We start from the raw sequence: 57,047 nt of genomic DNA on the forward strand, positions 1-57,047 counted from the left end.
CCCCCGGACCGGTCGGTCCGGGGGCGCCCCCGTGTCGTATACGAAAAGCGGGTGAGCGGCTGATCCGCTCAGCGCATCTTTCCGCCGCGCGGCATCTTCATGCCCTTGGGCATCGGGCCCTTCGGCAGCGGCATGTTGCTCATGAGGTCGCCCATGGCCCGCAGCTTGTCGTTGACCTGGGTGATCTGGGGGCCGGCCAGCACGCGCGGCAGCTTGAGCAGCGTGGTGCGCACCTTCTTGAGCGGCACCTCGTTCTCGCCCGTGCCCACGATGAAGTCGTGCACCGGCACGTCCGGCATGATCCGGGCCATCTTCTTCTTCTCGTTCGCGAGCAGAAGCTTGACCCGGTTGGGGTTGCCCTCGCCGATCAGCACCACACCGGCCTTGCCGACGGCCCGGTGGACGATGTCCTGGCTCTTGTTCATCGCGATGGCCGGGGTGGTCGTCCAGCCCCGTCCCACGTTGTCCAGTACGGCCGCGGCCGCGCCCGGCTGTCCTTCCATCTGCCCGAAGGCAGCGCGCTCGGCCCGTCGCCCGAAGATGATCGCCATTCCGAGGAACGCCACCAGGAAGCCCAGGATGCCCAGGTAGACCGGGTGGCCGATCAGGAAGCCGATCGCAAGAAAGACACCGAAGGTGACGATTCCCACGCCCGCGACGATCAGACCGACCTTCGGGTCGGCCTTGCGCGTCATCTTGTACGTCAGGGCGATCTGCTTCAGTCGCCCGGGGTTCGCAGCAGTCTCTGCGTTTGACTTCCTCGCCATAGGGCGAGTTTACGTGGCCTGAGGGGTACGGGTAGCCGCGGCCTCAAGTACGTGTTCGGTTTCGACCCGGTCCTTGGCCCTGCGGCGGTCCTCCAGGACCGCCGTCCAGGCGTTGCGGCGGGCACCGCTCATGAGCAGGGACTCGACGCCCCGGAAGGCGTCGGTGAAGGAGGGAATGGCGATGGCGCGTACGGGCGCGGCCTGCATGATGTCGATCCCTTTCACGGAAACACGTCGGCAGAGCGGTTGCGGTGCGTGGGTCCAGCGTCACTGAACGGTGTTACCAGGGCATGACCGGCCCGTCAAATGTGATGGACACGTTGCAAACACGCGGACGCGGCCCGCCGGGCACTCTTCCCTGAAAAGAGCCTAGGGGCCGCGTCGACACGGTGTTACTGATTGGTAAGACTTTGTGCGCGAATTCACACAGTCCGTGGGGTAGCGCGCGTCACACCCGCGCCGCGCTCCCGCCGCACCTACACCTCGGCGTGGCTGCGCTTCTCCATCGCCTGCTGGTACAGGCGGCCGGCCCGGTACGAGGACCGGACCAGCGGGCCGGACATGACACCGGAGAAACCGATCTCCTCGGCCTCCTTGGCCAGCTCCACGAACTCGGCGGGCTTCACCCACCGCTCGACGGGGTGGTGCCGCGGCGAGGGCCGCAGGTACTGGGTGATGGTGATGAGCTCGCAGCCCGCCTCGTGCAGGTCCTTCAGGGCCTGCGAGACCTCTTCGCGCTCCTCGCCCATGCCGAGGATCAGGTTCGACTTGGTGACCAGGCCGTAGGCGCGGGCCCGGGTGATCACGTCGAGCGAGCGCTCGTAGCGGAAGCCGGGGCGGATCCGCTTGAAGATGCGCGGCACGGTCTCGACGTTGTGCGCGAAGACCTCGGGGCGGGAGGCGAAGACCTCCTCCAGCAGCTCCGGGACCGCGTTGAAGTCGGGGGCCAGCAGCTCGACCTTGGTGTGGCCGCTCTCGCGGCCCGCCGTCTGCTCGTGGATCTGGCGCACGGTCTCGGCGTACAGCCAGGCACCGCCGTCGGCCAGGTCGTCGCGGGCGACGCCGGTGATGGTGGCGTAGTTCAGGTCCATCGTGACCACGGACTCGCCGACACGGCGCGGCTCGTCCCGGTCCAGGGCCTCGGGCTTGCCCGTGTCGATCTGGCAGAAGTCGCAGCGCCGGGTGCACTGGTCGCCACCGATGAGGAAGGTGGCCTCGCGGTCCTCCCAGCATTCGTAGATGTTCGGACAGCCCGCCTCCTGGCACACCGTGTGCAGTCCTTCGCCCTTCACCAGGGCCTGCATCTTGGTGTACTCGGGGCCCATCTTCGCCCGGGTCTTGATCCACTCGGGCTTGCGCTCGATGGGCGTCTGGGCGTTACGGACTTCCAGGCGCAGCATCTTGCGTCCGTCGGGTGCGACTGCGGACACGACCGGCTCCCTGTGACTTCGATTCTTCGGCGCCCACCAGGGTACGCCCGTAATTTCGTACGCTCTTCACTCCGCCAACCTGGAGGCTGGCGGACGCATTCCCGCAGGCGGTCAGCCGGCGGCGGGCTCGGTCTCGCGGGGGCGCAGCTCGGCGTGCTCCAGGACGTCCTTCAGGTGCCGCTCGATCACCGGCAGCACCTCCGCGATGGTGATCTCGCGGCCCAGTTCGTACGAGAGCGAGGTCACACCGGCGTCCCGGATGCCGCAGGGCACGATCCGGTCGAACCAGGTGTTGTCGGGGTTCACGTTGATCGCGAACCCGTGCATCGTGACGCCCTTGGCGACCCGGATGCCGATGGCGGCGAGCTTGCGGTCCTCGCGGCGCTGGCCGGCGTTGGACGGGGCGTACTCGGGGCCGTTCAGCCGGGCGTCGAACTCGTCGTCGTGCAGGCGCGGGTCGAAGTCGAGGGAGAGCCCGCCGACCAGCGGGCGGTCCTCCACCGGGTCGCCCAGCACCCACACGCCGGAGCGGCCCTCGATACGGGTGGTCCGAAGCCCGAAATCGGCGGCGGTGCGGATCAGCGCGTCCTCCAGGCGGCGCACGTGGGCGACCACGTCCACCGGGCGGGGCAGCTTCATGATCGGGTAGCCGACCAGCTGGCCGGGACCGTGCCAGGTGATCTTGCCGCCGCGGTCCACGTCGACGACGGGGGTGCCGTCGAGCGGGCGCTCGCTGGGGTCGGTGCGCCGGCCGGCGGTGTAGACCGGCAGGTGCTCCAGCAGCAGGCAGGTGTCGTCGACCTCGTCCGCGAAGCGGGCGGCGTGCACCCGGCGCTGTTCCTCCCAGGCCGCCGTGTACTCGACGGCTTCCGGCCCGAAGCCCAGATGGACAAACTCAAGCTCAGCCACCGCGGCGCCTCCTCGTTGAACCTGCTGTGTGCACGTATCGCACCAGCCAAGGGTACGGCGGTCCACGCGGGCCCCTTCAGGGCCCCGGACCCGGACCCGCGCGCACCGGTGCGGCGGCCGGTACGGGTGCCTGCGGCGGGGGTCCCGGGAGCTGCCGGGACCGGAGACGGCCCTTCGGCGGGCGGTCCGGGTCCTCGTCGGCGCGCGGCAGCCGGCGGTGTCCCTCGGCGTGGTCGTTCACCCAGCCGCACACCCCGCACGCGTACCGCCCGTCGAGCCCGGCGATGTGAGTGCCGCAGCGGCGGCACTCCGCCTCGGTCAGCTCGGACGGCGGCAGCGGAGCGGCGGACTCGGGGCGCTCCGCCGCGGGGTGGGCCCCGAGGGGCCGACGGGTCATGCGCGCAGCGTACGCGGACGAAGGGCCCGAGTCCGTAAAGGGACCCACCGATTCTGCACACGATCGGATGAATGTGGGGCAGACAGGGCGGTCTGAGGGGAGTTCGCCGCTACATTCACGCCGTTCACAGGGCCGGGACCCCGGTCCGTCACGTCAGGAGACCGTGGAGCCGATGACGGAACGACCTGCCCAGCGCGTCCCCAACCGGCAGCTCGCGGCGCTGATCGAGGAGGCCGGGTTCTCCAACGCCGGGCTCGCCCGCCGCGTCGACCAGCTCGGTCTGGAGCACGGTCTCGATCTGCGGTACGACAAGACCTCCGTGACGCGGTGGCTGCGCGGGCAGCAGCCCCGCGGCACCACCCCCGCGCTCATCGCGGAGGTCTTCACCCGGCGGCTCGGCCGGCGGCTGTCCGCCCAGGACCTGGGGCTGGACGCCTGCGCGCCCGTGTACGCGGGGCTGGAGTTCGCGGCCACGCCCGAGGAGGCCGTGGACATCGCCGCCGGCCTGTGGCGCAAGGACTCCGGCTCGCACGCCGAGCTCCGGAAGATCGCCTTCACCCCGGCCGGGCTGGTGGTGCCCAGTCGGGACTGGCTCATCGGGAGGGCGGACGAGCGGGTGGGCCGCGGCGCGGACCAGGCGGCGGCCCGCGTCCCGGTCCAGGGGCGGGCCTCGGTGCCCCGGCAGCGGCAGATCGACCGCGGGCCCGGGCAGCGGGTGACCGGCGGCGACATCGCGGCCCTGAGATCGGTGAGCGAGCTGTTCCGCAGCCTGGACCACGCGTACGGCGGCGGCCACGCCCGCCAGGCGCTCGTGCGCTACCTGGAGCACGAGGCGGAGCCGATGCTCCGCGGGACCTACGGGGAGACGACCGGGCGGCGGCTGTTCTCCGCCGCCGCCGACCTGACCCGGCTCGCGGGCTGGACCTCGTACGACATCGCCGCGCACGGGCTGGCCCAGCGGTACTTCGTGCAGGCGCTGCGGCTGGCCCAGGCCGCCGCGGACCGCCCGTACGGGGCGTACGTGCTGGTCACGATGAGCCGCCAGGCGGTCTACCTCGGCCACGGCCGCGAGGCGGTGCAGCTGGCGCGGGTGGCCCAGCAGGGCGTCGGCTCGGGGCCGCCGCCGGTGGTGCAGGCGCTGCTGCACTCGGCGGAGGCGCGCGGGCACGCCGTTCTCGGCGAGGTCCGGGCGGCGACGGCGTCGCTGGTGCGGGCCGAGCGGGCGCTGGGCGCGGCGCGGCCGGGGGACGACGTGCCGCACTGGGCGCGGTTCTACGACGAGGCGCAGCTCGCGGACGAGTTCGGGCACTGCCACCGTGACCTCCAGCAGTACCGGGCCTCGGCCCAGCACGCGGAGCGGTCGCTGCAGCTGCGGGCGCCGGGGTACGCGCGGTCGCGGCTGTTCTGCCGGGTGGTGCTGGCCACGGCCCGGCTGGGCCTGGGCGAGCTGGACCAGGCGTGCGCGCTGGGGGCGGAGGCGGCGCAGCAGGCGAGCGAGATGCGGTCGGTGCGCGCGGTGGAGTACGTACGGGACTTCGAGCGGCGCCTGGAGCCGTTCCGGGACGCCTCGGCGGTGCGGACGTACCGGGACCGGGTGGCGGCGCTGTCCTGATCCGGCGGCGCCCCCGCGGGGTCCGGGCCCGGTCGGGCCGGACCCCGCGGGGGCGGTGGCTCAGGCCGCCACCGGGAGCGTGTGCGCCGGGGCGGCCGGGACCGGGATGCCGAAGTCCCGCAGGACGGCGGTGGCGGCGCGGCGGGCCGAGTGCAGGGCGCCCTGGACGGTGTTGGTGTCGCGGTGGTCCCCGCACACGTACAGCCCGGCGAGCACCCGGACCGGGCGGCGCACGTCGTACGGCGGGGGCATGGCGGGCACTGCCTCCGGGGTGTGGTGGACGGCGAGCAGCTCCCATGCGCGGGTCGGGGTCTCGTAGAGCCGGGCCAGGCGCGAGGCGACGGTGCGCGGGGGCGGCGGCGGGCCGAGCACGGTGGTGGTGACCAGGCTCCGGCCGGCGGGGGCCCGGGTCGGGTCGACGGCGCTCATCACGGCGGTGTGGGAGACGGGCCACTCGGGGGCGGCGTCGAGGAGCAGCGAGGCGTCCCGGGGCAGCGGTTCGGCGGTGGCGTGGTGCAGGACGGTGACCTCGTGGAAGGCGGGCACGCGCAGGCCGGGCAGGAGCCCGGCGGCGGCGCGGGCCCCGGTGGCCAGGACGACGGAGCGGCAGCCGAACTCGCCGTGCTCCTCGGTGGTGACCAGGTTCGTCGCCACCGACCGGACCCGGACCCCGGTGTGCACGGTGCCGGGTGGCAGGGCGGCGGCGAGCAGGCCGGGCAGGGCCGCGGCGCCGCCCTCGGGCACGGCGAGCCGGCCGCGGGCGAAGGTGCGCAGGGCCAGGTCGGCGACGCGGCTGGACGTGGTGAGCTCCGGATCGCGGAGCAGGGCGGCGAGCAGCGGCCGCAGGACGCCGTGGACCGTGCGGGGCGGCAGGCCGCGGGAGCGCAGGGCGGCGTGCGCGGTGCGTTCGGGCCGGGCGAGCAGCTTCTCCTCGGGCAGGGCGGCGAGCCGGCCGAGGGCGGCGCTGAGCCGGGCCTGGTCGAGGGAGCCGCTGGCCAGGGCGCGGGCCGGGGTGAGGGCTCCGGCCCGCAGCTGTTTGCCGTCGGTGTGGACCAGGACGCCGGGCGCGAACGGGCGCAGGGTCAGGGTCTCCAGGCCCGGGGTGCGGGCCAGTTCGGTGTACGAGGTGTTGAGCAGCTGGCCGATCCGGTCCAGCCGGAACCCGTCGGCCGACGTGGTGGCCATCCGCCCGCCGGGGTCGCCCGCGGCCTCCAGGACGGTGACCGTGACCCCCGCTGCGATCAGGTGCTGCGCGGCCGCGAGTCCTGAGACTCCGGCTCCTACGATGACGACGTCCGCATGGTGTGCGGAATGGTGTGAGCTGCTGAGCACGTGCCCCTCCCCGAGGTCGGCGCGGCTGTGTCTCCCCGTCCTTCCCCCAACCGGCTCCAGCGGAACCCAGGTTGGTTGGAGTATTACGGTCAACTCCGGTCGCACGGCGGTCGCATACGGGTCACGAACGGTCGCACGGCGGTCGTACGCCAGCCGTTAGAGGGCGGCGCGGATCGCCTGCTCGATGCCGGGGTCGCGGAAGACGAAGCCGGACTCCAGCAGCCGGGCGGGCCGCACCCGCTGGCTGCCGAGCACGTCCTCGGCGAACTCCCCGAGCACGGCGCGCAGGGCCACGGCCGGCACGGGCAGTACCGCGGGCCGGCGCAGCACCCGGCCCATGGCCTCGGTCACCTGACGGTTGGTCACCGGGTCGGGGGCGGTGAGGTTGACCGGGCCGGAGAGGGCCGGGGTGTCGATGATGTGGCGCAGGGCCGCGACCTCGTCGCGGAGGGAGAGGTACGACCAGTACTGCCGGCCGTCGCCCAGCCGGCCGCCGACGCCGGCCCGGAAGATCGGGAACAGCCGCGCCCACGCCCCGCCGTCGCGGGCGACGACCAGGCCGGTACGGGCGTACGCGGTACGGATGCCCGCCGCGGCGGCGGGTTCGGCGGCCGCCTCCCACTCCACGCACACGGAGGGCAGGAACCCCTGCCCCGCGGGGGCGTCCTCGTCGACCGCGCGCCGGCCGGTGTCCCCGTAGTAGCCGATGGCGGAGCCGCTGACCAGCACGGCGGGCGGCTCGTCGAGAGCGGCCGCGGCCCGGGCGATGGCGGCGGTGCCGAGGACCCGGCTGTCGCGGATCTCCCGCTTGTAGGCGTCGGTCCAGCGGTGCTCGCCGACCCCGGCCCCGGCCAGGTGGACCACGGCGGAGCACCCGGCCAGCCCGGCGGGGTCCACCTCGCCCCGGGCCGGGTCCCAGCGCGCCTCGTCGGCGGCGGCTGGCGCCCGCCGTACGAAGCGGACCACCTCGTGGCCGTCCGCCCGGAGTGACTGTACGAGGGCCTTGCCGATGAGGCCGGTGGAACCGGTGACCGCGATGCGCATGCCCCCATCCTGCCGGGTCGCCCCGCCGGCTCGGCCGAACCGGGCCGGGCCGCTCCCCCACCACCGGGCCGGATCCGGCCCCGCGCGGGCGAGGCCACACGGCGCCCCGGCCGACTCGCCCCGGCGGGCCGTGGCCAGCGCCGCGACTCGCCTCGGCGGGCCGCGGCCAGCGCCGCCGGATCGTGGCCGGGGGCCCGGGGGCGGAGTCCCGCAGGCCGGGCCGGAGGAGCGGCCGGGCCGGGTGGCGAAGGCCGCGTTCCCGGGGGCCGCCGCATTGCCTGGGCCGCATGGCCCGGACCGCCGCAGTACCCGGGGCCGCCGCATTACCCGAGGCCGCCGCAGCGCCCGGGCCGACGGGTTGCCGGGGCCCGGGGCGCCCGCGGTGGTCAGCCGGAGGTGCCGAGCCAGGTGCCCACCGCGTACGTGACCGCCATGGCCAGCGCCCCGCCCCCCACGTTCCGCAGGACCGCCCGCCCCGCCGGCGCTCCGCCGAGCCGGGCACTGACCACCCCGCACAGCGTGAGCGCGGCCAGCACCGCCGCCGCCGTGACCGGCACCCTCGCGGACGGCCCCGGCAGGATGATCGCCAGCAGCGGCAGCAGCGCGCCGACCGTGAAGGCGACGAGACTGGCGAGGGCCGCGTGCCAGGGGTTGGCGAGCTCGTCGGGGTTGATGCCCAGCTCCACCCGGGCATGGGCCCGCAGCGCGTCGCGTTCCGTCAGCTGTTCGGCGGCCTCCCGCGCCAGGTCGCGGCTCAGCCCGCGGGCCGCGAGCAGGTCCGTGAGCTCGTCGAGTTCCGCCTCCGGCTCCTCGGCCAGCTCGCGGCGCTCCAGGTCGAGCGCGGCCCGCTCGGAGTCCCGCTGGGAGCTGACGGACACGTACTCCCCCGCGGCCATCGACAGCGCGCCCGCCAGCAGCCCGGCGATGCCCGCCGCGAAGATCGCGGGGCGGGAGGTGGTCGCTCCGGCGACGCCGACGACCAGACCCGCGGTGGAGATGATCCCGTCGTTGGCGCCGAGCACCCCCGCGCGCAGCCAGTTCAGGCGCGTACTGATCGCCGCGCTCTGGGAGCCGCCCCCGCCCCCGTCTCCGTGTGCTTCGATGTGCGCCCGCGTCGGCGGCCTGCCCGGGGCTTCGTCTTCCGTCACGCCCCCACTGTCCCCGCTCCGGACCGTACCCGGCCACCGCACCGCCGGTCCCGGGCCCGCCGGCGGCAACCGGTCGGCGCGTGCTCCCGGGAGCCGGACGGCCCACCCGACCGCCGGTCCGGGGTGCGCGGGTCCGGTGCCGGTACCAGGGTGGAGGGGTGAGAGGCCAAAGCGAGCAGCCGGCGTGGCTGCGGGGGGAACCACCGCCGGTCTGGACCCGGATCGCCCCCGCGGCGGCCCTGGTCGTGCTCGTCCTGGCCCAGGCGCTCACCCCCGGCGACGTGGAGCTGGGGTACTTCCTGGCCGCCCTGCCCCCGGTGGCGGCCTTCGCGTACGGTCCGGCCGGAACCGCCTGCTTCGCCGCGGTGGTGCTCGTCCTGCTCGGCGCGCCGGGCCTCGGCATCGCGAACGCCCGCGGGACGGACCTGGCCACCGTGGCCGCGGTCGGGCTGCTGGGCGTCGTGATCGCCTGGGTCCGGAGGCGCCGCGACACCCAGCTGGTCACCGTGCGGACGGTGGCGGAGGCGGCGCAGCTCGCCATCCTCCCGCCGCTTCCCGAACGGGTCGGCCCGGTGCGCTGCTCCGCGCTCTACCGGGCGGCCCAGCGCGGCACCCTGGTCGGCGGCGACCTGTACGACGTACGGGCCGGGCCGTACGGGGTGCGGGCGCTGATCGCGGACGTGCAGGGCCACGGGCTGGCGGCGGTCGGCACCGTGGGGGCGCTGCTCGGCGCCTTCCGCGAGGCGGTGCTCGACGACGCGGAGCCGGTGGCGGTGGCGGCCCGGCTGGACCGGCGGCTGCTCGCGGACACCGCGCACGCGACGGACGCCTCCGCCGAGCCGCCGGAGCTGTTCGCGACGGCGGTACTGCTGGAGTTCCCGCCCGGGCAGGATCTCGTACGGATCATGTCGTGCGGGCACCCGCCGCCCCTCCTGCTGCGCGGCTCCGCGGTGGAGGAGGTGGTCGTGGAGCCGGGGCCTCCGCTGGGCCTGGGCCTGGGCGTCGCCGGGCCGGCCGAGCTGGTGACGGTCGAGCTGCGGCTGCGGGCCGGGGACCGGCTGCTGCTGTACACCGACGGCGTGACGGAGGCCCGGGACCGGGGCGGGCACTTCTACCCGCTGGCGGCGCGGGTGCCCGTGCTGGCACGGGACCCGGAGGGGCTGGTCCGGGCGGTGTGGCGGGACCTGGCGGCCTTCACGGGCGGCGGCCCGCCCGACGACGTGGCCCTGCTGCTGCTCTCCCCGGACGGGGCCGGCCCCGACTCCGGCCCGGATTCCGTCCCCGAGGCCGACGCCGACGACGGCCCCGACCCCATGTGACCGCCCCGTACTGATCATGTGACCGGACGATGACAAAGGACCCATTTGCCCGGTTTCTGTGGTGGGCTGGGCCCTGTCGTCCCCACACCCGGCGGAGAGGAACCCCCGATGCACGCACCGCACAAGCACCGCAGGCGGATAGCGGCGATCACGACGGCGGCGGCCGTGACGGCCGCCGTAGGCCTGTTCTCCGCCGCCGTCTTCGGCGCCCCGCTCGCCGGGGCCGGTTCCGGCGCCGGTACCGGCGGGCGCGTCGCGATCGAGGCACCCGCACGGCCGACGGCGGACGGCGGCGAACCGGCACCGCCCGCCGGCACCGGAACGGTCGAGGCGTTCGGGGAGCCGCTGCCGTGACCCAAGGCCCCGACGGCCCCACCCGGCACCCGGCACCGGGCCGCGCCCGGCGGGGCGAACGGCGAGGGCGGGCGCTCCCCTACGCCTCCTTGATGAAGCTGCGCACCAGTTTGCAGGTGACGTTCGAGGGGCGGTGGATGCCCGTCCGGACGGCCATCGTCCGGATCTTCCGGTTGGTGGCGCGCCGTGCGTCGTACGTACCCGAGTCGAGCAGGAATATCGCCAACCGCATCGCCTTCAGACGGCGGTTGTGGCTCTCGTACCACTCGCGGGGCAGGCCCGCCGGCAGCGGCTTCTTCTTGACGTGCTGAATGGTGGTGGCAGTGGCCATCTACAGCCTCCCAAACGGTAGTTGGCTTCCTGTCGTTCTCCTTCGATTTTACCGGGGACCACTGACAAAAGCCCCTGGCCAGACCAGTCCTGCTTAAGGTTGGCGGCATGGAGATCTGGATCAATCCCGCCTGTTCCAAGTGCCGCGCCGCGCTGACGCTGCTGGACGCGGAGGGCGCCGACTACACCGTGCGCCGCTACCTGGAGGACGTGCCCTCCGAGGACGAGATCCGCGCGGTGCTCGGCCGGCTCGGGCTGGAGCCGTGGGACATCACGCGCACCTCGGACCCGCTGGCGCGCGAGACGGGCGTACGGGACCTGCCGCGCGAGACGACCGAGGCGGCCCGGGGCCGCTGGATCGCCCACCTGGCGGCCCACCCGAAGCTGATCCAGCGCCCGATCATCACCGCCGAGGACGGCACGGCCGTGATCGCCCGCTCCGACGAGGCCGTCCGCGAGGCGCTGTCCCGCACCGCCTGAGGCCGCGCCGCTCAGAGCGGGGCCCCGCCGGTCAGCCGCCGGGCGATTTCCGCGGCGGCCGTCAGCGGCAGCCCGTGGTGGGAGACCCCCCGCAGTACGCCGACCCGCGCACCCGGCAGCGCCGCCCGTGCGGCCCGCGCCGCGCGCTCCGCGTCGTGGCAGCGCGCGGCCGCCGCGAAGAGGACGTCGACCCGGGGCCCCCGCGGCCCGCCGAGCCCGGAGAGGTCCGGGCGCGGCCCGGTGACCGGCCGGACGGTACGGAAGTCGGCGGTCCGCTCCTGGAGGCGCAGCCAGGCCGGGTCGAGGGCGGCTCCGCCGGTCTCCCAGGCGAGGAACGAGCGGATGCGCCCGGGGGTGGGCGCGGCCAGCACGGGCAGGGCGCGCAGCACGTACCCGGGGCGCAGGCCGGTGAAGATCCGGGTGGGGTCGAGCAGGACGAGCCGGCTCAGCCGGCCCGGTCGCCGGGCGGCGTGGTGGGCGGCGATCCAGGCCCCGTACGAGTGCCCGCCGAGCACCACCTGCCGGGACCGTCCGCTCCCGGCGGCCCGGCCGTCGGGCGGGGTGCCGTCCGAGGCCCCGCCGAGGATGCCGTCGAGGACCGCGTCGAGCCAGTCGACGAGGTCCCCGGCGGACCGGACCGGCCGCCCCGGCGCCGGCACGCTCAACCCGGGATCCCCCATCAGGTCCACGGCGTGCACCCGGTGGCCGAGGGCGAGCCCGGCGGCGGCGCAGGCGCCCCACACCGTGGAGGTGGCCCCGGCCCCGGGCAGCAGCACCAGCGGCGGGGCCCCGGCCGGGCCGCAGCGGTTGACGCGGGTGGGGCCGTACGGGGTGGGTACGTCGACGGCGTCCACGGGGTCGGGCCACCCGCCGAGCACCTCGTCGTAGGCGGCGCGGAAGGACGCGGCGGAGCATTCCGGGGACGACGGCTCGGGGGACGGCTTGGAGCGATCGGGAGAGCGATCGGGGGGCGGCTGCGCCGACGGATGCGGCGACGGATGAGACGACGGTTCCGGCACGACGGCCTCGCTTCATTGCCTCGGCGGGCGATAATCTCGCTGAGCGAGAGATTCTAGGCGGAGGCGACGTGGACGACAACGGGCAGGGCGAGCACGCCGGACTGATGCACCTGTTGCGGGCGGTGACCGTGGAGTTCGGGCTGCGCCAGGCGGAGTTCGCCGCCCGCAACGGCATGCACCCCACCGACGTGCGCGCCCTGATCTGCCTGCTGGACGCGGCCCGCGCGGACGAACCCGCCACGGCGGGCCTGCTGGGCGGCCGGCTGGGCCTCAACTCGGCGGGCACCACGGCTCTCATCGACCGGTTGGAGCGGCTCGGCCACGTGGCGCGCGTGCGCGACGCCCGCGACCGGCGCCGGATCCTGCTGCGCGTGGAGCCGGAGGCGGTCCGGCTGGGGCGGGAGTTCTTCGGTCCCCGGATCGACGCGGTGCTCGACGTCCTGGACGCCTTCGACCCCGCCGAACGGGACGCCGTGCGCCGCTTCCTGACGGCCGCCCTCGCCGCGTTCGCCCCGGAGCCCGGCGCATGACCGCCCCGAAGACCCCCTCCGGACCCCCGCACGCGCCCCCCGGCGCCTCCCCCGACCGCGCGGCCGCTGCCGGGGACCACCCCGCGGACCGCGCGGGCGCCGACCGCCCCGTCCCGGGTGCCGACCTGCACCTGGAGCTCCCCGCCGGGGGCGCCCGGCGGACCGCGCTCGCCCGGGCGCTGCGCGACGCCGTGCGCAGCGGACGGCTGGCCGGCGGGACCCTGCTGCCGCCCTACCGGGCGCTCGCCGCCGACCTGGGTCTCGCCCGCAACGCCGTCGCCGACGCCTACGCGGAGCTGGTCGCCGAGGGATGGTTCACCGCCCGCCAGGGCTCCGGCACGCGGGTCGCCGAGGGGGCCGCGGCGGCCGCCGCACCGGCCGGCCCGGACGGGCCGGCGCCCGAGCCGCCGCTCCACGACCTGCTGCAGGGCAAACCCGATCCCGCGTCGTTCCCCAGGGGTCCGTGGGCGGCCAGCGCCCGCCGGGCGCTGGCCGGGGCGCCGACCGAGGCCTTCGGCCCGGGCGACCCGCGGGGGCGCCCGGAACTGCGGCGCGCGCTGGCCGCGTACCTGTCCCGGGCACGGGGCGTGCGGGCCGGCCCCGAGAACGTCGTGGTCTGCTCCGGCTTCGCGAACGGGCTGCGACTGCTCGCCGCCGTACGGCCGCGGGAGTGGGCCGTGGAGGCGTACGGACTGCCCTTCCACCACGGCATCCTCGACGCGGCCGGGGTCCGCCCGTACCCCGTCCCGGTCGACGACGACGGCGTCCGGACCGGTGAGCTGCCCGGCCGGGCCCGTACGGCGCTGCTCACCCCGGCGCACCAGTTCCCGACCGGCGGCCGGCTGCTGCCCGCACGGCGCGCGGCGGCGGTGGAGTGGGCCCGGAGCACCGGCGGAGTGATCGTGGAGGACGACTACGACGGGGAGTTCCGCTACGACCGCAAGCCGGTCGGGGCCGTCCAGGGGCTGGCTCCCGGGCACGTGGTGTACGCGGGCTCGCTCAGCAAGAGCCTCTCCCCCGCGCTCCGCCTCGGCTGGCTGGTCCTGCCGGACCACCTGGTCGAGCGGGTCCTGGCGGCGAAGGGCCTGCGGGAGTCCTGGGCGAGCGCGCTGGACCAGCTGGCGCTGGCCGACTTCATCGAGTGCGGTGCGTACGACCGCCACGTCCGCCGGATGCGCGGGCGCTACCGGGACCGGCGCGACCAGCTCGTGTCCGTCCTGGCCGAACGGGTACCGCAGGCCCGGGTCACGGGCATCTCGGCGGGGCTGCACGCGGTGGTGGAGCTCCCGCCGGGCGGCGAGTCCCCGGCCCTGGCGGCGGCCCGCGCGGCGGGCCTGGCGCTGGACGGCCTCTCCTCCTACCGGCACCCGGCGGATCCGGCCCCGGCCCGCGAGGGCCTGGTCGTCGGCTACGCGGCGGCGCCGGACGCGGCGTTCGCGCGGGCGCTGACGGCGCTGGCGGACACGCTGGCCGACGTACGGGCCGGAACGCGGGGCGGCCCGCACTGACAGCGCCCTCACACGGAATCCCTCTAGGGTGATCGCATCATCAAATCCCCCCGTACCGCATCAAAGGACCCGGAGTGAACGAGCATCAGCACCCGCAGCCCCTACCCGGCGGGGCGCCGCTGCCGCCACCGCGGCGGGGCGCCGACTGGATGTTCGGCGGCGTCTACGGAACGGTCCTGGCCAGCGGTCTGCTCGCGGCTCTGGACCAGAAGGGCGGGGAGTACACGCCGTTCTACGACGCCAGCTGGGTCCTCGTGACCGCTGTCACGGCCGGCGCCGCGCACGGCTACGCGCACCACATGGCCACCCACCGGGTCGGCGGCCCCGGCCACCGGTGGCGGCTGCTCGCGGTGGCGCTGTGGAACGAGTGGCCGATGGTCGTGGCCACCCTCCCCACGGTCCTGCTGCTGGTCTGCGCGGGCCTCGCCGACTGGGAGTCGTACGGGGTGACCGCCGTCGGGCTCGGCCTGAACGCGGCGCTGCTGTTCGGCTGGGGCGCGTTCGTGGCGGTCCGGGTCGGATACCGGCTCCGCTCCGCGCTGCTCATCGGAACGGCGGACGCCACGATCGGCCTGGCGATCATCGTGGCGAACGCCCTGATCAAGTAGCCCGGGCCTCACGCGGCCCGGGCCGGGCGCCCGCGACGGGCGCCCCGCCGGGCGGCCGTCACTCCGCCGGGAGCTGCGCCTCCGCCTCGGCCAGGATCTCCGTCAGCCGGGCCCCGAACTCCGCTCCGCGCGCGTCCGGCACACCCGTGCGGGCGGCGGTGAGCAGCGCGTCGAGGGCCCGCCCGTACGCGGCCGGTACGTCGCTCCAGCCGGGCAGCTCGTACACGCCCTCGGTGCCGCGCAGTTGCAGCCCCACCCCGGCGGCGGCCTGCGGGGCCCCCAGGCAGAGCACGGCGGTGCTGGCCGCGCCGGAGTCGTGCCGCAGCGCCAGTTGGACCACGTCGGAGGGGCCGCGGGTGGCGCTGACGGCGGTGACGTCGCCCAGGATCGGGATCAGGACGGACAGGGCGTGCGGACCGACGTCCCACAGCCCGCCCTTGGACTTGCGCCAGGGCGAGTCGGCGTACGCGCTGGGCGAGCCGTCGGGCGGGAAGACGGCGCCGAGCCAGTGGGCGGCGGCGGTGAACCAGCCCGGCCGGGCCGCCTGTTCCCGCACCCAGCCGGCGGTGGGCTCGGCGAAGCGGAGGGTGAGGAAGACGACGGAGGCGACCTGGTGGAGGCGCACCGCGTCGGCGACGGCCCGGGCGTCCCCGGGAGTCGTCGCGACGGGCTTGTCGAGCAGCAGGTGGCAGCCGGCGGCTGCCGCCCGCACGGCGAGCGGGGCCTGTACGTCCGGCGGCAGGGCGAAGGCGACGACGTCACAGTCGGCGAAGAGCGCGTCGGGGTCTTCGTACACCTTCACGCCGTGCGCGTGCGCCAGCTCGGCGGCGGCGTCCGGGCGACGGCCCCACACTCCGGCGAACTCGGAGCCGGGGTGCGCGGCGAGCGCGGGGGCATGGGTGCGGTGCGCCCAGGGACCGGTGCCCAGCAGTCCGACCCGGGGCCGGCGGCCTGCGGGGGCCTGGTCGGCGGCACGTTCGGCGGGACCCTCTGCGGGGTCTCCGGCAGGGTTCACATCAGACAAAATGCTCACCCGACCAGTCTGCCCCACGCGTGCGCGCGCGCTGCCACCAACCCGCACAACCCACCCGACCTGCGGGGTAAACCTCGGTAACACGGGGTTCACACACGGGCAACGGAAGGGAAATCGCGGGCGGGCACGCTGCGGTCATCACCGCAGCGATGAAGCAGCGACCAGCAGCACCCGCAGAGTCTGAGGATGGGGCCCGTGAGCTACAAGGCTGAGTACATCTGGATCGACGGCACCGAGCCGACGGCGAAGCTTCGCTCCAAGACGAAGATCCTCGGCGACGGCGACGCGCTGCCGATCTGGGGCTTCGACGGATCGAGCACGAACCAGGCCGAGGGCCACGCCTCCGACCGCGTGCTCAACCCGGTGTTCTCCTGCCCGGACCCGATCCGCGGCGGCGACAACGTCCTCGTCCTGTGCGAGGTCCTCAACATCGACATGACCCCGCACGAGTCGAACACCCGGGCCCTGCTGCGCCCCGTCGCGGAGAGGTTCGCCGGCCAGGAGCCGATCTTCGGCATCGAGCAGGAGTACACCTTCTTCGACGGCGCCCGCCCGCTCGGCTTCCCCGTCAACGGCTTCCCGGCCGCGCAGGGCGGCTACTACTGCGGCGTCGGCTCGGACGAGATCTTCGGCCGCGACATCGTCGAGAAGCACCTCGACCACTGCCTCGCGGCGGGCCTGGCCATCTCGGGCATCAACGCCGAGGTCATGCCCGGCCAGTGGGAGTTCCAGGTCGGCCCGGTCGGCCCGCTGGAGGTCTCCGACCAGCTGTGGATCGCGCGCTGGCTGCTCTACCGCACCGCAGAGGACTTCAACGTCTCCGCGACGCTGAACCCCAAGCCGGTGAAGGGCGACTGGAACGGCGCCGGCGCGCACACCAACTTCTCCACGAAGGCGATGCGCGAGGACTACCGCGCGATCATCACCGCGTGCGAGTCGCTGGGCGAGGGCAGCAAGCCGCTGGACCACGTGAAGCACTACGGCGCGGGCATCGACGAGCGGCTGACGGGTCTGCACGAGACCGCCCCGTGGAACGAGTTCAGCTACGGCGTCTCCGACCGCGGCGCCTCGGTCCGCATCCCGTGGCAGGTCGAGAAGGACGGCAAGGGCTACATCGAGGACCGCCGCCCGAACGCGAACGTGGACCCGTACGTGGTGACCCGCCTGATCACGGACACCTGCTGCACCGGCCTGGAGAAGGACGGTCTGGTCTGATCCCGCAGGCCCGCCCGCCCACGGGTGGGGCCGGCCCGAACGCCCGCCGCGTCCGTGAGGAGCGGCGGGCGTTCGACGTTGCCCGTGAGCGCCACCACGGCCTGCCCACACAGCTGCCCACACAGCTGCCCACACAGCTGCCCACGATGCGATACGCGGGGCTGCCGCGGGCACGCGGAAGCCAGGGCGTATGTCTGGTATGTGACGGTGTGACGCCGGAATGAAGGCTGAATATGAGATTCCGCTCCACGAGGTGAGACGGGGTCTGCCCCGGCGGGCCGACATCTGCTTGAATGGCCGCATGGCCAGCCACTCGTACACCTCGTCAGGTCGCAGCGACCTCGAGCCGTTCTGGCCGTCTCGTCAGCATGACGATTTCGACCGGGTGTGTTGCCGCGCGAAGAACGCGCCGGCCCTCTAAAGCCTCCCGGATCTCCCACCAGAACTCTCCCGAGGCCTTCGGTCTGTGCGGTACCGACATCGATGACGTACGTGCGTCTCCTGCCGACTACTCCGCGTGAAAGAGCTGACCACTCATGGCGAACACCCGAACCCTCACTTCCGCCGCCCCCCTGACCTTCCCTCCCAGTCCGCGCCACCGGCTGCGCGCCGTGGACCGGGACGAGGTCGCGCGGGTCGTGGACCTGCTCCCCCCGGGCGCCACCTGGCTGCCCGCTCCCCAGCACACGCTGCCCACCCTGCCGGGGCAGCCCCCGATGGTCGGCTACCTGGTCCTCGTACCCGCCGACCAGCAGCCGCAGATCGCCTTCGCCCCGCACGCCGTCGCCGTCGCCGCCCCGCAGGCGCCCGAGGGCGCGGCCGGCACGAGCGGTGACGCGCTCGTACGGATCGACGCGGCGCAGCGCACCGCCGAGGTCGACGGCGAGGTGCTCGACCTGACGTACCTGGAGTTCGAGCTCCTGGCCCACCTGGTGAAGCACCCCCACCGGGTGCACAGCCGCGACCAGTTGGTGACCACGGTCTGGGGCTACGGCCACGTCGGCGACGGCCGGACCGTGGACGTGCACATCGCCCGGCTGCGCCGCAAGCTCGGCGCGACCCACCGCGCTGCGATCCAGACCGTGCGCCGGGTGGGCTACAAGTACGCGCCGTGACCGGCGGGTGCGCGCCCTGACCGGCCCGGCGCACGCACAGCAGGGCCCGTACCCACGAGGGGTGCGGGCCCTGCGGCCGTCCGGGGCAGAGGAGTTGCCGTAGAAGCGTCATGCCCGCATCAGGGGCGAGCGAGGGTGCCGGCCGCCCGGCAGGCCGGGCGGTCCCGTCGCACCTGGTAAGGCCGCCTCAACGGACCCGTCCGGCCGCCCGGCCGCCGCGGCCGCCCGAAAGCAGGCCGGGGCACCAGTGACTGCACACGATCCCGCTCGGCAACGGACAGTTCACGGCGACGCCTTACGGCACCGGGAGTGGTCACGCGGGTCCCGATGCCACGGGCTCGGTATCTGGTATGGACCTGACAAGTGCGGCTCGGCTACCGTAGCGCTCGACATTCTGTGAGAGCGCTCTCAAGCGTGCAACTCCCCCCACAACAGGAGGTCTTGTGAAACGCACCACCCCCCTGCGCGCCGCCGTCGCCGCCCTGCTCCTGACCATCGGCCTGGGCGCCGCCCACGCCGGCGTGGCCGGCGCCGTCCCGCTTCCGGAGCCCGCAGCGGCGCCGTCCGCCTCCGCCGGACTGCTCAACGCGATGGGCCGGGACTTCGGGCTCAGCGCCCCCCAGGCCGAGGAGCGACTGACCGCAGAAAAGGCCGCCGCGGCCGTGGAGAAGACCGCACGGCAGACCGCGGGTGCTGCGTACGGCGGCTCGTGGTTCGAGCCGTCCACCGGCCGACTCGTCGTCGCGGTGACCGGCCGTGCGGAGGAATCCGAGGTGCGGGCTCTCGGCGCCGACACCCGGCTCGTCCGCCACAGCGCCGCCGCGCTGGACCGCGCCAAAGCACGCCTGGACACGCTTCGCGCCCCCGCCGGTGTGGCCGGCTGGCACGTCGACCCGCGGACCAACAGCGTCGTCCTCACGGTCGTACGCACCGAGCGGGAAGCCCCCGCCGTACGGGCCTTCATCGACCGGGCCCGGGCCGGCGGCCCGGTCACCGTCGCCGAGACGGCGCAGGCGCCCCGCACGTACGCCGCGGGCACCGTCGGCGGCGACCCGTACTACACCGGCAACGTCCGCTGTTCGATCGGCTTCTCCGTGTACGGCGGCTTCGTGACGGCGGGGCACTGTGGGCAGGCGGGGGCCGCCGTGCGCGGCTGGGACGGGTCCGCGATGGGCACCTTCCAGGGCTCCTCGTTCCCCGGCAACGACTATGCGTACGTCGGCATCCACAGCGGCTGGTGGACCGTGCCGGTGGTGCTCGGCTGGGGCACCGTCCCGGACCAGCTGGTACGCGGCTCCGCCGAGGCACCCGTGGGCGCCTCGATCTGCCGGTCGGGGTCCACGACGCGCTGGCACTGCGGCACCGTCCTCGCCAAGAACGAGACCGTCAACTACAGCCAGGGCGCCGTCTACCAGATGACGAAGACCAGCGTCTGCGCCCAGGGCGGCGACTCCGGCGGCTCGTTCCTCAGCGGCGACCAGGCCCAGGGCGTCACCTCCGGCGGCTGGGGCAACTGCTCGTCCGGCGGCCAGACGTGGTTCCAGCCGATCAACGAGATCCTCGGCCGCTACGGCCTGACGCTGCACACCGCCTGAGGTCGGCACGGCGAACGGGTCCTTCCGGGCTTGAGCACCCGGAAGGACCCGTCGCACGGCTTCACACCCGGGCCGGAGTCGCGTTCGTCAGGACCGTCAGGGCGCCTCGACCGGCCGGCCACCGGCGGCGCCAAGCCCTGCGGCCGTAGCCGAACGGGCCGTTGCACCCGTCCTTGACGTCGGTAGTCCCGGCGCGGACGCAGCGTACGGGTCGACGGGCTGCGCGGCGCCGGACACCTGCCCATGGACGGGGAACGGCCCGGGGGAGGTGGGTTCGTGGCCGCGAGCCCACAGTCCGGACGCCCGAGCGGAGTACTCGCGGCGGCCGTCCGGCCGACCATCACGGGAGGCTCCGATCCGCCCTCTCTGCATCAAGCCAGCCTTAAGCGAGTGTTAAGCCGAAGGCCACGAGAGAAAACCGCAGCTCAGAGGCGCGCAGGTGTGATGCCTGACGTTGCCATGACAGTTGCCCCTCCGTAATACTCACTGCCGCCGGGCGACATCGCGTCACGCTTGAGAGCGCTCTCGAACTGCAGGCTTCACATCAAGTGCCCGGACGTGGCGGGCGGCTCCCCCACGGACGGCGCCGTCGTCCAGCGCTACCCGTCCCCTTCTGGTTGGCGGCACCCGCGCAACCGTCCTCGTGTCCGACCGCCCCCACCCGACCTCACGAATCGGCCGACCGGACAGGCCCGCCGCCTTCCCTCCTCCCCAGAACGGATCCCCACCGTGACCGCTCGCCACCAGCGAACGATGCCCCGCAGAAAACTCCTCGCCGCGACAGCGGGCCTGGCCCTGGCGGTACCCGCCGCGGCCGCCTGGTTCGAGGTGGGCGCCAACGCGTCCACCACCCCCACGCTCCCCCTCGACCTGGTCAACACCACCGGCAGCAGCACGGTGTACGCCTACGTGCTCGGCCGCGACCCCGCGGCCGGCGGCAACTGGACCTTCATCCAGGCCGACGGCTCCAGCCTGTACCACCCGCCGGCCCCGGCCAACGATCAGACCCCGCTCGGGGCCGACTGCGCCATACCGCTCAACGCGTCCGGCTCCGGAGCACGGAGGGTGACGCTGCCGCGCCTGGACAGCGGCCGCATCTACTTCTCCGTCGGCACGAAACTCACCTTCCTGATGAACCGCGGCGGGGGCCTGGCCCTGCCGTCGGTGAGCAACCCCGCCGACGCCAACGCGAACGTCCCGCACGACTTCTGCGAATTCACCTTCAACAACGATCAGTTGTACGCCAACATCACGTTCGTCGACATGGTCTCGCTGCCGATCGCCTTCCAGCTGGAGACCGGGCAGGGCACCCAGACGGTGCGCGGGCTGCCCGCTGACGGACTGTCCCGGGTCGCGGCCGCGCTACGGGCCCAATCCGCCGCCGACGGGAGCGACTGGAGCAGGCTGATCGTCACCGCGGGCGGCCGCGACCTGCGCGTACTGAGTCCCAACCTGGCGATCCGCGGCAACAGCGCCTTGTTCCGGGGATACTTCGACGGCTACGTCGACGAGGTGTGGAACAAGTACCGCTCCACCGACCTGCGCATCGACACCCAGTTCACCTGGGGAACCGTCACCGGCCGGGTGAACGGCGACGTCCTCACCTTCCCCGGAGTCGGCAGCTTCGCCAAGCCGTCGACCCTCTCCATCTTCTCCTGCAGCGACGCGCCCTTCACCACGGGCAACGACCTGATGGGCAATCTCAGCGCACGGCTCGCAGCCGCCTTCCACCGCACCACCCTGCTGGACAACGCCCACCAGCCGACCGCCGAGAACCCCGCCGCCTTCTACACCCGGCCGCGCACCAACCACTACGCCCGCATCCTTCACCAGACCACCCCCGACCACCTCGGGTACGCCTTCCCGTACGACGACGTGCACCCGGCCGGAGTCGACTTCGAGGGCAAGGTGCAGTCCGGCAGCCCCAACCGCTGGACCATCACGGTCGGCGGTGTGGCCGGCGGCGGTGGCACACCGACCCCGACGCCGACCGCCACCGCCCCGGGCGGCGGGGTCAGCGCCTTCACCACCATCCAGGCCGAGGCGTTCAACGCCCAGTCGGGAGCACAGGTCGAGGCCTGCTCCGACAACGGCGGCGGTTCCGATGTCGGCCGTCTGTCCAACGGCGACTGGCTCAAGTTCTCGGCCGTCGCCTTCGGCTCCACCGGCGCCACCCGCTTCAACGCCCGCGTCGCTTCCGGCGCCGCCGGCGGAGTCAGCGGCCTGGTCCAGGTCCGCCTCGACAGCCCCACGGCCACCCCGGTCGGCCGCTTCGCCATCGCCAACACCGGAGGCTGGCAGGCGTGGCGCACCGTCCCCGCCGACATCGCCCGCACCACCGGCACCCACGACGTCTACCTGACCTTCGACAGCGGCCAGCCCGCCGACTTCGTCAACGTCAACTGGTTCTCCTTCGCCTGAAGGGTGTCGTCACAGTGATCTGGACGTGTGGATCACGGTGTCGGGATGCGTCGCCGTGAACTGTCCGGTGCCGAGCGGGAACGTGTGCGGCCCCTGGTGCCGCGGCCTGCCTTCGGGCGGCCGCGGCTGGACGACCGGACGGTCCTTGACGGGATCGTGTGGTCCTGATGAGGCCGTGCCACTGTGACGACACCTTCTAGGGCGCCGAGGTCCGGCGGCCGGCCGCGAAGCCGAGGACGGCGTCGAGCACGAGGAAGGCCACCAGGCTGATCCCGAGCATCGGGACGAACCAGCCGACCACGGCGGTCACCGCGGCCAGCGGCAGCAGCACGGTCACCGGCAGCTTCCGCCAGGCTCCGCGCGGCTGGGCGTGGCCCACGGAGAGCGCCCGGTGCTTCGTCGGCCGGCGCAGCCACCACATCCGGTAGCCCCAGAAGACGAGGAACATCACCGCGACGGCGAGCGCGGCCAGGGCGAGCTGGTTGGCGAGGCCGAAGGTCATGCCCATGTGCAGGTCGATGCCGAAGCGGGTCAGCTGGGCGAGCAGGGGGTAGTCCGCGAAGCGGAGTTCGTCCATGACCCGGGCGTCGGCGGGGTCGACGGAGACGGCGTCCAAGTGCACCGGCACCAGCTTGTCCTTCTCCTTGACCACGTACCCCTTGCCCTGGGACGGGAGCGTCACCTGGAGGGACTCCGTGACCCCGGCGGCCCGGGCGGCCTCGACGGCGCGGTCGATGCCGAGGTCGGCGGTGGGAGCGGCCGGGGCCATCGGGGTGCCGTCGGGCATGACGTGGCCCGCGTGCTCGTCGGCGCCGCCGTCCGGCCCGCCGTTCACCGCGGCGGAGACGGCGGGGGTGGCGCCGCCGAGACGGTCCTGGAGCTGCCCGATGTTCTCGCCCGCGTACCGCGACCAGGTCAGACCGGTGGCGGAGAGCACCACGAGGCCCGCGACGGCCCAGAGCCCGACGGTGCCGTGCCAGGACAGGGTGCGGCGCCGGCCGGTGGCCGTGCGGTCGGGGACGACCAGTTCCGACGCCCGCTCGCGGCGGCGGCCGATCCACAGGGCGAGGCCGCCGAGGGCCACCACCCACAGCCAGCTCGCGGCGAGCTCGCTGTAGTTCCTGCCGAACTCGCCGAGGTGGAGGCTGGAGTGGAACTCGCTCAGCCAGGCCCGCAGCGGGAGTGCGTCGCCCACCGTGGCGAGCTGCCCGCGCACCTCGGCCGTGTACGGGTCGACGAAGACGGTGAGGGTCTCGCCCTCGGGGAGGCCCGGGCTCTCCATGATCACGCGGGTGGTGGCCTCGGCGTCCGGCGCGGGCCACACGGACACGATCTCGCCCCGGGGTTCGGCGCCCCGGGCCGCGGCGACCTGGGCGCTGAGGGCCAGCGGGCGGTCGCCGACGCGGTCGACGGTCAGCTCGTCGGCGTAGACGATCGCCTCGGCCTGCCAGGAGGCGGCGTAGAGCAGCCCGGTGGCGGCGGCGACGAACAGCAGTGGGGCGATGAGCAGGCCCGCGTAGAAGTGCATGCGCAGGAGCAGCGGGCGCAGGGCGGCCCAGCCGCCGGGGCTCCTGCGCGCACCACCGGCGGCGGTGCCGCCGGCCTCGGAGCCGGTGGCGGCCGTGGTGCTGCCGGCGGTGGTTCTGTCGGCGGGGGTGTCGGCGTCCGGGGTGCGGACGTCCTGAACGTCTTCAAGGGACATGGGGGTCCTCGGTGTCGGCGGAGACATGGGGAAACCGGCCCCGGGTCCCGCTCACCGCCGGCGCGGGGCCGGGAGGGCGCGCCGGTCAGGCGCGGGCGGGACGGCCGGGGGCCGTGGCGCGGAACGCTCGGCTCCCCGGCGGCCCGCGCCGGAACACGGCGTGGGCGTGCACCGCCCCGCGCAGGCGGCGCGGTCGTACGTACGCGGGGCGCCGGGCGGGCGGAGCCGGTACGGGTACCACCCGCGCCCGCACCAGGGCGACCGCGCGGGCCAGCGGGCGGGCGGTGTGCAGCGCGGCGGAGGCGAGGACCCGGGCCAGCCGGAACACGGCGGCCTCGCCCCGGGCCAGCCAGAGGGCGCAGAACAGCCCGGCGAGCACGTGCGCGGCCAGCATCCCGAACCCGCCGTGCCCGGCCGTCGTGACCATCCCGGCCATGCCGTCCACCGCGCCGGCGCCGGCCGCGGAGCCGAGGTCGGCCGCGGAGCCGAGGTCGGCCATGCCGGCGATGCCGTCCGTCCCGGCCGCGCCGTCCATCGCGCCGTCGCCGGCCGCGCGCGGCGTCCCCGGGGCTCCGGCCGCGCCCGGGTCGGCGGCCGTCGGGTCGGCGGCCGCCGCGTGGTGGTGCTGGCCGTGGCCCGGCGTGGCCGCGGGCGGCGCCTGCGCGGCCCGGCTGCCGCTGAAGACGAGGTGCAGGACCCCCTGGACGGCGAGCAGCGCGGCGGTGATCCCCACCGGGCCCCGCCGCCGCCCGGCTCCGATCCGGGCGAGTCCGGCGGTCACCCCGAAAGCCACCAGGAGCCCCGTGATCGGCACGTCCGTGCCGGACATGTGCGCGTGACCCACCGCGCCCAGCGCCACGCACACCGCCGCGAACAGCGCGGCTCGGGTGGCGCGCAGCGGCGCGGGGTTCTCTGACATGGCCGGGCCATGTTCCCACGGGGCCCGGTGATGCCCTCGCGGGGGAGGTATCCGATCATGGAAGGGTGAATCCATTGCCATGGCCCTCGCCCCTGAGCACGGTGTACGCGGCCGGGGTCCAGTTCGGGGCGTACGCCCTGGAGCGGATGGGGGCGGCCGAGCGGGAGCAGCTGCTGCGCGGCTGCTCGACGAACGTCGACAACCTTGCCGCCGGCCGCTGGGAAACGCTGCTGACCAGCGCCTTCGTGGTCGAGGAGCCGATGCCGCTGCCGTACGCGCTGCTGCTCGTCGCCGTGCTCGGGTACGCCGAGTACGCGTACGGGGCCTGGTGGACCGCCGGGGTGTTCCTGCTCGGGCACGCCTCGGCGACCCTCCTCGTGTACGGCGTGCTGCGCAGGACGGCCGGACCCCGGACCCGGCAGGCCCTGGACGTGGGGACCAGCTACGGGTTCAACGCGGTCCTCGGGGCGCTGACCTCGGCCCTGCCGCGCGGGCCGGTGCGCACGGCGGCCCGGGCCGGGCTGCTGGTGCTCGGCGCGGCCCCGGTGCTGGGGCGTCGGCGGACCTTCACCGACGCCGGGCACCTGGCGGCGCTCGGGATGGGCATCGGGATCGCCCTGGCCGTCGATTGTCTGTCCGCGCCGAGTCGTCGGAAGATGGCCCGCATCACCGTTTGACACGAGTAACCACGACCGTCCGGTCCCGTTGCCCACACCCTTCGCCGACCGCTGGAGCCGACACGATGACCGCCACCCCGTCCACCACCGTCGCCAACCTCCGCGACCTCGGCGGCACCCCGCTGTCCGGCGGCCGCACCGTCCGGCCCGGTCTGCTCCTGCGCTCGGGCCAGCTCGACCGGCTCGACGTCGCGGCCGACCCGGTGGTCGCCGCGCTGGGCCTGCGCACGGTCGTCGACCTCCGCACCGACGCCGAGCGCGCCGACCATCCCGACCGCCTCCCGGCCGGCGCCCGGCTGCTGGTCGGCGACGTGCTCGCGGACAAGGTGACCTCCGGCAGGATGCCCGCCGCCGCGCAGCTCAAGGACCTGCTGTCCGACCCGGTGGTCGCCGAGGAGCACTTGGGCGGCGGCAAGGCGCGGGTGTTGTTCGGGGACGTCTACCGGTCCTTCGTGCACTCCGGGTCCGCGCGGGCCGCGTACCGGATGCTGCTCACCGAGGCGGCCGATCCGGCGTCCGGCCCCCTCCTCTTCCACTGCACGGCCGGCAAGGACCGCACCGGCTGGGGCGCGACGGTGATCCTGTCGCTGCTCGGCGCGGACGACGACACCCTGATGGCCGAGTACCTCTCGGTGAACCCGGCGGTGAGGCGCGCCTTCGCCCCGATGATCGAGGGCTTCACTGCGGCGGGCGGCGACCCGGACATCGCGCTCGCGCTGATCGGGGTCTTCCCCTCGTACCTGGAGGCCGCGCTCGACGAGGTCGCGACGCGCTACGGCTCCGTGGAGAAGTACGTGCGCGAGGGCCTCGGCGTCCCCGACGAGACGGTCGGGGCGCTGCGCGCCCGCCTGGTGGCCTGAGGCCCGAACGGGTGCGCTGGGGACGGGTGACCATCCGACGATTCGCTCGTTCTGCTGAACGTGACTGCGCCGGATACCGCCACCCGCCCCCTGCCTCCCGACGTCGAACAGGCCGAGGCCGCCATCGTCGAGCACTACCCGCGGCTGGTGCGGCTCGCCTACCTGGTGCTGCCGCCCGCCCTGGGCCGCAACCGGCGGGTGCTCACCGCCCATGCGCTCACCCAGCGTGCGCTGCCCCGCGGGCGGCGGGAGACGACGGCCGCCGTCCGCGGCGGGGTCCCGGGCCAGCGCGGCGGGGACACGGGGGACTCCGGTTACGCCTACGTCCGGCTGCGCGTGCTGCGCGCCGCCCTGGAGGCCGGGGTCCCGCTGACGTTCCGCGCGCTGCCCCGGCGCGCGCAGCTCCCGCCGGCCCTCCCCCAGGTGTGGGGGCTGCGGCTGTTCCCCCGTTCGGGCGGGGCTGAGGAGCTCGCCCTCGACCAGTGGCTGGCCACCCTCGGCGGGCCCGGCCGGGCCGCGTGCGTGCTGCGCGCCCTGGAGCGGCTGTCGGAGCCCGAGGTGCTCCGGGTGCTGGACGACGCCGGGGTGGCCGACCCGGCCGCCGCCGTCGCGGAGTCCGGTGAACCGGCGAACGACGCGCTGTTCGCCTCCCCCGAGTTCGACCCGTGCGTCCTGCTGGCCCGGCCGACCGACCTGTTGCGCCGCCGCCGGCTCACGCGGGCCGCGCTCGCCGCCGGGGCCGCCCTCGCCGTCTGCGGGGCGCTCCTCGCACTGCCGGGCGGAGGCTGGGGGTCGGACGGGCCCGCCGCGCCGCCGTACGCGCTCAACCCGGCGGCCGAGCAGGCCCTTGACCCCGGGAAGCTGGTCCGGGCCGCCCCGACGCTGTGGCGCACGTCCTCCCGTACGGGCTTCTCCACCTGGCCCGCGCGCGGTGACCGGGCCGGCGACGCGGCGCTGCTGCGCCGTGCGCTGGCCGTGTGGGCCCGGCCCGGCTCCCCGGTGGTCGTCTCGGCCACCCCGGGCACCCCCACCGGACCGGCGATGGGACCGGCCCAGCTGCTGTACGCGGGCACCGTCGACCAGGCCGTGGTGGTCCTCCTCCACGACGGCCTGCGCGTGGTGCGGTACGCCGAACCGCGGTCCGGGAGCACCGGCGCCGCCCTCGACTTCGCCCGGACCGACGGAGCCTCGGCGGACACCGCGGCGGCTCTGGTCCTCAGCCGGGTCGACGGCAACGTGCGCTACCTCACCGCCCCCTGGGTCACCGGGGCGGCCCTGCGGGACCTGCTGAAGGCGGACGCGGCCCCGGCGCCCCTGAAACTGACCCCGGACGGGGTGACCCCGCCGGTCGCCGGCCCCGCTCCCGCGGGCAGGTGCACGAGCTGGAACGCGCTGGCGCTGACCGGGGCCGGCGCCACCCGGCTGATCACCGACCTCGGCGAACTGACCGCGGCCCGGCTGACGTCGGGCGCGCCGGGCGCCGAGCGGGACGTGACGGAGGCGGCGGAGCTCGGGGACTGGCAGCGGATCGCCTGCCTGCTGCCGTCGGTGCGCTCGCACGGCGTCCGCACGGTCAACGCCTGGACGTACGCCAAGCAGCCGCTTCCCGAGGGCGGCGGGACGGCGGCCTGGCTCTGCACCCGGGCCGAGACCTGGCAGGGCGCGGCGGACCGGGTCCAGGCGCAGTTCCTCGCCCCCGGCGCCCCGCTGGCAGCGCAGGCGGCCCGGGCGGAGGGGACCCCGGCGTGCGGACCCCGGGAGCCCCGGGTGCTGGCGGGCGTGCTGTGGCAGTCGCGGGCGGGGCAGTGGTACGTACTGGCGGCGGGCAGCGCGCAGTTCGCCTCCCTGACGGTGTCGGGCGGCGGGGTCAGCGGTTCGGCGAACGGCAGCCGGCTGGCGGTCAAGGCGCCGGCCGGGGCGCAGGTGGACCTGTCGGGCAGCCTCACGGACGGCTCGAAGGCGGGGTCGCTGCGCTGAGCCGCGGCCGGCCCGACGGCGGCCCGGGCCGGCCGGCGCCGCCGTCCTGGTGGGGCGGCGTCAGGAAGTGCGTGCAGAGGGGTTCTCCTGGCCCCTACCCATCAGTACATTGACGCCATGTCTAATACGCCGCCCGCGCCCGCTCCCGTGGCGTCGGAACACATAGACCTGAAGCCACGGAAGGTGTCCTTCGGCTGGGAGGACACCCCGCTCCACTGGCTTCCCCGGGACCCCTTCGCCGGTCACATGATCAACGTGCTGCACCTGCTACTCCCCGCGGGCGAGCGCTGGTTCGTCCACGTCTACAAGCAGGTGCTCCCGTACATCGAGGACGAGCAGCTGCGCGAGGACGTCGTCGGCTTCATCGGCCAGGAGGCCATGCACGCCGCCGCCCACGACGACGTGCTGCCCCACCTCAAGCGCCTCGGCCTGGACCCGACCCCGTACACGGCGCAGGTGGACTGGCTGTTCGAGAAGCTGCTCGGGGACCGGACCCTGCCGCCGGGCCGGGCACGGCGCTGGTGGCTGATGGAACGGGTCGCGATGATCGCGGCGATCGAGCACTACACGGCGTTCCTGGGCGACTGGGTGCTGAACGCGGACGAGCTGGACCGGCGGGGCGCCGACCCCACCATGCTGGACCTGCTGCGCTGGCACGGCGCGGAGGAGGTCGAGCACCGCTCGGTGGCCTTCGACCTGTTCATGCACGTGGACGGCACCTACCGGCGCAGGGCGCGGACCTGGGCGACGGCGTTCTCCGCGCTGGTCTTCCTCTGGCAGCGCGGGGTCCGCTTCTTCATGGAGAACGACCCCTCCCTCGTGGACGGCAGGGCGTCGCTGGGGCAGTTCTTCCGCGCCGGGCAGCAGGGCGTCCTGCCCTCCACGGGGGCGATGCTCAAGTCGATCCCCACCTACCTGTCCCGTACCTACCACCCCTCGCAGGAGGGCTCGACGGCCCAGGCGACCGCCTACCTGGCCTCCTCCCCCGGCGCGAACGGCGGTGCCGTCGCATGAGGCGCGCCGTCGTGGTGACCGTCGCGGCGGGCGCGGCCTGGGCGGCCAGGCGCGCCCTGAGCCGGCGCATCGGGAACTCGCCGCTGTGGCCCCTGCCGGCCCTGGAGACCCCGGTATCCGGCCACTCCCCGCGCCGCGCGCTGCGCGCGCTGGTCGTCTCCCGGACCGAACCGGCCGAGGGGATCCTGCACCTGGTCCTGGAATCGCCGGAGCTGCCGGCGTGGGCGCCGGGCGCGCACGTGGACGTCACGCTGCCGTCCGGACTGGTCCGCCAGTACTCCCTGTGCGGGGACCCGGCGGACAGCGGCCGGTACACGATCGCGGTCCGGCTCGTGGAGGACGGTCGTGGCGGCTCCCGGGAGGCGCACGCGCAGCTGGTCGAGGGCGCCGAGCTGGAACTGCGGCCGCCGCGCAACCGCTTCGAGCTGGTCCCGGCCCCCTCGTACGTCTTCGTCGCGGGCGGCATCGGTATCACGCCGATCCTGCCGATGCTCCGCGCGGCCACCGCGGCGGGCGCCGACTGGACCCTCCTGTACGGGGGCCGCTCGCGCGCCTCGATGCCCTTCCTGACCGACCTCGCGGCGTACGGCGACCGCGTGACCCTCTTCCCGCAGGACGAGACGGGCCTCCCGGACCTGGCCCCGCTCGCCGCGGCCGGGCCCGGCACCCTGGTCTACTGCTGCGGCCCGGAACCGCTGATGGACGCCGCCGTCGCGGTGGCCGCCGACCCGTCGGCGGTGCGCCTGGAGCGGTTCACCGCGGCGGCCGCGACGGGGCAGGCCCGGCCGTTCACCGTCGAACTGCGCCGCTCGGGGCGGACGGTCGAGGTGGCCGCGGACGAAACCGCCCTGGCCGCGGTGCGCCGGGAGCTGCCCAACACCCCCTACTCCTGCGAGCAGGGCTTCTGCGGGACCTGCCAGCACCGGGTCCTGGAGGGTCCGGTGGACCACCGCGACACCCTCCTCACCGATCAGGAGCGCGAGGACTCGATGCTGCTGTGCGTCTCGCGCGCGCAGGACGACCGCCTGGTGCTGGACCTGTAGCAGAACCGGCGCGGCCGGGGCCGCCCGCCACCGGCCGGGATCCGCGGGGGCTCCGCGCCGACCGGAGAAGTTAGGGTGTCGGCATGACAACCGGGGTGCGGCGCAGGATGGGTGTCGAGGAGCGGCGGCAGCAGCTGATCGGGGTCGCCCTGGAGCTGTTCAGCAACCGGTCGCCCGACGATGTGTCGATCGACGAGATAGCGGCGGCGGCCGGGATATCGCGGCCGCTCGTCTACCACTACTTTCCGGGCAAGTTGAGCCTGTACGAGGCCGCGCTGCGACGGGCGGCCGACGAGCTGGCGCTGCGCTTCGTGGAACCCCAGGAGGGCCCGCTCGGGGCCCGGCTGCTGCGGGTCATGGGTCGGTTCTTCGCGTTCGTCGACGAACACGGCCCCGGCTTCTCCGCGTTGATGCGGGGCGGCCCGGCCGCCGGGAGCAGCCGGGCCAACGCCATGATCGACGAGGTGCGGCAGGCCGCGTACGAGCAGATCCTCGCGCACCTGGACGTCTCCGACCCGCCGGCGCGGCTGCAGCTGGTGGTGCGCTCGTGGGTGTCGCTCGCCGAGTCCACGGCGCTGATCTGGCTGGACGGCCGGAAGATCCCGCGGGGCGAGCTGGAGTTGCAGCTGGTGCACGACTTCGCGGCGCTGGCCGCGGTGAGCGCCGCGTACGACGCGGAGATGGCGGGGATCCTCGTACGGATCCTCGCGGACGAGCCCGCCGACGGAACGTTCGGGGAACTGGTCGGGCGGCTCGGCGGCCTGATGGCGGGCCCGCCGCCCGGCGCGGCGTAGACGGCGGACCCGGGCGCGGCCCCGCACGGCGGGTCGGGCGGGGCGTCCGGCCTTCTTCCCGGGCGGACTTGGCGAGGCGGCGCGGCGGCGCGGAGGGCGGGGTGCCGGTTCCGCGATGATCACCGCAGTGGCGATAATGCCCGCGTGATCATTGACGACGGGATCTTGTTCCGCCCGGCCGCGGAGAAGGACGCCGACACCCTGGTGCAGCTGTACGACCAGGCTGCCCGGTGGATGCAGAAGAACGGGATCCAGCAGTGGAAGCCCGGTGAGAAGGACGCCGCGCACTTCCTGGCGACGATGCGCGAGGGCGAGGTGTGGCTCGCCGGCGACAGCGACGGACGGATCATCGGCGGGTACGAACTGTGGTGGTCCGACGAGGAGGCCTGGGGGGTCCAGCCGCCCGTCGCCGGCTACGTGCACCGGCTGATGGTGGAACGCCGGACGGCGCCCGCCGCAGCCGGGCGCCGCATGCTCGAACACGCCGAACGGCGGATCGCCCGGTCCGGGCTGGCCCGCGCCCGGCTGGACTGCGTCTCCACCAACCCCCGGCTGCTCGCGTACTACCGGGGCGCGGGCTACCGGGTGGTCGGTGAGTTCCCCCACAAGGAGGCGAAGGACGGCAGTGTCTACGGGGTGATCCTGCTGGAGAAGCGGCTGGACCGGCTCACCGTCGTGTGAGCCCCGGGTGCCTCCGGTCCGGGAGGCACCCGGGGTGCGTCACCGCCGCGCGGCGTCGCGGGTGAAGACGGCGACCGTGCGGGCCGGGGTGGTGAACTCCCCCGTCGCCGCGTCGTAGGCGGCCCGCCGGACGGTGGCGTCGGAGCCGGCGGCCTGGACCGGGTGCAGGGCGTACCCCTGGCCGGCGAGTTCCGGGACGCGCGGGGACTGCTCGGCCGGGGTGGCGTTGAAGACCACCACCAGATCGCCCAGGGTCATCGTGATCACGCCGGGGGTCTCGTCCTTCCCCGAGAGCGGGAAGGCCAGCTGCGCCTGGACCGCCTCCGGGGTGGTGAGGGCGAAGGCCCGTTCCGTCGTGCGGATGTGCTGGAGGTCGCGGAAGGCCGCGGCGGCTCCGGTGATGTCGGCGCAGGTCGGGGCGGGCAGGGTCAGCAGGGGCTTGGCGTAGGTCCACTTGGGGGCGTTGTCGGCCGCCGGGGGCAGGCCGCGGCCGGAGCCGTTGCCGTCGCGGCAGTCCCAGTGGACGGCGTTGAACCAGTCGCCGCTGTCGTAGGAGTTGCGGTCCAGGGACTTGGAGCGGAGCAGGTCGGAGCCCGCCTGGGAGAGGGACGGACCCTGCGAGAGGGTGGCCGTCGCCATCGCCAGGACCTGCATGCGGGCCTTGTCGGCGGGGCTGGTGGCGGGCGGGAGCTTGTACGTCAGGGCGTCCGCGAGGGTCTCGTTGTCGTGGGCGTCGGCGTAGGCGAGGGCGTCGCCGGGGGCGGCCGCGTAGCCGGCCGGGGAGCCGTTGTAGTCCACCTCGGAGCCCTTGGTGCGGCGGCCGGAGGTGTCGGTGAAGGCGTACGAGGCGAGGTTCCCGGACAGGCCGACCTTGATCAGGTCCTGGGCGTGCAGCAGCCGGGCCTTCTGCTCGGCGGGGGTGCCGTTGGCCGGGGAGCCGTTCGGCTCGGTGAACAGACCCGAGGCGAAGCCCTGCACGCGCGGGTCCTCGTCGAAGGGGCCGCCGCCGCGGACCGCGTCGCGGGCCCGGTCGGAGAAGGTGGCGATGCCGGTGCCGGCCATGTTCTTCTGGCTGGCCTGGACGAAGCGGGCGTCGTCGGCGACCTCGCCGAAGTTCCAGCCCTCCCCGTAGAGCACGATCTTCTTGCCGTCGACGCCGTCCTTGGCGGGCGTCAGGGCGTCCAGGGCGGCGCGGACGGCGAGGATGTTGGCCTTGGGGTGGTGTGCCATCAGGTCGAAGCGGAAGCCGTCGACCTTGTACTGCTTGGCCCAGGTGACGACCGAGTCGACGACCAGGCGGCCCATCATCGCGTTCTCGGGCGCCGTGTTGGAGCAGCAGGTGGAGTTGGCGACGCTGCCGTCGGGCAGCAGGCGCTGGTAGTAGCCGGGGACGACGCGGTCGAGGACCGACTTGTCGGACTGTCCGGAGGCGACGGTGTGGTTGTAGACCACGTCCATGACGGTGCGCAGTCCGGCCCCGTTCAGGGACTGGACCATCCTGCGGAACTCGGTGGTGCGGGCGGTGCCGTTGGGGTCGCTGGCGTAGCTGCCCTCGGGGACGGTGTAGTGCAGCGGGTCGTAGCCCCAGTTGTAGGCGTCCTTGGCGGCCGCGGCGGCCACGCAGGCCTGCTGCTGGTCGGAGTCGGGGGCGTAGACCTTGAGGTCGCAGGCCGGTTCGGTGCGGTCGGCCGGCTTCTCGGGGATCGTGCCGATGTCGAAGGCGGGCAGGAGGTGGACGTACGAGGTGCCGGAGGCGGCCAGGTCGCGCAGGTGGCGCATGCCTGCCGAGGCGGTGTCGGTGAAGGCCAGGTACTGGCCGGGGTGGGTGCTGGTGCGGTCGGCGACGGAGAAGTCGCGGACGTGCAGTTCCTGGATCTGGGCGGTGGTGAAGGGGACGGGCGCGGGCTTGCGCAGGTCCCGCCAGCCGGGCGGGGCGAGCTTCGGGTCGGCGAGGTCGACGGCCAGGCTGTGCGTCGAGTCGGCGGTCAGGGCGGTGGAGTACGGGTCGGTGACCAGGTTGCGGACCATCTGGCGGACGCTGGGCGCCCATACGGTGACGGCGTAGCGGTAGGGCTTGCCGGCCCAGTTGCGCTCGCCGCGGACCGACCAGACGCCGGTGGCGTCGTCGCGGCGCATGGCGACCGTGCGGCCGTCGAGTTCGAGGGCGACCTCGCGGGCGGTGGGGGCCCAGACGGAAAGGGTGGGGCGGCCGTCCTCGAAGACGGGGCCGAGGGCGGCGCCGGTCGTGTACAGGTCGTCCAGTACGCCGGCGAGCTGGACGCCGGTGGCGGCGAGGACGGCGCCGTTCGCGGCGCGGGCACTGGCGACGAGCTGGCCGCGCAGGGCTTCGCGGACCCGGTCGCGGTCGCGGGGGTCGACGGTGTACGCGGCGTACGCGGCCAGGTGCGGGAACTTCTGCTTCTGGGCGGCGGTGAGCTCGGACCGGGTCAGGCGCAGCCGGGCGGCGCCGGCCTCCTGGAGCGTGCCGTCCCGCGCGGTGATCCCGCCCTCGCGGGAGGCGAGGAGCTGGACGGATGCGGCGGCCGCGGGGGCGTTCCAGGCGAGGGTGTCGCGGTCGATCCAGATCGCCTCGGCCTTGGTGAGGTCGACGGCGGCGGCGGAGCCGGCGGGTTGCGGCAGCAGGTACTTCTCGCGGCCGCCGAGCATCCAGACCTCGTGGCCGGTGGCCTTCAGGTCGAGGGACTGGTCGGTGGGGAGGTCCTTCTCGTCGCCCTTGTGGAGGATGTAGCTCAGGCTGGTGGCGCCGGCGGCGAGGGGGACCTCGTAGACCGCGCCGTAGGAGTCGGTGCGGACGGGCAGCAGCGGCTTGGACCAGTCGGTGGGGGTCGCGGCGCCGGTCCAGACGTGCAGGCCCCAGCCGTCGTAGGCGCCGTCGGGACGATGGTGGTGCAGGACGGCTTTGGCGGTGTCCTGCGGCGGGTAGGCGGGGCGTTCGGTGCGGACGGCCTCCTTGCCCTGTTCCAGCCAGACCTCCCCGGTCTTCGTGACGTCGAGGGTGCGGTCGGCGGCGACGTCCTTGGCGCCGTCCTTGTCGATGACGAGGTAGTTGACGGCGGAGGCGCCGGGCTTGAGCTTGACGTACGCGAAGGCGCCGTAGGCGTCGCGGCCGGTGAAGGGGTGGCCCTCGGGCCAGGGGGTCGTCTCGCCCTCGGCGACGTCGCCCCAGGCGTAGAGCCGCCAGTCGGTGTAGTCGCCGTCGGGGCGGTTGTAGTGGACGACGGCGTAGTCGCGCTGGGTCGCGGTCGGCACCTCGACGGGCGGGACCCGGCCGGCGACGGACGCGGCCAGTGCGCTCGCGGTGCGGCCGGCGGAGTCCACGACGACCGCCTTGTAGCGCAGCGCGGTGCCGGGGGCGGCCTCGACGTGCTGGGTGACCTTGTACGGGGCGTGGTCGGCGGAGCCGAGGACCTGCCACTTCCCGGTGCCGGTCTGCGCGGCGAACACGACCCGGTTCAGGCCGCCACCGGTGACGTCGGCGCTCAGCTCGACGGTGCCGGTGGCGCCGGGGGCCGGGGCCTTGAGCGTCAGGGAGGGCTTCACGGCGGGCCGGGCGAGGGGCGCGGCGGCCTGGAGGACGACCGAGCCGTAGGCCGGCACGGCGACGGCGAGCTTGCCGGCCGCGGTGGCGCGGACCGTGGCGGAGCCGCCGTACAGGGTGCGGTACTGCGCTCCGGCCGGGGCGTCGAGCTCGACGGTGCGGGGCTCGGCGGCGTTGTTCGCGGCGACCAGGTACTCGGTGCGCGTGCGGGGGTCGGTGCGGGCGAAGGCGTAGACGGAGCCGTCGGCCAGGCGCTCGCTCTGGATCCCGTCGCGCAGCGCCGGGTGGGCCTTCGTCAGCTTCGAGAGCGCGCTGATCTGCCGGTACAGCGGGTGGCCCGGATCGTAGGCGGCGCTCGCGTGGGTGCGGTCGGTGCCCAGCTGGTCGTCGTCGAGGTAGTCGGCGACCTGCGAGGCGAAGAGCGGCTGCCGGGCGTCCTTGTCGCCGCCGGCGCCCGTGAAGCCCTGCTCGTCGCCGGAGTAGACGACCGGGTTGCCCCGGGAGAGGAACATCAGCTCGTTGGCGAGCCGGTAGCGGTCGAGGAGCTCCTGCTCCCCCGCCCCCGGCCGGTCCTGCTTGAGGAAGGTGCCGAAGCGGCCCATGTCGTGGTTGCCGAGGAAGGTGACCTGCTCGTAGGCGTTGGCCTTGTCGGTGGTGTACCGGTGGTCGTCGGCGAGTACGGAGCCCAGCCGGGTGGCGCCCGCGCCCTGGGAGGCGTACGCGCGGATCGCGTCCTGGAGCGGGAAGTCGAGGGTGGCGTCGAGGCGGCCGCGCGTCACGTACGGGGAGGTGACGGCGGTGTCGGCGGAGTACACCTCGCCGAACATGAAGAAGTCGTCGCGGCCGCGCTTGGCCGCGTAGGCGTCGAGGGCGGTCGCCCACTGGGTCCAGAAGCCGGTGTTGACGTGCTTGACCGTGTCGATGCGGAACCCGTCGATGTCGAAGTCCCGGACCCACTTCTCGTAGATCTTCTCCATTCCCTCGACGACCTCGGGACGCTCGGTCCACAGGTCGTCGAGCCCGAAGAAGTCGCCCTGCTCGGAGGACTCGCCGGCGAAGGTGGAGTCGCCCCGGTTGTGGTACATCCGCGGGTCGTTGAGCCAGGACGGCACCTTGAGGTTCTTCTTCGCGTCGGGCACGAAGGGCGTCCGCGGGAACGAGTCGGGTCCGGTCTTCGGGAACGTGCGCTTCCCGTCGGCGTAGTCGGCGTCGTCGAACGGCACCCCGTCCTCGGTGAGGTAGGGGAAGGCGCCCTTCGACAGGTAGGAGTAGGAGGCCTCCCGGTAGTCGACGACGTCGGCGGTGTGGTTGGTGATGACGTCGAAGAAGACCTTCATCCCCTTGCCGTGCGCCTTGTCGATGAGCCGTTCCAGGTCGGCGTTGCTCCCGAAGTGCGGGTCGACCTGCGTGAAGTCGGTGATCCAGTAGCCGTGGTAGCCGGCCGAGACGTCGTCGCCCTTGCCCTGGACCGGCTGGTTCTTGAAGATCGGCGCGAGCCAGATGGCCGTGGTGCCGAGGTCCTTGATGTAGTCGAGCCGGTCGGTCAGCCCCTTGAGGTCGCCGCCCTGGTAGAAGCCCTTGTCCGTCGGGTCCAGGCCGGTCTGGAGCCGGGAGCCGGTCAGGCCGCCCCGGTCGTTGCGGGGGTCGCCGTTGGCGAAGCGGTCCGGGAGCACGAAGTAGAACTGCTCGCGGGTCAGGTCGTGCCGGGCGGGCTCGGCGGCCAGTTTCGCGTCCGAGGGCGGGGCCGGGGGCCGCGCCGGGGCGGCGGCGGCCGGGAGGGCGGGCAGGAGCGTCACAGCCAGAGCGGCGGCGAGGGCTCCTGCGGCGGGGCGTATCAAGGCGTTTCTCCTTGGGTACGTGGATGAGGGCCGCCCGGCCCGTGGCGGGGTCGGGTGGTGCCGGGCGGCCCTGGTCTGTGGAGCGGCGGTCAGCCGCGCCAGGTGTCGGTCAGCGCGGCCTTGCCGGTCGCGGGGACGGTGGCGGTGCGGTTGGCCCCGCTCTCCCAGGTGACGTTCCCCGCGGCGTCCTTGCGGACGTACTTGTACGCGAGGACCGTCCCGGGCGGGAGCGGGACGTCGAGCTTCCAGACGGGGTAGGCCGCCGGGTCGAGGCGCAGGGCGCTGCCGGTGTTCCAGTTGCCGAGCTCGGCGCGGTCGCCGGTGACGTACACGCTCTGGCCGGGCACGGTCGTGGCGTTGACGGCGAAGGAGGCCCCGGTGGCGGTGGCGGGCGGCGGGGTGGTGCCGCCGGAGCAGGTGCGGGCGTTCACGTGCAGGGCGACGGCGGTGCCGGCGCCGAGGGTGGCGGTGAACTGGCCGGAGCCGCCCACGGCGACGGTGCGGCCGCTCTGCACGTCGCAGTAGTCGCCGGCCGGCAGGGAGGTCTGGAAGGTGCGGGTCAGGGCCGAGCCCTCGTGGTTGATCGCCACGTACGCCTTGGAGCCGCGGCCGAAGGCGATCTGGTCGCCGCCGTTGTCCCACCAGTGGGTGACGGCCTGTCCGCGGGCCGCGTTGCGGAAGGCGACCATGGAGGAGATCTCCCTCCAGGAGTGCTGGCACTTCCAGCCGTCGGTGTGACAGGCGTTCACCGCGCCGCCGTTGGGGGGCCCGGCGTCCTTGTCGGTCCACTCGTAGCCGGAGTGCACGTCCGGGGAGCCGTAGGGCCAGGCCAGCATGAAGACGTTGGCGAGGGTGTAGGCGGAGCCGTTCTTGTAGCTGAGGGTGTCGCCGCCGCGCTCGGTGTCGTGGTTGTCGACGAAGACCCCGGACCGGCCTGCGGGCATGTACCCCCAGGCCTCGCCGAAGTTCTTCAGGTACGCCAGGTTCTCGGAGCGGAAGATCCGCCCCAGGTCACGGGCGTAGCGGAACTCCTGCACGTCGCCGCTGCCGAGGTACTCGGCCGGTCCGACGGCCTCGCCCGCCCCGAAGATGGCCTCCTGCTTCCAGTAGACCCCCGGGTTGGTCAGCCGGGACTTGATGTCGGCGAGGTCGGCGGCGGGCATGTGCTTCGCCGCGTCGATGCGGAAGCCGTCGACGCCGAGGGAGAGCAGGTCGTTCAGGTATCCGGCGATGCGGCCCCGCACGTACGCCTCGCCGGTGTCGAGGTCGGCCAGCTGGACCAGCTCGCAGTTCTGGACGTTGCCGCGGTCCTGGTAGTTCGAGATCGTCGCGCGGCAGTCGTCCATGTCGGCGCCGGAGTAGATGCCGGGGTAGCCGTACTTCGTGTACGAACTCCCGCCGGTCCCGGTGCCGTCGGAGGCGGCCATGTGGTTGATGACGGAGTCCGCGACGACCTTGACGCCCGCCGCGTGGCAGGTGTCGACCATCCGCTTGAAGGCGGTGCGGTCACCGAGCCGGCCGGCGATCTTGTAGCTGACGGGCTGGTACGAGGTCCACCACTGGGAGCCCTGGATGTGCTCCTGGGGAGGCGAGACCTGGACGAAGCCGTAGCCGGCGGGACCGAGGCTGTCGGTGCAGGCCGCGGCCACCGAGTCGAACTTCCACTCGAAGAGGACGGCGGTGACGTCGCGCTCCCCGGGGGCGGCGGCCGTGGCCGGGGCGGCGGGTGCGACGAGGGTGGCGGCCGCGACGGCCAGGACCGCGAGGGCGGCTCTGCGGTGGGGGGTTTGCGTACGGCGTCGGACGCGGGTGCGGGGCATGCGGGTGCCTCCTGGCGAAAGAGGTGGGGATGGCAGCGACCGTAGGGCGCGGGCCCACGTGCTGCAAGACTTTGCGCAAGAGATTGCAGAATTGTTTCCGCCGGTTACACCGGCGCAACCCGCACCCCCGGCCGGACCCCCGGCCACGCCGCCGCCCGGCGTTCACGGGCCGCGTCGCCGGCGGGCGCTGTCAGCGGCGCCTGCGACCCTGCCGGAATGGAGAACGACACGGAGATGACCCTGCAACTGACCGTCGACTGCGCGGACCCGCGGCGGATGGTGGCCTTCTGGGCCGAAGCCCTGCGCTACGTCCCCGAACCCCCGCCCGGAGGACACCCCACCTGGCGCGCCTACTGGCATGAGCTGGGGGTACCCCCGGAGGAACTGCCCGACGGCGCCGGGGAGACGCCGGAGTCGATCGTCGACCCGGACGGCCGCAGCCCACGGATCTGGTTCCAGCAGGTCCCCGAGCCGAAGAACGGGAAGAACCGCCTCCACCTCGACCTGAAGGTCGGCGGCGGGCGCGACGTGCCCATCGGGGTGCGGACCGGGCGGGTCACCGCCGAGGTGACCCGCCTCACCGCGGCCGGCGCGACCGTCCTGCGGATCATGGACGAGCCGGACATGCCGTACTACGCCGTCGTGCTCCAGGACCCGGAGGGCAACGAGTTCTGCGTGGTCTGAGCCGTACCGCCCGCCGAACCGGCCACCGGGTCACCCGCCGGACCGCCCGCCGGGCCCGGGGCCTGGGCGGTCGAGCCGCGGACCACCAGCTCCGGCTGGAACACGTACTCCGTGCGCTCGACGGGGGTCCCGCCCACCGCCTCCAGCAGCGCCCCCACGGCGGCCGTCGCCATCGCGCGCACCGGCTGGCGCACCGTCGTCAGCGGCGGATCCGTGAACGCGATCAACGGCGAGTCGTCGAAGCCGACCACCGACACGTCCTCCGGCACCCGCAGTCCCCGCTCGCGCGCCGCCCGCACGACGCCCAGGGCCATCATGTCGCTCGCGCACACCACCCCCGTACAGCCCCGGTCCAGCAGGGCGTTGCCCGCCGCGTGGCCGCCCTCGACCGTGAACAGGGTGCGCTGGACCAGGCCTTCGGCGTCCGCGCCCGGCAGCGCCGCGAGGAACCCCTGCTCCTTGCGCGCCGACGGCACGTACCGGGTCGGCCCGATCGCCAGCCCGATCCGCCGGTGCCCGAGGTCCTCCAGGTGCCGTACCGCCATATCGGCCGCCGCCCGGTCGTCCGGCGACACGAAGGGCGCGCTGATCCGCTCGTTGAAGCCGTTGACCAGCACGAACGGCACCCCCCGCGCCGCCAGGCGCCGGTAGCGCTCCGGGTCGGCCGCCGAGTCCGCGTGCAGCCCCGACAGGAACACGATGCCCGTGACGCCGCGCTCCTCCAGCTGCTCCACCAGCTCGTCCTCGGTGGCTCCGCCCGGCGTCTGCGTGCACAGCACCGGCGTGTAGCCGTGCCCGGCCAGCGCCTGCTCGATGACCTGGGCGAACGCCGGGAAGATCGGGTTGGTCAGCTCCGGGATGAGCAGCCCGACCAGCCCGTTGCTCCGGCGCTTGAGCCGCACCGGACGCTCGTAGCCCAGCAGGTCGAGCGCCGCCAGCACCTTGTGCCGGGTACCGGCCGCCACGCCCGACTTGCCGTTGAGCACGCGGCTCACCGTCGCCTCGCTGACCTCGGCCTGCGCGGCGATGTCGGTGAGCCGCAGCGGGGAGGTCACCCCAGCCACCACACCGCGCTGTCGGCCGGGAGCACGTCCGGGTCGCCCAGTGCGGCGCTGGACAGCAGCACCTCGCCCGCCGCGGGCAGGCGTACGGGCTCGCCCGTGGTGTTCACCGTGCACACGAACGCCCCGCGGCGGAACGCCAGGACGCCGGCCGGGGCCTCCAGCCACTCCACCGCGTCGCCCGCACCCAGCTCGGCCCGCTCCCGGCGGATCCGCAGCGCCGCCCGGTACAGCTCCAGCGTGGACGCCGGGTCGCCGCTCTGCGCCTCCACGCTCAGGCCCGCCCACTCCGCCGGCTGGGGCAGCCAGCTGCCGCCGTCACCGAAGCCGTACGGAGCCTGCGTGCCGGACCACGGGATCGGCACCCGGCAGCCGTCGCGGAGCCCGTCCTGACCGTTCGCCTTGAAGAACGACGGGTCCTGGCGCACCGCGTCGGGCAGGTCGAGGACCTCGGGCAGCCCCAGCTCCTCGCCCTGGTACACGTACGCCGAACCCGGCAGGGCCAGCATCAGCAGGGCGGCCGCCCGCGCCCGGGCCAGCCCCTGGTCACCGCCCCCGTACCGCGTCACGTGCCGCACCACGTCGTGGTTGGACAGCACCCACGTCGTCGGCGCACCCACCGGCCGCATCGCGTCGAGCGAGTCGTCGATGGCGCCGCGCAGCGCCTCCGCGTCCCAACCCGTGTTCAGGTAGTGGAAGTTGAAGGCCTGGTGCAGCTCGTCGGAGCGCAGGTAGAGCGCCGTGCGGTCGGCGCTGGGCGTCCACGCCTCGGCGACGCCGATGCGGTCCCCGGCGTACTCGTCCAGGACGGTCCGCCAGGAGCGGTAGATCTCGTGGACGCCGTCCTGGTCGAAGAAGGGCAGCACCTGGTTGCCGAGCAGCTTGAGCTGCTCGTCGCGGCCGAGGTCGGGCAGGCCGGGGGCCTTGACCAGGCCGTGGGCGACGTCGATCCGGAAGCCGTCGGTGCCGAGGTCGAGCCAGAACCGCAGGATGGAGCGGAACTCGTCCTGGACGGCGGGGTGTTCCCAGTTGAAGTCGGGCTGCTCGGGGGCGAACAGGTGCAGGTACCACTCCCCGTCCGCGACCCGGGTCCAGGCGGGTCCGCCGAAGATGGACTCCCAGTCGTTGGGGGGCTCGGAGCCGTCCGCGCCCCGCCCCGGGCGGAAGTGGAACCGCTCGCGCAGCGGGGTGCCGGGGCCCTCGCGCAGCGCCTGCTTGAACCATTCGTGCTGGTCGGAGCAGTGGTTGGGGACGAGGTCGACGATGATGCGCAGGCCCAGGGCGTGCGCCTCGCGGATCACGGCGTCGGCGTCGTGCAGGGTGCCGAACATCGGGTCGATGGCCCGGTAGTCGGCGACGTCGTAGCCCGCGTCGGCCTGCGGGGAGGCGTAGAACGGGCTGAGCCACACGGCGTCGACGCCGAGGTCCCTGAGGTAGGGCAGACGGCGGCGGATGCCTTCGAGGTCCCCCATGCCGTCCCCGTTGGAGTCGGCGAAGCTGCGCGGATAGACCTGGTAGATCACCGCTTCTCTCCACCAACCGGGCCGGGTGCCGGAGGGGGTGGGAAGTGCGTCGGCGAGGTGCTGGGTCATGTCGTCCTTGAAGAGATCGGGCCGGTGATGCGGGGGCAGGCGGGTGGTCAGCCCTTGGTGGCGCCTGCCGTCATCCCGGCGACGAGGTGACGCTGGGCGAAGACGAAGAAGATCGCCGCGGGGATGGCGATGAGGACCGAGGCGGCGCTCATCGCACCCCAGTTGGAGGTGTACTGCGTGACGAAGGTCTGCAGGCCGCCGGCCAGGGTGAGGTTCTCCTCGCCGACCATGAAGGCGGAGGCGTACGCGACCTCGCCCCAGGCGGTGATGAAAGCGTAGAAGCCGGTGACGGCGAGGCCGGGCTTGGCCAGCGGCAGGATCAGCCGCCAGAAGGTGCCGAAGGGGTTGAGCCCGTCGACGCGGCCGGACTCGTCGATCTCGATCGGGATCGTGTCGAAGAAGCCCTTCATCATCCAGGCGCAGAACGGCACGGCGATGGTGAGGTAGGTGATGATCAGGCCGACGGGCTGGTTGAGCAGCCCGAGGTCGCCCATCAGGGTGTAGAGCGGGACGATCAGGATGGCCATCGGGAACATCTGCGTGATGAGCAGGGTCCACATCAGCGGCTTCATTCCGGGGAACTTGAAGCGGCTGACCGCGTAACCGGTCGTGGCGGCGATGAACACGCCGAGGACGGTGGTGACGCCGGCGACCAGGACGGAGTTCGCGAACCAGCTGAGGAAGTGGCTCGACTCCAGCAGGTACGTGTAGTTGCCGAGCGTGGGTTCCCTGACGAGGTCCGTGGTGATCGCGTGCTGCGCCGGCTTGAGCGAGGTCAGCAGGATCCACAGCACCGGGAACACGGCGACGACGGACGCGACGAGCAGCGTCGCGTGGAGGCCGACGGAGGCGAGCGGGGCGCGGCGGCCCCGAGTGCGGGTGGTCATGGTCACCACACCTCTCCCTGCTTGCGCAGCGAGCGCCGGTAGACCAGCGCGAAGATCATGAGCAGGGCCAGGATCAGCACGCCCCACGTCGCGGAGACGGCGAAGTCGCGCGGGCTGGTGATGAAGGCCTCGCGGAAGGCCTGGGTGACCAGGATCTCGGTGGAGTCTCCCGGTCCGCCCCGGGTGAGCAGGAAGATCACCGGGAACATGTTGAAGGTCCAGATGGTGGAGAGCAGGATCACCGTCATGCTCACGGCGCGCAGGCCGGGCAGCGTGATGTGCCGGAACCGCTGCCAGGCGCTGGCGCCGTCCATCTCGGCGGCCTCGTAGAGCTCGCCGGGGATGGACTGGAGGCCGCCGAGCAGGGCGACCATCATGAAGGGGACGCCGAGCCAGACGTTGACGGTGACGACCGCGAACTTGGCCCAGGTCGGGTCGTCGAGCCACGGGACGGCGGAGATCCCCCCGCCGTCGAGGATCTTGTTGAGGATGCCGTTGTCGCGGTTGAAGAGGAACCGCCAGGCGAAGACGGAGACGAAGCCGGGTACCGCCCACGGCAGGATGAGCGCCATCCGGTAGACGGCGCGTCCCTTGAAGTCCCGGTTGAGCATGTTGGCCAGGGCCAGGCCGAGCGTGAAGGTGATGGACACGCAGGCGACGGTCCACACCACCGTCCACACCAGCCGCTGCAGGAACACCGGGTCGCTGAGCACGGCCGCGTAGTTGTCGAGCCCGACGAACTCGTACGTGGCCTCGATGTGGCGGACGCCGATCGTACGGGAGACGTTGCGCTCGTTGGCGTCGGTCAGCGACAGGTACACGCCGCGGACCAGGGGCCAGCCGATGATCACGCCGAGCACGAGCACCACCGGGGTGACCATCGCCCAGGCGTACCAGTGGGTGGCGAGGGCGCGACGCAGCCCGCCCCGGCCGCCGGTCCTGTTGCCGCTGTCAGTCCTGCGGCTCAGGCCGCGGGCGACGTCGTTGTCCTCGACGTCGTCGCCCGCGGCCTTCGCCACCGACTGGCTGGTGTGAGCAGCCATGTTTCGTTACTTCCAGCCCTTGAGGATCTTGCGGAACTCGGCGCCGGCCGTCTTGGCCGCTTCCTCCGGGGTCGAGGCCCCGGTGATCGCCTTGGTGTACTCAACCTTCAGCGGCTCGAAGAGGGAGCCGTTCTCCGGGATCCAGGCGCGCTCGACGGCCTTGTCCACGGCCGGCTTGAAGAACTGGACCATCTCGCTGCCCTTGACGTCCGCCTGCTCGTAGGCGGCCGTGCGGGTGGGGAGCAGGCTCAGCTCCTTGGCGGACTGGACCTGGACCTCCTGGGAGGTCATGTACTCCACGAAGGCGTGCGCGGCGGCGGTGTTCTTGGAGCCGGCGTAGACCGCGAGGTCGTGGCCGCCCTGCGGGGCCCCGGCCTTGACGGACCCGGCCGGGACGGCGGCGACGCCGAGGTTGGCCTTGTCCTTGAACTGGTCGCCCGCGTAGGTGTCGGCGACGGCCCAGGGACCGTTGATCATCATGGCGACCTCCCCGGACTTGAAGGCGGTCTGCATGTTGACCCAGCCGTCGGTGGCGTTGGTGAGCGCCGCGCCCGAGGTGACCAGGTCACGTGCGGTCTTGAAGGCCTTGACGCCCGCCTCGTTGTCGACGGTGACCGTCTTGTTCTTGGCGTCGACCAGGTCGCCGCCCTCGCCGTAGATCAGCGGGAGGAACCAGTACGAGTCGTCGCCGCGCAGGTAGAGGCCGGCCTTGCCGGTCTTGGCCTTGATGGCCGCGGCGGCGGTCTTGACCTCCTCCAGCGTGGTGGGGGGCTGGACGCCGGCGTCGGCGAGCATCTTCTTGTTGTAGAAGAGGCCCAGGGTGTCGATGACCTGCGGTACGGCGTAGGTCTTGCCCTCGAACTTGCCGCTGGCCGCGGCGGCCGGCAGGAACTCGGCGTCGACCTTCTTGACGGTCTCGGCCGGGACCTCGTCCAGGTACTGGAGGGAGGCGAAGTCGGCGACCCAGCCGACGTCGGCGCGGATCACGTCCGGGGCGTCGGAGCCGCTGCTGAAGGCGTTCTTGACCTTGTTCTGCGCGTCGCCGTACGGGATGTTGACGTACTTGACGGTGACCTTGGGGTGCTTCGCCGTGAACGCCTCGGCGATCTTCTGGAAGCTGGCCTTCTCGGCTTCGTTCGAGGTGTCCCACCACGTGACCGTGCCGGAGAGCTCCCCGCCCGCGTTGTCGCCGGACGCCTTCTTGCCGTCCGACGCGTCCCCACCGCAAGCCGTCGCCGCGAGTGCCAGGGCCGCGACCAGCGCGGTGGCCGCTATGCCACGCCGCATATGAACTCCTTCGATGATCCCGGCCGCATCCTCGCGGTCCCGAGTTGCCAGGAACGTAACAAGCCCGAAAGAAGTCCGAAAGAGCTTGCGGAAATTTTCTGCAAGACGAGGTGATCGTTACATCCGTGTGTCCGTACGGTTGCCGCAGCTTGCTGTTAGTTCGAGCGACCTTCGACCTTCCGGGCCCGCAACCAGGGGGCACGTGTACGCGTTGACCCCGATATGACCCACGAGCTGACGGCCGTCCCGCTTGCAAGCGCTTCCAGCAACGCCGACGCACGCGGCGGCTGGTGGCGCGATGCCGTCATCTATCAGGTGTACGTCCGGTCCTTCGCCGACAGCGGCGGCGACGGCGTCGGGGACCTGCGCGGGGTGCGCGAGCGCCTCCCGCACCTGGCCCGGCTGGGCGTCGACGCCGTGTGGCTCACCCCGTTCTACGTCTCCCCCCAGGCCGACGGCGGCTACGACGTCGCCGACTACCGGGCCGTCGACCCCCTCTTCGGGGACCTCGCCGACGCCGACGACCTCGTCCGGGGCGCCCACGCGCTCGGGCTGCGGGTCATCGTGGACGTGGTGCCGAACCACACCTCCGAGGAGCACCCGTGGTTCCGGGCCGCCCTCGCCGGGGACCGGGACGCCCGGGCCCGGTACCTCTTCCGCCCGGGGCGGGGCGCGGACGGCGCGGAGCCGCCGAACGACTGGGAGTCCGTCTTCGGCGGACCCGCCTGGACCCGGGTCGCGGACGGGGAGTGGTACCTGCACCTCTTCGCCCCCGAGCAGCCCGACCTGGACTGGGCGCATCCGGAGGTCCCCGCCGAGTTCGCCTCCGTCCTGCGGTTCTGGCTCGACCTCGGCGTCGACGGCTTCCGCGTGGACGTCGCCCACGGGATGGTGAAGGCCGCCGACCTGCCGGACATCGGCCGCGGCGCCCAGGCCACCCTGATCGGCACCGAGCCGCTCCCCTTCTTCGACCAGGACGGGGTCCACGAGATCCACCGTTCCTGGCGCCGGCTCCTGGACTCCTACGCGGGCGACCGCATCGGGGTCGCCGAGGCGTGGGCCCCCACCTCCGAGCGGCTGGCGCTGTACGTCCGGTCCGACGAGCTGCACCAGGCCTTCAACTTCCGCTTCCTGAACTGTCCCTGGGACTCCACCGCGATGCGCGCCGTCATCGACGAGTCCCTGGCCGCCACCGCCTCGGTGGGGGCGCCGACGACGTGGGTGCTGTCCAACCACGACGTGGTGCGGCACGTGACCCGGTACGGGGGCGGCGATCAGGGGCTGGCCCGGGCGCGGGCGGCCGCCCTGCTGATGCTGGCCCTGCCGGGTTCGGCGTACGTGTACCAGGGCGAGGAGCTGGGCCTGCCCGAGGTCCTCGACCTGCCCGACGCGGCCCGCCGGGACCCGGCCTTCCAGCGGGGCGCGGGGCAGGACGGGCTCCGCGACGGCTGCCGGGTGCCGATCCCGTGGTCCGGCACGGAGCCGCCCTACGGCTTCGGACCGGCCGGGAGCTGGCTGCCGCAGCCCGCCGGGTGGGGCGGGCTCAGCGTCGCCGCCCAGACCGGTGATCCGCACTCGACGCTGGAGCTGTACCGCGCGGCCCTGGAGCTGCGCCGGGCCCTGCCGGGGCTGGGGGCGCCGGAGGGCGGGCGGTCGGGGCCCGCCGGGGACTGGGACGGTCCGGCCACGGGGATGCGGTGGCTGCCGGCGCCCGAGGGGGTCCTCCTCTTCACCCGGCCCGGCTTCGCCTGCACCCTCAACAGCCGGCCCGTTCCGGTCGAGCTGCCGGCGCCGGGGCGGCCCGTGCTCTCCAGCTCTCCGGTGTGTACGGACAGCCGTACGGTGGTGCTGCCCCCGGACTCGTGCACGTGGTGGGCATTGTGACGCGGGACCGGTACAGTCCAATCCCGTGACCGCACGGCTAGCCGACATCGCAGCCCAGGCGGGGGTCAGCGAAGCCACAGTCAGCCGCGTGCTCAACGGCAAGCCCGGTGTGGCCGCAGGCACCCGCGAGTCCGTGCTGGCCGCGCTCGACGTCCTCGGCTACGAACGGCCCGTACGGCTGCGACAGCGCAGCGCGGGGCTCGTCGGCCTGATAACTCCGGAGCTGGACAACCCCATCTTTCCGGCGCTCGCCCAGGTCATCGGGCAGGCGCTGACGCGGCAGGGGTACACGCCGGTGCTGGCCACGCAGACGCCCGGCGGGTCCACCGAGGACGAGCTGACCGAGATGCTGGTCGACCGGGGGGTATCCGGGATCATCTTCGTCTCGGGGCTGCACGCCGACACCACGGCGGACATGGGCCGCTACGACCAACTCCGCGGGCAGGGCGTCCCGTACGTCCTCATCAACGGGTTCTCCGACAAGGTGCGGGCCCCCTTCGTATCGCCCGACGACCGGGCCGCGATGCAGCTGGCGGTGACGCACCTGGCCGCTCTCGGCCACACCCGGATCGGGCTGGCGGTGGGGCCGAAGCGGTTCGTGCCGGTGCTCCGCAAGATCGAGGGCTTCCGGCTGGGGATGAAGGAGCGCCTCGGGCTCGACGAGGCGGAGGTCGAGGAACTGGTCCAGCACTCCCTCTACACGCTGGAGGGCGGCCAGGCCGCCGCGGCCGCGCTGATCTCCCGCGGCTGCACGGCGGTGGTGTGCGCGAGCGACATGATGGCGCTCGGCGCGATCCGGGCGGCCCGGCAGCAGGGGCTTCGGGTGCCGCAGGACGTGTCGGTGGTCGGTTTCGACGACTCCCCCCTCATAGCCTTCACCGATCCGCCGCTGACCACGATCCGGCAGCCCGTGCTGGCGATGGGGCAGGCGGCGGTGCGGACGCTGCTGGAGGAGATCGGCGGTACGCCCGCCCCGCACAGCGAATTCGTCTTCCTCCCGGAACTGGTGGTGCGCGGTTCCACGGCCTCCGGTCCGGGGCAGCACCGCAGGCCGTAGGGGCCTCGTAGTCCCCGGGGCGGACCCGCTGCGCCGAAGACCGTCCCGAGGGATGATCGGAGGCGAGAGGGCATCTGGCAGACTCTTGGCCCATGGGTGAAGCGAGCGTGACGACACTGGAAACCCGGACGGATGTCCCGGCGCCCAGCACTGCCGGGGTGGAGGCCCGCCCGGTACCGGAGCGCACCCTGCTGGAGCGGCTGCGGAGCCCGCGCCGCCCCAGGATCTGGTTCGAGATCCTGCTCATCGCGATCAGCTACTGGACGTACTCGCTGATCCGCAACGCGGTGCCCGAGCAGAAGGCGGCGGCCCTGGCCAACGCCGACTGGATCTGGAACGTCGAGCGGGACCTCGGCATCGCGGTGGAGCAGACCGTCAACCACGCCGTGAACTCAGTGACGTGGCTGATCGTGGGCATGAACTACTACTACGCGACGCTGCACTTCGTGGTGACCATCGGCGTGCTGGTGTGGATCTACCGCTTCCACCCCGGGCGGTACGCGGCCACCCGCCTGGTCATCTTCGCCACCACGGGCGTGGCCCTGGTCGGCTACTTCTTCTACCCGCTCGCGCCGCCCCGCCTGATGAACGGGCAGGACTTCATCGACACCGTGCTGGTCCACCACACCTGGGGGTCGATGGCCTCGGGGAACCTCAAGAACATGTCGAACCAGTACGCGGCGATGCCGTCCATGCACATAGGCTGGTCGCTCTGGTGCGGGCTGACGATCTTCGCGGTCGCCTCCGCCCCCTGGGCCCGGATCCTGGGCCTGCTGTACCCGACGGCGACCCTGGTCGTGATCGTGGCCACCGCCAACCACTTCTGGCTCGACGCCGTGGGCGGCATGATCTGCCTGGCCTTCGGCTACGCCGTCTCGCGGTCCTGGTACGGCGCGATGCCGCACCGCCTGCCCCGCCACCCCGAGCACACCGACCGGCACCCGGCGGCGGCGCTGCTGAACCGCTTCCGCGCCCGGGCCTGAGCAAGGCCTCCGGACCACGCACGCGCCCGCCCCCGGGAGGAATCCGGGGGCGGGCGCACGCGTCAGGAGGACTGCTCCGTGAGGATCGCCGGGTCGGACTGGCCGGCCGCGCCGGTTTCGACCTTGCCGGCGAAGCGGCGGCCGAAGTCCGCGACCCCGGATGCGGTGACCGTCACGTCGTACCAGCGTTTGGTGTTCTTCAGGGAGACGCTGTGGGTGACGGTGGCGCCCTTGGCGACGGTAATGCGCCTGGGCCCGCCGCCGTAGGCGTTGGTGACCGTGAGCGTCACCGCGGCCGCCCCGGCGTTACCGAGGGTGAGGTCCAGGTTGCCGGTCGTGGCGTTGTGCCGTGCGGTCACCTCGGGGCCGGGGGTGGTGCCGGGGTTGCGGAAGCCGCGCAGGAAGCCGTTGGGGCCGTGGACGGTCAGGTCGGTGACGCCGGCCGAGTAGCGCGTGTTCCAGGTGTCCGAGATCGACTTGCCGGCCTCGGTGGTGTACGTCCAGGGGGCATCGGTGCGGTTGCCCGCGGTGACGTAGAACTGCGCGCCCAGGTCCGGTCCGCCGCTGAAGGTCAGCCGGAACGTTCCCGCCGCGGTGAGCGCCGCACCGTCCACGTACGGGGCGTAGCCCAGCGGGCGGGTACGGCACGAACCCTTCTCCTGGCGCGGCATGCTCGCCACGGCCGGCGGGGTGGCCCGGAAGTCGGGGTGGCGCTCCCGGTCCTGCGGCTGCCACGCGCCGGTGTCGGGCAGTGACACGGTGGCGGTGTCCTTGCGCGCGAAGTCGAAGGCCGACGTCAGGTCACCGCAGACGGCGCGGCGCCAGGGCGAGATGTTGGGTTCGTGCACACCGAAGCGCTGCTCCATGAAGCGGACGACGGAGGTGTGGTCGAAGGTCTCGGAGCAGGAGTAGCCGCCGGTGCTCCACGGTGAGACGACGAGCATGGGAACGCGCGGCCCCAGCCCGTACGGTCCGGCGACGTAACCGGCCTTTCCGGGGAAGACGTCGAGTGCGGTCGGCACGGTCGACAGGCCCTGGCGGGCGTCGGCCGGGGCGTACGGCGGGACCACGTGGTCGAAGAAGCCGTCGTTCTCGTCGTAGGTGATGAACAGCGCGGTGCGGGCCCAGACGTCCGGGTTGGAGGTCAGGGCGTCCAGCACCTGCGCGATGTACCACGCGCCGTAGTTGGAGGGCCAGTTCGAGTGCTCGCTGAAGGCCTCGGGGGCCGCGATCCAGGAGACCTGGGGCAGGGTGCCGGCGGCGACGTCCGCGCGCAGCCGGTCGAAGTAGCCCTCGCCGGCCTTGGCGTCGGTTCCGGTGCGGGCCTTGTCGTGGAGCGGGTCGCCGGGCTGGGCACTCCGGTAGTTGTTGAAGTAGAGGAGCGAGTTGTCTCCGTAGTTGCCGCGGTAGGCGTCGTCGATCCAGCCCCAGGATCCGGCCGCGTTCAGGCCGTCGCCGATGTCCTGGTAGACCTTCCAGGAGATCCCGGCCGCCTCCAGGCGCTCGGGGTAGGTGGTCCAGCCGTAACCGGCCTCGGCGTTGTTGAGGACCGGGCCGCCGCCCTTGCCGTCGTTGCCGGTGTGGCCCGACCAGAGGTAGTACCGATTGGGGTCGGTCGAGCCGATGAACGAGCAGTGGTAGGCATCGCAGACGGTGAACGCGTCGGCGAGGGCGTAGTGGAAGGGGATGTCCTCGCGCGTCAGGTGGGCCATGGTGGCCGGCGTCTTGGCGGGCACCCAATTGTCGTACTTGCCCTGGTTGAAGGCGCTCTGGCCTCCGGCCCAGTCGTGGTTCAGGCCCTGGAGGAACTCCATGCCGAGGTCGTCGGACGGCGGACGGAAGGGCAGCGTCTCCTTGCCCGCGTTGTCGGCCTGGTGCCAGACCGACTTGCCGCTGGGCAGGGTCACGGGGCGCGGATCGCCGAAGCCGCGGACGCCGCGCAGCGCACCGTAGTAGTGATCGAAGGAACGGTTCTCCTGCATCAGGACCACGATGTGCTCGACATCGGCGATGGTTCCGGTCGTCCCCTGCGCGGGGATGGCGGCGGCGCGCGCGATGCTCTCGCCCAGCAGGCTCAGGGCGGCGGCTCCGCCGGTGAGCTGGAGAAAGCGGCGGCGGTTGAGTTCTGCCATGGCGAGAGGGACCTCTGCTTTGTTCGAGGGTGCTTGACCTTCCCCAAGAACAGCGGGTCCGGAGTACCGGAGAGGGAGCCGGGTGTGACGGCGGCGGGTACACGAGGCGAACAGCAGTCGGATTCCGGTGGGGAGGACGTAACGAAAGGTGCGCCGCCGGTCACGAGCGGGAGGGCCCCGGGTCGCGGTGGGTGGTCCGGCCTCCGGACATCGTGAGGCGTACGGGGGCCTCGGCCAGTTCGTCCACCCCGGCGGTGACCGGGTCGAGGGCGAAGGCCGTCAGGTCGGCCCGGTAGCCGGGCGCGATCCGTCCCGCCACCTGCTGCTCCCCCGCCGCGAGCGCGGCGTGCGAGGTCAGTCCCTCCAGCGCCATGAGCCCGGTCAGGGCGGGACCCGCGGCGGCCGCGCCGAGGGGGCTGCGGGCGGTCACCAGGATCTGCCGGGCGTCGTAGTGGGCGACGGGCCAGTCCGAGCCGAGCGCGAGGACCGCTCCGGCGTCGCGCAGGTCGCGGCAGCGCCAGGCGTGCGAGGCCCGTTCCTCCCCGAGCCGCTTCGACCACTCGTCGGTGTGGTCGGCCCGGGTGTAGGCGGTGTGCGGCGGTTGCATCGAGGCGATCACGCCGAGCTCCGCGAACCTCGTCACCTGTTCGTCGGGGACCGTCTCGATGTGCTCGATCCGGTGCCGCATCCGGGCCGGTGCGCCCAGGGCGGCCACGGTGTCCAGGACGTGCCGGACGGCCGCGTCGCCGATGGCGTGGGTCGCGGTGCGGACGCCGGCCGCGTCCAGGACCCGTACGGCGCGGGCGTAGGCGTCGGGGTCGGGCCAGAAGGCGTCGCTGCCCTGGCCGTGGCAGTCGGCGTGCTCCAGCCATGCGGTGCCGCCCTCGACGGTGCCGTCCATGAAGAACTTCACGCCGCCGATCCGCCAGTGGCGGCCGCCGGTGCCCTGGAGGGCGATCAGTTCCGCCAGCCCGGCCTCGTCCGCGCCGGGCATGCACCAGGGGGCCAGGTTGAGGCGCAGCGGCAGCTCACCCTCGTACTCGACGGTGGCGAGGAGGGCCGGTACGTCGCCGTCGCCGAGGTCCATGACGTGTGCGCCGGTGAGGCCGGTGGCGGCCATGGAGCCGAGGAGCTCGACGAGGCGGGTCCGGCGCTCGGTGTACGAGGGCTTGGGGACGAGGTTGCCGACGAGGGCCATCGCGGCGTGCTCGAGGAGGTGGCCGGTGGGGCGGCCGTCGCCGTCGCAGACGATCTCGGAGCGCTGGGCGAAGGTGCGGGGGCCGGTGATCCCGGCGGCTGCCAGGGCGGCGCCGGAGACGAGGGCGGAGTGGCCGTCGTAGAGGCGCAGGAAGGCGGGGGCTCCGGCGAGCGCCTCCTCGATCAGCGCCCGGTCGACGGGACGCCCGCCGAAGGCGTTGTGGTCGAGCCCGTGGCCGGTGACCCAGCCGCCGGGGCCCCGGCCGGCGGTGCGCAGGGCGGCCCGCAGCTGGTCGGGGTCGCGGACGGCGGAGAGGTCGGTGCCCCCCGCCATCTCGATGCCCCAGACGGGGTGGCTGTGGGAGTCGGTGAGGCCGGGGGTGAGGGTGGCGCCGCGGAGGTCGATCACCTCGGTGGCGGGGCCGAGCCAGTCGCGTACGTCGGTTTCGTCGCCGACGGCCGTGATCTCGCCGCCGCGGACGGCTACCGCACGGGCTTCGGGGCGCTCGGGGTCGAGGGTGCGGACGCGGGCTCCGGTGAGGACGGTGTCGGCAGCGGGCACGGCGGTTCTTCTCCTTGGGCGGGGCCGGGGACGGGACGGCGACGGCGATTCGGCCCCCGGCCCCGGCCCGGAAGGGACGGTCTAGGTCCTGGGGGCCCAGGCGGGCGCCGAGGGCTCCGGGCCGTCCAGCGCGTGGCGGACCTTCTCCTTGAGGGTCTTCGGCGGGCTCTGCGCCTCCTCCTGCGTGTGCACGAGGCGGGCAGCGGTCACGCGGACGTGGCACTCCCGGTCGCGCTGCCTGAGCCAGACCAGCCACGCGCCACCGGCGGTGAGGAAGGCGCTGCGGGCCGGGGTGTCGCCCGGGCGGGCGTGGCGGGCGATGAGGGCCGGTACGTAGTGCAGGGCGGCGTCCTCGGCCACGGCGAGGGCTTGCTCCTGCGAAGCACCGACGGGGTGCCTGGCCACCAGTGCCCAGCGGTGCAGTTGCAGCTTGACGCCGTCGGCGGCTCGCGTCACACGGGTGTCCTCCTCGATGAGGACGTACCACTCAGCAGTCATGCCCGGAGCTTAGGGGGTGTCGTCAAACTCGCTCCTGCCGTGCGGCCCGGGCACGCACGGCCCGCCCCCCGGGCGTACGGAACGACTTTGACGAGACCCCCCGGGCCCCCGGTCGGGCGGCGCACCGGCCCCCGGGAGCAGCGTGCGGAAGCCGCAACCGTTTCCCGGCCTCGGCGTCAAGTCCGCCTCGGACAGGCCTCGTTGCCGTGAGGGCCATCGGGTAGGTTCTGGAGACTGTTTCCGATGCTGACGGGGCGGACGTGTTAGAGCTGACGGGGAGCGGGGCCGGGCCGCTGGAGGCGGGGGATCCGCGCCGGATCGGGTCGATCCCGCTGGCGGGGCGGCTCGGAGCCGGCGGGATGGGGCGGGTGTACCTCGGCGTCAAGGACGGCCGGTACGTCGCCGTCAAGCAGCTGCTGGCCTCGGTCGTCGGCGAGGACGAGGACTTCGTGCGCCGCTTCGGGCACGAGCTGGACCATCTGGCGCGCCTGCCCGAGGGGGCGACGGCGCCGCTGCTCGCCGGCGACCGCACGGCCCGGCCGCCGTGGTTCGCCACCGCGTACGTCCCCGGGGTCACGCTGAAGGAGGCCGTCGAGCTGCACCGCGGCCCGCTGCCCGCCCACTCCCTCTGGCTGCTGCTGCGGGAGGCCGCGGCGAGCCTGGCGGCGGTGCACGCGCCGAGCAGAGCCAGCTGACCCGGACCGGCATGGTCGTGGGCACCCCCGCCTACATGGCCCCGGAGCAGGCCTCGGGCAAGCGGCGGCTGAGCGGCGCCACCGACGTGTTCGCGCTGGGTTCGGTCCTCGCGTACGCGGCGTGCGGGGAGCCGCCGTTCGGCGACAACCCGCCCGCCATGCGGCTGGAGAAGCTGGAGGCCGCCCCCGGCCGGGGCCCCGGCCGGGAGTCGGCGCCGAGTGCGCCCCCGTCCCCGCCGCCACCGGCCCTGGTTCCCGTTCCGGAGGCCGTGGCCGCGACCCGGCCCGCCGCGGGCCCGGCCGCCGCCGCCCCGGCCCGTCAGCCGCTGTAGAACAGCTCGTCCACGACCGCCCGCGCGCGGCGGGTGATGCGCCGGTAGTCGTCCAGCATCTCGCCGGCCGTGCCCTCGGCGTAGCCCAGGTAGCGGCCCACCGCGCCCAGTTCGCGGGCCTCGGTGGGGAACGTGTCCCCCGCACGGCCGCGCACCAGCATCACGGCGTTGCGGACGCGGGTGGCCAGCACCCAGGCCTCGTCGAGGATCTGCGCCTCCTCGGTGGGGATCAGCCCGGCCGCGTGGGCGGCGGCCAGGGCGTCCCGGGTCCGGGTGGTGCGCAGGCCCGGTTCGGCCCAGGCGTGCCGCATCTGGATCAGCTGGACGGTCCACTCGACGTCGCTGAGGCCGCCCCGGCCGAGCTTGGTGTGCAGGGTCGAGTCGGCGCCGCGCGGCATCCGCTCCGACTCCATGCGGGCCTTGAGCCGGCGGATCTCCCGTACGGCGTCCTCCCCGAGCCCCTCCACCGGGTAGCGCAGCGGGTCGATCAGCTCGATGAAGCGGCGGCCCAGTTCCTCGTCACCGGCGACGGGCTGGGCGCGCAGCAGGGCCTGGCTCTCCCAGGTCAGGGACCAGCGGCGGTAGTAGGCGGCGTACGAGGCGATCGTGCGGACCAGCGGACCGGAGCGGCCCTCGGGGCGCAGGTCGGCGTCGATGAGCAGCGGCGGGTCGGCGGAGGGCAGCTGGAGCAGTCTGCGCATCTCGGAGATGACGGTCTGGGCGGCCTTCGCGGCCTCCTGCTCGTCGACGCCCTCGCGGGGCTCGTGGACGAACAGGACGTCGGCGTCGGAGCCGTAGCCGAGCTCGTGGCCACCGAAGCGGCCGACGCCGATGACGGCGAAGCGGGTGGGGAGGGTGTCGCCCCAGTGGTCCTGGACGGCGGCGCGCAGGGCGCCCGCGATGGTCGCGGCCGTCAGGTCGGAGACGGCTCCGCCGACCCGGTCGACGAGGGCTCCGTGGTCCTCCTCGGCCGGGTTGTCCTCCGTACCGTACGAGCCGATGATGTCGGCGGCCGTGGTGCGGAACAGCTCGCGGCGCCGGACCCCGCGGGCGGCGGCGACCCCGGCCTCGGGGGTCGCGGCCCGGCCGACGGCGGCGAGCACCTCCTGCTCCAGGGCCTCGTGCGTACGGGGCTGGAGGCCCTCGGGGTCGCCGAGCAGCGCGACGGCCTCGGGGGCGCGCAGCAGCAGGTCGGGGGCGAGGCGGCCGGCGGACAGGACGCGGGCGAGGTTCTCGGCGGCGGCGCCCTCGTCGCGCAGGAGCCGCAGGTACCAGGGGGTCTTGCCGAGGGCGTCGGAGACCTTGCGGAAGTTCAGCAGGCCCGCGTCCGGGTCGGCGGAGTCGGCGAACCAGCCCAGCATCACGGGCAGCAGGGTGCGCTGGATGGCGGCCTTGCGGGTGACGCCGGAGGCGAGGGCCTCCAGGTGGCGCAGGGCCGCGACCGGGTCGGCGTACCCGAGGGCTTCGAGGCGCTGGCCGGCGGCGCGCGGGGAGAGCCGGGTCTCGCCGGGGGTGAGCTGGGCGACGGCGTCGAGGAGCGGCCGGTAGAACAGCTTCTCGTGCAGGCGGCGGACCACGGAGGCGTGCCGGCGCCAGGCCTTGTTGAGCTCGGCGACGGGTTCGGTGCGCAGGCCCATGGAGCGGCCGAGGCGCCGCAGGTCGGCCTCGTCCTCGGGGACGAGGTGGGTGCGGCGCAGCCGGTAGAGCTGGATGCGGTGCTCCATGGCGCGCAGGAAGCGGTACGCGTCGTTCAGCTGGGCGGCGTCGGCGCGGCCGACGTAGCCGCCGGCGGCGAGGGCGTGCAGGGCGTCGAGGGTCGAGCCGGAGTGCAGGGTGGCGTCGCTGCGGCCGTGCACGAGCTGGAGCAGCTGGACGGCGAACTCGACGTCGCGCAGGCCGCCCGGGCCGAGCTTGAGTTCGCGGTCGACCTGGGCGGCGGGGATGTTGTCGACGACGCGGCGGCGCATCTTCTGGACGTCGGGGACGAAGTTCTCGCGCTCGGCGGCCTGCCAGACGAGGGGGCTTATGGCCTCGATGTACTCGGCGCCGAGCGCCTCGTCGCCCGCGACGGCACGGGCCTTGAGGAGGGCCTGGAACTCCCAG

Annotated in this window: 46 protein-coding genes and 1 pseudogene (1 of these 47 running past the window's edge); 23 read left to right on the plus strand and 24 right to left on the minus strand. The window is 73.8% G+C overall.

All coding sequences use genetic code 11. From position 1 onward, the window contains the following. Window positions 1–68: 68 nt before the first annotated feature. The 5 genes from ACFWW8_RS27260 to ACFWW8_RS27280 all read right to left on the minus strand — a co-directional run bounded on the left by ACFWW8_RS27260 (window position 69) and on the right by ACFWW8_RS27280 (window position 3,503). Window positions 69–767, minus strand: coding sequence for a DUF4191 domain-containing protein (locus ACFWW8_RS27260; RefSeq protein WP_267720805.1), 699 nt, complete (start codon window positions 765–767; stop codon window positions 69–71). Between the two features lie 9 nt (window positions 768–776). Continuing rightward, the gene (locus ACFWW8_RS27265; RefSeq protein ID WP_383922370.1) at window positions 777–974 is read right to left on the minus strand and encodes a hypothetical protein; all 198 of its coding nucleotides are present in this window, start codon (window positions 972–974) and stop codon (window positions 777–779) included. A 269-nt stretch (window positions 975–1,243) separates the two neighbouring features. Further along, window positions 1,244–2,197, minus strand: coding sequence for a lipoyl synthase (lipA, locus tag ACFWW8_RS27270; RefSeq protein ID WP_383922373.1), 954 nt, complete (start codon window positions 2,195–2,197; stop codon window positions 1,244–1,246). A 111-nt stretch (window positions 2,198–2,308) separates the two neighbouring features. Next, window positions 2,309–3,106, minus strand: coding sequence for a lipoyl(octanoyl) transferase LipB (gene lipB / locus ACFWW8_RS27275; protein ID WP_386532227.1), 798 nt, complete (start codon window positions 3,104–3,106; stop codon window positions 2,309–2,311). A 76-nt stretch (window positions 3,107–3,182) separates the two neighbouring features. Beyond that, window positions 3,183–3,503 (minus strand): hypothetical protein, encoded by a 321-nt coding sequence (locus ACFWW8_RS27280; RefSeq protein WP_386532230.1) that lies wholly within the window; start codon window positions 3,501–3,503, stop codon window positions 3,183–3,185. Between the two features lie 172 nt (window positions 3,504–3,675). Between ACFWW8_RS27280 and ACFWW8_RS27285 the strand changes: the two genes are divergently transcribed. Continuing rightward, entirely contained in the window at window positions 3,676–5,115 is a 1,440-nt protein-coding gene (locus ACFWW8_RS27285; RefSeq protein ID WP_386532232.1) for a regulator, read from the plus strand. Window positions 5,116–5,175: 60 nt separating this feature from the next. Here ACFWW8_RS27285 and ACFWW8_RS27290 read toward each other — a convergent pair whose 3' ends face one another. The 3 genes from ACFWW8_RS27290 to ACFWW8_RS27300 form a co-directional block, all read right to left on the minus strand. Continuing rightward, entirely contained in the window at window positions 5,176–6,447 is a 1,272-nt protein-coding gene (locus ACFWW8_RS27290; RefSeq protein WP_386532235.1) for an NAD(P)/FAD-dependent oxidoreductase, read from the minus strand. A gap of 156 nt (window positions 6,448–6,603) precedes the next feature. Next, complete coding sequence (locus tag ACFWW8_RS27295; RefSeq protein WP_386532237.1) at window positions 6,604–7,491, minus strand: TIGR01777 family oxidoreductase; 888 nt, start codon at window positions 7,489–7,491, stop codon at window positions 6,604–6,606. Between the two features lie 386 nt (window positions 7,492–7,877). Then, entirely contained in the window at window positions 7,878–8,639 is a 762-nt protein-coding gene (locus ACFWW8_RS27300) for a VIT family protein (RefSeq protein WP_386532239.1), read from the minus strand. 158 nt (window positions 8,640–8,797) lie between these two features. Here ACFWW8_RS27300 and ACFWW8_RS27305 point away from each other — a divergent pair, with 158 nt between their 5' ends. Together ACFWW8_RS27305 and ACFWW8_RS27310 are read left to right on the plus strand one after the other, a co-directional pair. Beyond that, entirely contained in the window at window positions 8,798–9,958 is a 1,161-nt protein-coding gene (locus ACFWW8_RS27305) for a PP2C family protein-serine/threonine phosphatase (RefSeq protein ID WP_386532242.1), read from the plus strand. A 108-nt stretch (window positions 9,959–10,066) separates the two neighbouring features. Beyond that, the gene (locus ACFWW8_RS27310) at window positions 10,067–10,312 is read left to right on the plus strand and encodes a hypothetical protein (RefSeq protein ID WP_386532244.1); all 246 of its coding nucleotides are present in this window, start codon (window positions 10,067–10,069) and stop codon (window positions 10,310–10,312) included. 79 nt (window positions 10,313–10,391) lie between these two features. On the opposite strand, the gene ACFWW8_RS27315 is transcribed toward ACFWW8_RS27310, so the two are convergent. Continuing rightward, window positions 10,392–10,643, minus strand: a complete 252-nt coding sequence (locus ACFWW8_RS27315) for a hypothetical protein (protein ID WP_386532247.1) — start codon at window positions 10,641–10,643, stop codon at window positions 10,392–10,394. 107 nt (window positions 10,644–10,750) lie between these two features. Here ACFWW8_RS27315 and ACFWW8_RS27320 point away from each other — a divergent pair, with 107 nt between their 5' ends. Then, window positions 10,751–11,122, plus strand: a complete 372-nt coding sequence (locus ACFWW8_RS27320) for an ArsC/Spx/MgsR family protein (protein ID WP_386532249.1) — start codon at window positions 10,751–10,753, stop codon at window positions 11,120–11,122. Window positions 11,123–11,133: 11 nt separating this feature from the next. On the opposite strand, the gene ACFWW8_RS27325 is transcribed toward ACFWW8_RS27320, so the two are convergent. Further along, window positions 11,134–11,976 carry an alpha/beta fold hydrolase gene (locus ACFWW8_RS27325; RefSeq protein ID WP_386532252.1) on the minus strand — a complete coding sequence of 281 codons (843 nt, stop codon included), beginning with the start codon at window positions 11,974–11,976 and terminating at the stop codon, window positions 11,134–11,136. Window positions 11,977–12,245: 269 nt separating this feature from the next. Here ACFWW8_RS27325 and ACFWW8_RS27330 point away from each other — a divergent pair, with 269 nt between their 5' ends. The 3 genes from ACFWW8_RS27330 to ACFWW8_RS27340 all read left to right on the plus strand — a co-directional run bounded on the left by ACFWW8_RS27330 (window position 12,246) and on the right by ACFWW8_RS27340 (window position 14,787). Further along, window positions 12,246–12,671, plus strand: coding sequence for a MarR family transcriptional regulator (locus ACFWW8_RS27330; RefSeq protein ID WP_386532403.1), 426 nt, complete (start codon window positions 12,246–12,248; stop codon window positions 12,669–12,671). Then, on the plus strand, window positions 12,668–14,179 hold the full coding sequence (locus ACFWW8_RS27335) for a PLP-dependent aminotransferase family protein (RefSeq protein ID WP_386532255.1): 1,512 nt from the start codon (window positions 12,668–12,670) through the stop codon (window positions 14,177–14,179). The genes ACFWW8_RS27330 and ACFWW8_RS27335 overlap by 4 nt, the downstream gene beginning before the upstream one ends. Window positions 14,180–14,253: 74 nt before the next feature. Then, window positions 14,254–14,787 carry a hypothetical protein gene (locus ACFWW8_RS27340; RefSeq protein WP_386532258.1) on the plus strand — a complete coding sequence of 178 codons (534 nt, stop codon included), beginning with the start codon at window positions 14,254–14,256 and terminating at the stop codon, window positions 14,785–14,787. 58 nt (window positions 14,788–14,845) lie between these two features. Here ACFWW8_RS27340 and ACFWW8_RS27345 read toward each other — a convergent pair whose 3' ends face one another. Then, window positions 14,846–15,820 (minus strand): Gfo/Idh/MocA family protein, encoded by a 975-nt coding sequence (locus ACFWW8_RS27345; RefSeq protein ID WP_386532261.1) that lies wholly within the window; start codon window positions 15,818–15,820, stop codon window positions 14,846–14,848. A 195-nt stretch (window positions 15,821–16,015) separates the two neighbouring features. On the opposite strand from ACFWW8_RS27345, the gene glnII reads away from it, so the two are divergent. From glnII to ACFWW8_RS27365, 4 genes are all read left to right on the plus strand, one after another. Beyond that, on the plus strand, window positions 16,016–17,035 hold the full coding sequence (gene glnII, locus ACFWW8_RS27350) for a glutamine synthetase (protein WP_386532264.1): 1,020 nt from the start codon (window positions 16,016–16,018) through the stop codon (window positions 17,033–17,035). A 536-nt stretch (window positions 17,036–17,571) separates the two neighbouring features. Then, on the plus strand, window positions 17,572–18,150 hold the full coding sequence (locus ACFWW8_RS27355; RefSeq protein ID WP_386532267.1) for a winged helix-turn-helix domain-containing protein: 579 nt from the start codon (window positions 17,572–17,574) through the stop codon (window positions 18,148–18,150). A gap of 443 nt (window positions 18,151–18,593) precedes the next feature. Further along, window positions 18,594–19,745: a S1 family peptidase gene (locus tag ACFWW8_RS27360; protein WP_386532270.1), complete on the plus strand. Its 1,152-nt coding sequence runs from the start codon at window positions 18,594–18,596 to the stop codon at window positions 19,743–19,745. Between the two features lie 753 nt (window positions 19,746–20,498). Further along, on the plus strand, window positions 20,499–22,166 hold the full coding sequence (locus ACFWW8_RS27365) for a beta-1,3-glucanase family protein (RefSeq protein ID WP_386532273.1): 1,668 nt from the start codon (window positions 20,499–20,501) through the stop codon (window positions 22,164–22,166). A 196-nt stretch (window positions 22,167–22,362) separates the two neighbouring features. Here ACFWW8_RS27365 and ACFWW8_RS27370 read toward each other — a convergent pair whose 3' ends face one another. Both ACFWW8_RS27370 and ACFWW8_RS27375 read right to left on the minus strand, forming a co-directional pair. Next, complete coding sequence (locus tag ACFWW8_RS27370; RefSeq protein ID WP_386532276.1) at window positions 22,363–23,868, minus strand: PepSY-associated TM helix domain-containing protein; 1,506 nt, start codon at window positions 23,866–23,868, stop codon at window positions 22,363–22,365. Between the two features lie 85 nt (window positions 23,869–23,953). Then, on the minus strand, window positions 23,954–24,787 hold the full coding sequence (locus ACFWW8_RS27375; protein ID WP_386532279.1) for a hypothetical protein: 834 nt from the start codon (window positions 24,785–24,787) through the stop codon (window positions 23,954–23,956). 65 nt (window positions 24,788–24,852) lie between these two features. Here ACFWW8_RS27375 and ACFWW8_RS27380 point away from each other — a divergent pair, with 65 nt between their 5' ends. The 7 genes from ACFWW8_RS27380 to ACFWW8_RS27410 all read left to right on the plus strand — a co-directional run bounded on the left by ACFWW8_RS27380 (window position 24,853) and on the right by ACFWW8_RS27410 (window position 31,833). Further along, entirely contained in the window at window positions 24,853–25,464 is a 612-nt protein-coding gene (locus ACFWW8_RS27380; RefSeq protein WP_386532282.1) for a rhomboid-like protein, read from the plus strand. Between the two features lie 65 nt (window positions 25,465–25,529). Further along, window positions 25,530–26,324 carry a tyrosine-protein phosphatase gene (locus ACFWW8_RS27385; RefSeq protein ID WP_386532285.1) on the plus strand — a complete coding sequence of 265 codons (795 nt, stop codon included), beginning with the start codon at window positions 25,530–25,532 and terminating at the stop codon, window positions 26,322–26,324. Window positions 26,325–26,384: 60 nt separating this feature from the next. Further along, window positions 26,385–28,301, plus strand: a complete 1,917-nt coding sequence (locus ACFWW8_RS27390; RefSeq protein ID WP_386532288.1) for a hypothetical protein — start codon at window positions 26,385–26,387, stop codon at window positions 28,299–28,301. A gap of 117 nt (window positions 28,302–28,418) precedes the next feature. After that, entirely contained in the window at window positions 28,419–29,315 is an 897-nt protein-coding gene (locus ACFWW8_RS27395) for a metal-dependent hydrolase (protein WP_386532291.1), read from the plus strand. Then, window positions 29,312–30,358 carry a PDR/VanB family oxidoreductase gene (locus tag ACFWW8_RS27400; RefSeq protein ID WP_386532294.1) on the plus strand — a complete coding sequence of 349 codons (1,047 nt, stop codon included), beginning with the start codon at window positions 29,312–29,314 and terminating at the stop codon, window positions 30,356–30,358. Before ACFWW8_RS27395 ends, ACFWW8_RS27400 begins: the two co-directional genes overlap by 4 nt. Before the next feature lie 83 nt (window positions 30,359–30,441). Continuing rightward, window positions 30,442–31,152: a TetR/AcrR family transcriptional regulator gene (locus ACFWW8_RS27405; RefSeq protein ID WP_386532297.1), complete on the plus strand. Its 711-nt coding sequence runs from the start codon at window positions 30,442–30,444 to the stop codon at window positions 31,150–31,152. 144 nt (window positions 31,153–31,296) lie between these two features. Continuing rightward, on the plus strand, window positions 31,297–31,833 hold the full coding sequence (locus tag ACFWW8_RS27410) for a GNAT family N-acetyltransferase (RefSeq protein WP_386532300.1): 537 nt from the start codon (window positions 31,297–31,299) through the stop codon (window positions 31,831–31,833). A 39-nt stretch (window positions 31,834–31,872) separates the two neighbouring features. On the opposite strand, the gene pulA is transcribed toward ACFWW8_RS27410, so the two are convergent. Both pulA and ACFWW8_RS27420 read right to left on the minus strand, forming a co-directional pair. Further along, window positions 31,873–37,230, minus strand: coding sequence for a pullulanase-type alpha-1,6-glucosidase (gene pulA, locus ACFWW8_RS27415; RefSeq protein ID WP_386532303.1), 5,358 nt, complete (start codon window positions 37,228–37,230; stop codon window positions 31,873–31,875). Between the two features lie 89 nt (window positions 37,231–37,319). Further along, a complete protein-coding gene (locus ACFWW8_RS27420; protein WP_386532306.1) occupies window positions 37,320–39,050 on the minus strand; it encodes a carbohydrate-binding module family 20 domain-containing protein in 1,731 nt (576 codons plus the stop codon). Window positions 39,051–39,266: 216 nt separating this feature from the next. Between ACFWW8_RS27420 and ACFWW8_RS27425 the strand changes: the two genes are divergently transcribed. After that, window positions 39,267–39,734, plus strand: coding sequence for a VOC family protein (locus ACFWW8_RS27425; RefSeq protein WP_386532308.1), 468 nt, complete (start codon window positions 39,267–39,269; stop codon window positions 39,732–39,734). On the opposite strand, the gene ACFWW8_RS27430 is transcribed toward ACFWW8_RS27425, so the two are convergent. From ACFWW8_RS27430 to ACFWW8_RS27450, 5 genes are read right to left on the minus strand one after another with little or no spacing between them, the layout of a single operon-like run. Next, a complete protein-coding gene (locus ACFWW8_RS27430) occupies window positions 39,683–40,798 on the minus strand; it encodes a LacI family DNA-binding transcriptional regulator (RefSeq protein ID WP_386532311.1) in 1,116 nt (371 codons plus the stop codon). The genes ACFWW8_RS27425 and ACFWW8_RS27430 overlap by 52 nt on opposite strands. Continuing rightward, entirely contained in the window at window positions 40,786–42,387 is a 1,602-nt protein-coding gene (locus tag ACFWW8_RS27435; protein WP_386532314.1) for a glycoside hydrolase family 13 protein, read from the minus strand. The genes ACFWW8_RS27430 and ACFWW8_RS27435 overlap by 13 nt, the downstream gene beginning before the upstream one ends. 47 nt (window positions 42,388–42,434) lie before the next feature. Then, the gene (locus ACFWW8_RS27440; RefSeq protein WP_386532317.1) at window positions 42,435–43,274 is read right to left on the minus strand and encodes a sugar ABC transporter permease; all 840 of its coding nucleotides are present in this window, start codon (window positions 43,272–43,274) and stop codon (window positions 42,435–42,437) included. Between the two features lie 2 nt (window positions 43,275–43,276). Beyond that, on the minus strand, window positions 43,277–44,317 hold the full coding sequence (locus tag ACFWW8_RS27445) for a carbohydrate ABC transporter permease (RefSeq protein ID WP_386532320.1): 1,041 nt from the start codon (window positions 44,315–44,317) through the stop codon (window positions 43,277–43,279). A gap of 6 nt (window positions 44,318–44,323) precedes the next feature. Then, window positions 44,324–45,604: an extracellular solute-binding protein gene (locus ACFWW8_RS27450; protein WP_386532323.1), complete on the minus strand. Its 1,281-nt coding sequence runs from the start codon at window positions 45,602–45,604 to the stop codon at window positions 44,324–44,326. Between the two features lie 222 nt (window positions 45,605–45,826). On the opposite strand from ACFWW8_RS27450, the gene ACFWW8_RS27455 reads away from it, so the two are divergent. The 3 genes from ACFWW8_RS27455 (at window position 45,827) to ACFWW8_RS27465 (ending at window position 49,528) form a co-directional block, all read left to right on the plus strand. Next, window positions 45,827–47,488: a glycoside hydrolase family 13 protein gene (locus ACFWW8_RS27455; RefSeq protein ID WP_386532325.1), complete on the plus strand. Its 1,662-nt coding sequence runs from the start codon at window positions 45,827–45,829 to the stop codon at window positions 47,486–47,488. Window positions 47,489–47,513: 25 nt separating this feature from the next. Continuing rightward, window positions 47,514–48,545 (plus strand): LacI family DNA-binding transcriptional regulator, encoded by a 1,032-nt coding sequence (locus ACFWW8_RS27460; protein ID WP_386532328.1) that lies wholly within the window; start codon window positions 47,514–47,516, stop codon window positions 48,543–48,545. Between the two features lie 92 nt (window positions 48,546–48,637). After that, the gene (locus ACFWW8_RS27465) at window positions 48,638–49,528 is read left to right on the plus strand and encodes a phosphatase PAP2 family protein (protein WP_386532331.1); all 891 of its coding nucleotides are present in this window, start codon (window positions 48,638–48,640) and stop codon (window positions 49,526–49,528) included. 62 nt (window positions 49,529–49,590) lie between these two features. Here ACFWW8_RS27465 and ACFWW8_RS27470 read toward each other — a convergent pair whose 3' ends face one another. The 3 genes from ACFWW8_RS27470 to ACFWW8_RS27480 all read right to left on the minus strand — a co-directional run bounded on the left by ACFWW8_RS27470 (window position 49,591) and on the right by ACFWW8_RS27480 (window position 53,917). Beyond that, entirely contained in the window at window positions 49,591–51,660 is a 2,070-nt protein-coding gene (locus tag ACFWW8_RS27470; protein ID WP_386532333.1) for a phosphocholine-specific phospholipase C, read from the minus strand. Window positions 51,661–51,820: 160 nt separating this feature from the next. Next, entirely contained in the window at window positions 51,821–53,419 is a 1,599-nt protein-coding gene (locus ACFWW8_RS27475; RefSeq protein WP_386532336.1) for an amidohydrolase, read from the minus strand. Window positions 53,420–53,500: 81 nt separating this feature from the next. Then, window positions 53,501–53,917, minus strand: coding sequence for a hypothetical protein (locus ACFWW8_RS27480; RefSeq protein WP_386532338.1), 417 nt, complete (start codon window positions 53,915–53,917; stop codon window positions 53,501–53,503). Window positions 53,918–54,177: 260 nt separating this feature from the next. Between ACFWW8_RS27480 and ACFWW8_RS27485 the strand changes: the two are divergent. Further along, a pseudogene (locus tag ACFWW8_RS27485) lies at window positions 54,178–54,830 on the plus strand (serine/threonine-protein kinase); the annotation flags it as partial. A gap of 101 nt (window positions 54,831–54,931) precedes the next feature. Here ACFWW8_RS27485 and ACFWW8_RS27490 read toward each other — a convergent pair. Then, window positions 54,932–57,047: the 3' portion of a bifunctional [glutamine synthetase] adenylyltransferase/[glutamine synthetase]-adenylyl-L-tyrosine phosphorylase gene (locus tag ACFWW8_RS27490; protein WP_386532341.1), read on the minus strand. Its footprint extends 881 nt past the window's final position; the window shows 2,116 of its 2,997 coding nt (coding positions 882–2,997); its start codon lies beyond the right edge, outside the window; the stop codon is at window positions 54,932–54,934.

The sequence above is a fragment of the Streptomyces sp. NPDC058701 genome (assembly GCF_042715295.1).
In the GTDB taxonomy this organism is placed as follows: Bacteria; Actinomycetota; Actinomycetes; order Streptomycetales; family Streptomycetaceae; genus Streptomyces.

Bases quoted from the DNA above. Each gene is read 5' to 3' on its own strand.
- ACFWW8_RS27260 (WP_267720805.1), bottom strand. From the start codon at position 767: ATGGCGAGGAAGTCAAACGCAGAGACTGCTGCGAACCCCGGGCGACTG.
- ACFWW8_RS27265 (WP_383922370.1), bottom strand. From the start codon at position 974: ATGCAGGCCGCGCCCGTACGCGCCATCGCCATTCCCTCCTTCACCGAC.
- ACFWW8_RS27280 (WP_386532230.1), bottom strand. From the start codon at position 3,503: ATGACCCGTCGGCCCCTCGGGGCCCACCCCGCGGCGGAGCGCCCCGAG.
- ACFWW8_RS27285 (WP_386532232.1), top strand. From the start codon at position 3,676: ATGACGGAACGACCTGCCCAGCGCGTCCCCAACCGGCAGCTCGCGGCG.
- ACFWW8_RS27295 (WP_386532237.1), bottom strand. From the start codon at position 7,491: ATGCGCATCGCGGTCACCGGTTCCACCGGCCTCATCGGCAAGGCCCTC.
- ACFWW8_RS27310 (WP_386532244.1), top strand. From the start codon at position 10,067: ATGCACGCACCGCACAAGCACCGCAGGCGGATAGCGGCGATCACGACG.
- ACFWW8_RS27315 (WP_386532247.1), bottom strand. From the start codon at position 10,643: ATGGCCACTGCCACCACCATTCAGCACGTCAAGAAGAAGCCGCTGCCG.
- ACFWW8_RS27320 (WP_386532249.1), top strand. From the start codon at position 10,751: ATGGAGATCTGGATCAATCCCGCCTGTTCCAAGTGCCGCGCCGCGCTG.
- ACFWW8_RS27330 (WP_386532403.1), top strand. From the start codon at position 12,246: ATGCACCTGTTGCGGGCGGTGACCGTGGAGTTCGGGCTGCGCCAGGCG.
- ACFWW8_RS27335 (WP_386532255.1), top strand. From the start codon at position 12,668: ATGACCGCCCCGAAGACCCCCTCCGGACCCCCGCACGCGCCCCCCGGC.
- ACFWW8_RS27355 (WP_386532267.1), top strand. From the start codon at position 17,572: ATGGCGAACACCCGAACCCTCACTTCCGCCGCCCCCCTGACCTTCCCT.
- ACFWW8_RS27365 (WP_386532273.1), top strand. From the start codon at position 20,499: ATGCCCCGCAGAAAACTCCTCGCCGCGACAGCGGGCCTGGCCCTGGCG.
- ACFWW8_RS27370 (WP_386532276.1), bottom strand. From the start codon at position 23,868: ATGTCCCTTGAAGACGTTCAGGACGTCCGCACCCCGGACGCCGACACC.
- ACFWW8_RS27375 (WP_386532279.1), bottom strand. From the start codon at position 24,787: ATGTCAGAGAACCCCGCGCCGCTGCGCGCCACCCGAGCCGCGCTGTTC.
- ACFWW8_RS27385 (WP_386532285.1), top strand. From the start codon at position 25,530: ATGACCGCCACCCCGTCCACCACCGTCGCCAACCTCCGCGACCTCGGC.
- ACFWW8_RS27395 (WP_386532291.1), top strand. From the start codon at position 28,419: ATGTCTAATACGCCGCCCGCGCCCGCTCCCGTGGCGTCGGAACACATA.
- ACFWW8_RS27400 (WP_386532294.1), top strand. From the start codon at position 29,312: ATGAGGCGCGCCGTCGTGGTGACCGTCGCGGCGGGCGCGGCCTGGGCG.
- ACFWW8_RS27405 (WP_386532297.1), top strand. From the start codon at position 30,442: ATGACAACCGGGGTGCGGCGCAGGATGGGTGTCGAGGAGCGGCGGCAG.
- ACFWW8_RS27420 (WP_386532306.1), bottom strand. From the start codon at position 39,050: ATGCCCCGCACCCGCGTCCGACGCCGTACGCAAACCCCCCACCGCAGA.
- ACFWW8_RS27425 (WP_386532308.1), top strand. From the start codon at position 39,267: ATGGAGAACGACACGGAGATGACCCTGCAACTGACCGTCGACTGCGCG.
- ACFWW8_RS27435 (WP_386532314.1), bottom strand. From the start codon at position 42,387: ATGACCCAGCACCTCGCCGACGCACTTCCCACCCCCTCCGGCACCCGG.
- ACFWW8_RS27440 (WP_386532317.1), bottom strand. From the start codon at position 43,274: ATGACCACCCGCACTCGGGGCCGCCGCGCCCCGCTCGCCTCCGTCGGC.
- ACFWW8_RS27445 (WP_386532320.1), bottom strand. From the start codon at position 44,317: ATGGCTGCTCACACCAGCCAGTCGGTGGCGAAGGCCGCGGGCGACGAC.
- ACFWW8_RS27450 (WP_386532323.1), bottom strand. From the start codon at position 45,604: ATGCGGCGTGGCATAGCGGCCACCGCGCTGGTCGCGGCCCTGGCACTC.
- ACFWW8_RS27455 (WP_386532325.1), top strand. From the start codon at position 45,827: ATGACCCACGAGCTGACGGCCGTCCCGCTTGCAAGCGCTTCCAGCAAC.
- ACFWW8_RS27465 (WP_386532331.1), top strand. From the start codon at position 48,638: ATGGGTGAAGCGAGCGTGACGACACTGGAAACCCGGACGGATGTCCCG.
- ACFWW8_RS27470 (WP_386532333.1), bottom strand. From the start codon at position 51,660: ATGGCAGAACTCAACCGCCGCCGCTTTCTCCAGCTCACCGGCGGAGCC.
- ACFWW8_RS27480 (WP_386532338.1), bottom strand. From the start codon at position 53,917: ATGACTGCTGAGTGGTACGTCCTCATCGAGGAGGACACCCGTGTGACG.